This is a genomic window from Nocardia aobensis NBRC 100429, from assembly GCF_000308375.1.
Taxonomy (GTDB): domain Bacteria; phylum Actinomycetota; class Actinomycetes; order Mycobacteriales; family Mycobacteriaceae; genus Nocardia; species Nocardia aobensis.
The window spans coordinates 1-41030 of sequence record NZ_BAFQ01000028.1; the positions used below are offsets into that span (position 1 = coordinate 1).

Consider the following 41030-nt stretch of genomic DNA (forward strand, 5'->3'; position numbering starts at 1 on the left):
TCCAATGGCGACCTGCCGCAGCGCGGCGCGGGCGGCGGCCTGCCGCAGCGGACCCCGGGTTCCAACGGCGCGCCGTCGCGCGAGGGTGCACCCACCGGTCTGCAGCGCGATGCCGGTAACGGTCTGCCGCAGCGGGACGCCGGAAGCGGCCTGCCGCAGCGGGACGCCGGTAACGGTCTGCCGCAGCGGGACGCCGGAATCGGCCTCCCGCAACGGGATTCGGGCAGCGGTCTGCCGCAGCGCGGTGCCGGTGGTGGACTGCCACAGCGCGAGGGCATCGGCGGACTCCCGCAGCGTGACGCCGGAAGTGGTCTGCCGCAACGAGAGTCGAATGAGGGTCTGCCGCAGCGTGCCCCGGCCGCGGGCGGTCTGCCGCAGCGGCAACCGGGCGCCGGTCTGCCGCCGCGGCCGGAACCCACCCCGGGGCTGAGCCTGCCCGGACGTCATGCGCCGCAGCGGGACAGCTCCGCCGCGGACGCGAATGCGGAATCCGGCGAGGGCCGCGAACGCGGCCGTCACAGTTACCGGTCGAATCCGCAGAAGACGGCATCGTTCTTCCAAACTCGGCTGCAGCCCGCAGCCGACGCCGGCCCGTCGGAAGGGGGGAGTCCGATCTTCGCCGAGATGATGTCGGCGTGGCTCGCGGACCCCAACCCGGACCGGTCCCAAGTCGCCGCCTCCTTCGAATCCCCAGGTGACGAAGGCTGGCAGGCTGCCCGGCGGGCAGTGGAAACCTCGTCGGAGAAGCGGACGGCGGCCGGATTGCCGCAGCGCGATCCCGGTAATCGGCTGGTTCCCGGTGGTGTCACCGGGCGGGCCGATCGGACGCCGAGCCGCGACCCAGAGTCGATCAGGTCAAGTCTGAGTCGTCACCAGCAGGGCGTCCGGGATGGCCGCGCAATGGGAGCAATGAACCTAACCGGAGATAAAGGAGACCGATGAACCCCGATCTAGGTGGTACGAACCGTCAGCTGGATTGGCTGGTTTCGAACTTCGCCAACGAGGTTCCGGGCGTCGCTCATGCCGTGCTGGTTTCGGCGGACGGCCTGTTGATGGCCGCGAGCGCTCAATTGCCCGTCGACCGTGCCGAACAGCTGTCCGACGTGACCGCAGGTTTGGCCAGCCTCTCTGTCGGCGTTTCGAACCTGTTCGAAGGCGGCACGGTACTGCAGTCCGTGGTCGAGATGGAACACGGTTACCTACTGCTCATGGCAGTCGGTGACGGGTCCTATCTGGCCGTGCTGACGAACACGTCCTGCGATATCGGCCAGGTGGGCTACGAGATGGCTCTGCTGGTCGAGCGGGTGGGCCAGACAGTCCAGGCCACACCTCGCGTCACGATGGGTTCCTGATGGTGGGATGGACATAGACAACCAGCACGTGGGGAGCGCCGAGCCCAGCCTCGTCCGTCCGTACTCGCTGACCGCCGGCCGTACGCGACCGACGGTGGAGTTGGCATTGGAGGCGCTCGTCGCATCGCATCCGGTCGCCCTAGAGCGGCAGTTCGAACTGACCAACATCGAGACGTCAATCGTGGAGTTGTGCAGAGAATCGCCATCTGTTGCGGAACTTGCTGCCCGACTGGGTATTCCGATCGGGGTGGCTCGAGTGCTCGTCGCCGACCTCATCGAGGCGGGACATGTTCGAGTTTCGGCGACTTTGAAAGACGATTCGAGCGACGATGAACGTCGCGAGCTGATCGAAAGGGTTCTCAGTGGACTCCGGCGTATTTGATTCGACGGCCCAGGTCGATACCCGCAACGCCAAGCCGACCTCCGCGAAGATCGTGGTGGCCGGTGGCTTCGGTGTGGGTAAGACGACCTTGGTCGGTGCTGTATCGGAGATTGTTCCGCTGCGCACCGAGGCTTTGGTGACCAACGCCAGTGTGGGCGTCGACAGCCTGGCCGCCGTGCCGACGAAGGCCACCACCACGGTGGCCATGGACTTCGGCAGGATCAGCCTCGCCGACGATTTGGTGCTTTATCTGTTCGGCACACCCGGCCAGTACCGCTTCTGGTTCATGTGGGACGACCTGATTCGCGGCGCCATCGGGGCGGTAGTGCTGATCGACACCAGACGGCTCGAGGATTCCTTCGCCGCCGTCGACTACTTCGAGGCTCGTGGGCTGCCGTTCCTGGTGGCCATCAACGAGTTCGACGACGCACCGCGGTATCCCCTGGAGGACATCCGCCAGGCGCTGGCCGTCCCGGCGGACGTGCCGATCATGTCGATCGACGCGCGCCGCCGCGAGCCCGTGAAGCAGGCGCTGGTCTCGGTCACCGAGTACGCGCTGCGCAAAGTGGTTCAGGGTTACTGATACGCCGGCGACCGGCCGCACGACGCGGCCGCGTCGGCGCGCGGTGGTACCACGACCGCCGATCGCCCGGTCCGGCGCGGTTACGCTCGGGGCGTGAAGATCTCGGCGCGTGAGTTTTTCGACGGTGTGCTCGATCCCGGTTCATATCGCAGCTGGGATCGAGAACCGATCGAGGTCGCCGCCGCGCCGGCCTATCGCGCGGAACTGACCGCCGCGGCCGAGCGCAGCGGTACCGACGAATCGGTGCTGACCGGTGAGGGACGGTTGCGCGGGCGGCGCGTCGCGGTGATCGCGTGTGAATTCGGTTTTCTCGCCGGATCGATCGGCGTGGCGGCCGCCGAGCGGATCGTCACCGCCGTCGAACGCGCCACCGCGTCGGGTCTGCCCCTGCTCGCCTCGCCCACCTCGGGTGGAACCCGCATGCAGGAGGGCACGGTGGCCTTCGTGCAGATGGTGAAGATCGCGGGCGCGGTGGCCGCACACAAATCGGCCGGCCACCTCTATCTGGTGTACCTGCGCAATCCCACGATGGGCGGGGTGTTCGCCTCCTGGGGTTCGCTGGGGCACATAACCTTCGCCGAACCCGGGGCGCTGATCGGATTCCTGGGCCCGCGAGTGTACGAAGCGCTCTACGACCGGCCGTTCCCCGAGGGCGTGCAGACCGCGGAGAATTTGTATCGCAACGGGGTCATCGACGGGGTGGTGCCGGTCCGGTTCTTCCGCCGGATCGCGCACCGCGTGTTGAATGTCGCGGTTCTCGTTGCGGGACAGGCGGATTCGCTACATTTCGCTTCGCCCGTGCAGGATTTGCCGGGAGTCCCGCCCGGTGACGGCGGCGTCGCCGGCGGTGCGGCCGGAGAACCCGCCGAGCGGGATGCCTCAGCGCCACAAGATGATTCGAGTACCGGGCAGACCGCTGTGGATGCGCCGCCTGTCGACCGAGCGGATGCACCAGATGTGGGGCGGGCCGATGTGTCCGGTGTCGGGCGAGCGGGTGCGCCGGGTGTGGAGCGAGTGGGTTCGCCGGGCGCTGAGGGAGCGGACACACCGGCGTGGGAGTCGGTGCTGATCTCCCGTGATCCGCGGCGTCCCGGCATTCGTGAGCTGTTGCGGCAGGCGACCGATCGGGTGCCGTTGAGCGGTACGGGGCAGGGCGAATCCGACCGCACCGTCGTCCACGCCCTCGCCCGCCTGCGCGGCGAGCCGTGCGTGATCTTCGGTCACGACCGGGCCGGTCAGACCGGTGAGAACACCATGGGGCCGGCGGCATTGCGCGAGGCGCGCCGCAGTATGCACCTGGCCGCCGAACTTCGTATTCCGCTGGTCATGGTCATCGATACCGCTGGTGCGGCACTGTCACAGGAGGCCGAGGAACGCGGCTTGGCCCCCGAAATAGCCCGCTGCCTGGCCGATCTGGCCACCCTGGGCACGCCGACCGTCTCGGTTCTGCTGGGGCAGGGCACCGGCGGCGGCGCACTTGCGCTGCTTCCCGCCGACCGTGTCCTCGCCGCCACGCATGGCTGGCTGGCCCCACTTCCGCCGGAAGGCGCCAGCGCCATCGTCTTCCGCGATACCGAACACGCCGCGGAACTCGCTGCCGACCAACGGGTCCGGGCCGCGGACCTCCTCGCCGACGGCGTCGTCGACCGCATCGTCGCCGAACATCCCGACGCAGCCCGCGAACCCATCGATTTCTCCCGGCGCATGGTCGCCGCGATCGCCGAGGAAGTCGCCGCCCTCCGCACGCAGCCCGCCGCCGCCCTCCGCGCCCGGCGGCAGAACCGCTACCGCCGCTTGGGAGTTCCCGGCTGACGACGAACCGTCACCCTGCCGTAAGGAGCGCGACGCCCACGCCGGTGCCGACCGAAGCGATCGCGTCACCGATCCGAGTGCCGCGTACGCCTGCCGGACCACAGCCTGCGGCCACGGACACCACGCAGCGACGAACGCCGAGCTTCGGTGTTCTGCCTGCCAGGGGCATATGTCCCGAACACGCAGGTGCGCGTCGTTGACGGCTCGGCAAACCGCTTCTACGGTCGGAACGGTGACCTTTCGCAGCGAGAGCAGCACAGTACCGTCGGTGATTCTCAACGACGGCCATCTGATTCCGAGGCTGGGCTTCGGGGTCTTCCAGGTGCCGGAGGAACAGACCTTCGACACAGTGACCGCCGCGCTCGAGGCGGGGTACCGCAGCATCGACACCGCGGCGGCGTACGGAAACGAGGCCGAGGTGGGGCGGGCGATCGCCGAATCGGGGCTGGCGCGCGACGAGGTCTTCATCACCACCAAACTGTGGAATGCCGACCAGGGCTACGACTCCACCCTGCGCGCGTTCGAAGCGAGTATGGAGCGGCTGGGGTTCGAGTACCTCGATCTGTATCTGATCCACTGGCCGGTGCCGAGCGCGGACCGCTACGTCGACACATTCCGCGCCTTCCAGTCACTGAAAACGCAGGGTCGCATCGGTTCGATCGGTGTCTCGAACTTCCAGCCGGAACAGCTGCGGCGACTGATCGGTGAGACCGGTGAAGTGCCGGCCGTGAATCAGGTCGAATTGCATCCGGCGCTCGCGCAGAACACGCTGCGTGCCTTCCACGCGGAACACGGCATCGCCACCGAGGCCTGGAGTCCGCTCGGCCAGGGCGCGGAACTGAAGGATCCCACCGTGGCCGCGGTCGCCGAACAGGTCGGCCGCACGCCGGCCCAGGTCCTGATCCGGTGGCATCTGCAGCTGGGCAATATCGTCATTCCGAAGTCGGTGAATCCCGAGCGCATCCGGGAGAACTTCGACGTGTTCACCTTCGAACTCGACGCCGAGCAGATGACCACCCTCAACGCGCTCGATACCGGCAGCCGCGTCGGCCCCGACCCCGACACGTTCACGATGGGGCTCGACTGAGGCGCTGCGGCACTCAGGGCAGCGCCAGATAGCGCGTGAGTTCGACCGCCGCGGCGCGTCCCGCCCGGTTTGCGCCGATGGTGCTGGCCGACGGCCCGTAACCGATCAGGTGGATACGCGGGTCGGCGGCCACCTGCGTCGCGAGACGGCCCGTCATCGTGATGCCGCCGCCGGGCCCGCGCAGCCGCAGCGGGGCCAAGTGGTCGAGCGCGCTGCGGAAACCGGTGGCCCAGAGGATCACATCGGCGGCCCGGAAGCTGCCGTCGGCCCAGCGCACGCCCGCCGGTTCGATGCGGGCGAACATCGGATGCCAGGTCAGCGCGCCGCGCGCGCGGGCGGCGCGAATCCGGTCGTCGACCGGCAGTCCGGTCACCGACACCACCGACCGCGGCGGCAGCCCACGTCGCACGCGGTCCTCGACCATCGCGACCGCCCGGCGGCCCTCATCGGGCCCGAACGGCCCCTCCCGCCAGCGCGGCTCCGTCCGCGACACCCATGTCGTGCTCGTGACCTGGGAGATCTCGTCGAGCAGCTGGACCGCCGAGATCCCCGCGCCGACCACCACGACGTGCTTCCCGGCGAACTCCGCCGCCTTGCGGTAGTCGTGGGCGTGCAACTGGCGCCCGGCGAAGGTTTCCGCGCCCGGATAGTACGGAATGAACGGTTTTTCCCAAGTGCCGGTCGCGTTGATCACGCCGCGCACACGAAGGGTCTCGCCGGTGGCGCCCGGTAACTCGGTCAGCGCATCCGTCGATCGCCGCGAATCGGTGGCCGTATCCGGCTCGGTAACGGAACCCTGTGCGGCCGTGAGGTTTTCGCCGATCGCGGTCTCGACGTGCAACAGCCCGTCCACCAACGTCCCCGGACATGTTGCGGTGCCGGCTCGGTCGCACACCACCCGCACCGAGACCGGCCGCCGAACCCGCAGGTCGAACCGCTTTTCGTACAGCTCGAAATAGTGCGGCACCGCGGTGGCGGCGGAAACGGAATCCGAACCGGCCGGCAGGGTTTCGGTGAACGACATCCCCGGCAGGTCGTGTACGCGATTCACCGTGCTCAAAGTCAGTGACGGCCAGCGGAATTGCCATGCGCCACCGGGCCCGGGGGAGTGGTCGACGATGACGAAATCGACGCCGGGGGTCAATCCGAGCCGCCGCAGGTGATAGCCGACCGACAGTCCGGCCTGGCCGGCGCCGATCACCACAATCTCGAAATCGGGTGCGGTCACCGCCGTCACAGTACGCGTCGGGTGCGTTGCGGCAACCGTCCGGCGCATACAGTGGAGTCGATACCGACCGGCGGGTGCGGTGAGGTGCGCCCCCGGAGGAGAAATCGCGCGAATGGGGAGAGGTCAGATGCTCGCAGTGAGCCGGGATGGTGATGTGGTCACCATCGAATTGCAGCGCCCGCAGCGCCGCAACGCCCTCAACGACGAGTTGGTGGCAGCGTTGCGCGAGGCCGTCACGTCCGCGGCGGCCGACGCGCGGGTGATCGTGCTGACCGGTCAGGGTCCGATTTTCAGTGCCGGCGCCGATCTGTCCGGCGTCTACTCGTCGGATTTCCTCGACGGACTGCTCGGTCTGTTGCAGACCATCGAAACGGTGCCGGTGCCGGTGATCTCCGCCATCAACGGCGGCGCGCTCGGCGCCGGTGTGCAGCTGGCGCTGGCCTCCGACCTGCGGGTGATGAGCCCGGATTCCTATATCGCCATTCCGGCCGCGAAACTGGGCATCTCCGTGGATCGCTGGACGGTGCGCCGGTTGGTCTCGCTGATCGGCGGCGGCCCGGCGCGGACCGTGCTGATGGGCGCCGAGAGCGTATCCGCCTCCGACGCATACACTTTCGGCTTCGCCAACCGCCTCGGCACCCTGGCCGACGCGCAGGAATGGGCGAAGTCGATCGCCCAGCTCGCCCCGCTCTCGCTGCGTCACCTCAAGCTGGTGTTCAACGACGACGGCACCCGCGGCGAGGACACCCCCGAGCAGCGCGCGGCCCTGGAGGCCGCCTGGCGCAGCGCCGACGCCGAGGAGGCGCGGCTGGCGCGGGAACAGAAGCGCGCGGCGAAGTTCGTGGGCCGCTGATGGCCGGCACCGAGATCGTCGCGGCCGCCCGCCGAGCGGCGCTGGCCGCGGCCGGGCTGGTCGGATTGCGCTGGGTGGCACGGGCGGCGTGGCGGATTCCCGCGGAAATGGGGGCATCCGCCGCCGCCATCGCGCCGCTGGCGACGCGGTCGGCGAGCTACCGCGACCGCCAGTTCCACAACACCGAACCCAGCAGCCAGATCACGCCCGGCTCGGGTGCGTCCCTGCTGCTGTCGGCTCTGACCCGTCGCGATGTGGGGCGGCCACCGGCGCAGATCCCGCTGGCCAGCGCCGAACACCCCGAGCAGGCGGCCGAGCTGGCGGTGACCTGGTTCGGCCACGCCACCGCGCTGGTCGAGGTCGACGGCTACCGCATCCTCACCGACCCGGTGTGGAGCGAGCGGGTCTCGCCGTCGCCACTGGTCGGCCCGGCCCGGCTGCATCCGGTGCCGGCGCCGCTGTCGTCACTGCCCGCGGTGGACGCGGTGGTCATCTCGCACGATCACTACGACCATCTGGACCGTGAGACCGTGCGCGCGCTGGTGGCCGGTCAGGACGCGCCGTTCGTGGTGCCGATCGGGATCGGCGCGCATCTGCGCAAATGGCAGGTGCCGGAGGCGCGCATCATCGAATTGGATTGGAACACCTCCACATCCATCGCCCGTCCGGGGCGCGGTGAGCTCACCGTCACCTGTACCGAGGCGCGGCACTTCTCCGGGCGCGGCTTCACCCGCAACACCACGCTGTGGGCATCGTGGGTCTTCGCGGGCCCGCGCCGACGGGCATATTTCGGCGGCGACACCGGATACACGAAGGCGTTCGCCGAAATCGGCGCGACCTACGGTCCGTTCGATCTGACCCTGCTGCCGATCGGCGCCTACGACGTGCATTGGCCGGATGTGCACATGAATCCCGAGGAGGCGGTGCGCGCCCACGCCGACGTATGCGTCGGAGACGCCGAATACGGCATGTTGGTGCCGATTCACTGGGCCACGTTCAACCTGGCCTTCCACGGCTGGTCGGAACCGGTCCGGAGACTTGTTGCAGCGGCGCGTGCGGCGGGTACCCGGGTAGTGGTGCCGCTTCCCGGCGGGCGGATCGATGCCGATGCGGCATCACCGCAGGTCTCCTGGTGGGAGGATGTGCGCTAGCAACGCAGTCGACGAGTGAAGGAGTGGGCTTCATGAGTTTGATGGATACGCTCAAGGGGCTGGTGAGTAAGGGCCGCGACGCGGCCTCGCAGAACGCGGACAAGGTGCACGGAGCGCTCGACAAGGCCGGTGGCTTCGTCAACGAGAAGACCGGGGGCAAGTACTCCGATCACATCGACAAGGGCACCGAGGCCATCAAGAAGAACATCACCCCGCAGGGCGGCAACACCCCGCCGCCGGCGCCCGAGCCGCCCGCCACGCCGCCGCAGACTCCGCCTGCCACACCGCCGCAGGCGCCGCAACCGCCGGAGGGCTGAGGGGCGCGGCGGGATGCCCGGTTCGCCCGGGCTCACTCGCCGATCGACAACGGGCACCGCCTGGAGGTTCCTTCCTCCGGTGGTGCCCGTTCTCGCTTTACACTGCGACTATGGCGGCGCGCCGCGAGTTCGGGGGTATCGAGGTCGGTCTGACCAACCTCGACAAGGTGCTGTACCCGGCGACGGGCACCACCAAGGGTGAGGTGATCGACTATTACACCGCCATCGCACCGGCTCTGCTGCCGCATATCGCCGATCGTCCGGTGACGCGTAAGCGCTGGCCCAATGGGGTGGGCGAATCCTCGTTCTTCGAGAAGAATCTGGCCGCGCACGCACCGAAATGGATCGAGCGGCGGCCGATGGAACATTCCGATCGCCGGGTGAACTATCCGGTCATCGATTCGGTGGCCGGTCTGGCCTGGCTCGGACAGCAGGCGTCGTTGGAAATCCATGTCCCGCAATGGCGCTTCGTCGACGGCTCGCGCGGCCCGGCCACCCGCATCGTCTTCGACCTCGATCCGGGGCCCGGAGTGGAACTGGCCGATTGCGCATCGGTGGCGTTGTGGATTCGCGATACCGTGCGCGACGCCGGTCTCGACGCCTATCCGGTCACCAGCGGTAGTAAGGGTATTCACATCTACGTGCCACTGGATCGGGTATTGAGTCCCGGCGGCGCCTCGACGGTCGCCAAACAGCTGGCGACCGGCCTGGAGAAGTTGCATCCGGCACTGGTCACGGCGACGATGGCGAAGGCCGTGCGACCGGGCAAGATCTTTCTGGACTGGAGCCAGAACAATCCGGCGAAGACCACCATCGCGCCGTATTCGATGCGCGGGCGCGAGCAGCCGACGGTGGCGGCGCCGCGCAGCTGGGACGAAATCGCCGATCGACACCATCTGCGGCAGTTGCGTTTCGACGAGGTGCTCGAACGCTGGCGCACCGACGGGGATCTGCTGGCTGGCCTGGATCCGCCCCTGGGCAGTCCTGGTGCGCCGGATCCGCTGCAGACCTACCGATCCATGCGCGACCCCGCCCGCACCCCCGAACCGGTTCCGCCCGGCCCGCCCGACCCCGGCGCCGGTGATCGCTTCGTGGTGCAGGAACATCACGCCCGGCGACTGCACTGGGACGTGCGGCTCGAACGCGACGGTGTGCTGGTGTCGTGGGCGGTGCCGAAGGGACCGCCGACCTCGCCGTCGCAGAACCGGCTGGCCGTGCACACCGAGGACCACCCCCTGGAATATCTGCATTTCCACGGCACCATCCCGAGTGGCGAATACGGGGCCGGGCAGATGACGATCTGGGATACCGGCACCTACGACACCGAGAAGTGGCGCACGGACGAGGTGATCGTCCAGTTTCACGGCGAGCGTCTCAACGGCCGCTACGCCTTCATCCGCACCGACGGCAAGCAGTGGTTGATGCACCTGATGAAATCACAGGCCGCCGAGCCGGAAGAGGATGCGGGACAGGGCAGTTCGACCGACGGGCAGCGCGGCGCCCTGCCGGACGGCGCCGCCGAACGCGGGCGCGGTGGCTCCGAAACCGATGCCGCGGGCGGTGATTCCGCCGCGCGGTCGGGGGCCGAGTTTCCGCGCGGGCTGTCACCGATGCTGGCGACCTCCGGGGATGTGGCGAAACTCGGGGCCGGAGACTGGGTCTTCGAGACCAAATGGGACGGGTTCCGGGTCATCGTCGAAATAGACGAGAACGGCGTGGTGATCCGCAGCCGCGCGGGCAATACCGTCACCGGCCGCTATCCGCGGATCGCCGAGCTGGGGCGGCAACTGCGGGGGCATCGGATCGTGCTGGACGGTGAGGCGGTCGTCTCCGACGCCGAGGGGGCATCGAATCTGGCTCTGCTGCAGGCGGATCCGGCGCAGGCGGACTTGGTCGCCTTCGATGTGCTGTATCTGGACGGCACCTCGCTGCTGCGCAAGCGCTACGCGGATCGGCGGCAGGTGCTGGAGGCGCTGGCCGAGGGCGTGCCCGCGCTGCTGGTTCCGCCGCGTCTGGACGGTACGGGTGCGGACGCCCTGGAATACAGCCGCGAGCATCGTCTCGAGGGAGTCGTCGCCAAACGCAAGGATTCGGTCTATCTGCCCGGCAAGCGCGGCCAGTCGTGGGTCAAGACCCGCAACTGGCGCACCCAGGAGGTGATCATCGGCGGCTGGCGGCGCAGTGCCGCAAGAGAATTCGCCTCTCTGCTGGTGGGTGTGCGCCACGAAGGCGAGCTGTATTACATAGGTCGCGTGGGCACCGGTTTCAGCGATCACGAGATGTCGGAGCTGACCGCGCGGCTGCGCCCGCTGCGCCGCAAGACCAGTCCTTTCGCCAACGAGCTGACCGCCGACGAACGCAAGGATGCCGTCTGGGCGACGCCGAAGATATCCGGCACGGTGCGGTATATGAACTGGACCGAATCCGGGCGGCTGTGGCACCCGGCGTGGGTACCGGAGGCGAAGTAGCGGGCGCCGCACGCTGCGGCAATGTGGCACTCGGGGACCAGGACTCGGCGGCCGCGACCGGGTGGGTCGCGGCCGCCGGGCAGGGATCGTACGAGCGCCGCCGCGACCTCAGTACGTGGTGGTGTCGTTCCACTTGGTCGTGCCGGCGGGGGCGGCCAGCGTGCTGACCAGGTCGACACCCGCGATGATCAATGCGGGGCCGCCGACCACGATCGTGCCGATGATGGCTCCCACCGTTGCGCCGGTGATGAATCCGGCGATGATGCCGGGACCGGTGGGCAGGGCGGCGGCTGCCCCGATCACACCGCCGATGACCGCGCCGGCGGCCGTTCCGACGAAGCTGCCGATCGCCGTCGCGAGCCCGAACTGGGTGGCGAAGGCGTTCATCGCATTCTGATTCTCCCGGGGCGACGCCACCGGCGTCACCGGAACCGGCCGGGCCGCCGCGGCGTCCTTCACGACGGTCAGATCCAGGACCCGGGCGTCGTCGCGCACCTGATGGGGCATGGGGTACTCCAGGCCGTCCTGCCGGAAGGACAGCGGCAGCGTGACGAGTGTCCGGCCGTCGGCGTCGGTGACGTCGACGGTGCGTCCGCCCGCGTCGACGCGGAAAAAGCCGCCGTCGAGAGTGGTTTCGACGGTGTTGCCCGTCAGATGGGTTTCGTAGCGCACCGTGGGTGCGCCGGTATCGGCATGGACGGTACCTGCCCCGAGGGCAACGGCCACCACTGCCGGAAGGGCAACGGCGGCGAACTTGCGCAGAAACATTCCGGTTCCAATCTCCATCAGGAAGACATTCGGCAGCCGAAAACGACGCGCGCTGAGAACCCAATACCCCCGACGTATTTCAACCCCTGCGCGTGGAGCCGTGGTCCGGCTAACTCACTGAAGTAACCGTACCTTCACTCGGTCGTAAAGTGGAGCGAATTCGATCCGCTGACTTGGTTTTTCGCAAAGCGAACACATTTGCCCGCCCGTGCGGCAGATTGCTGACTATTTGCCTCGGCGAGTTACAGCAACACGCCGATGGCCGCCGCGCCTCCGCACACCAGCACCGACACGATCAGGGCGAGGTAGTCGGCGCGGTGGGGTCCGGCCGGATGGGCGGTCAATTCGCCCGTCCCGCCGCGTGCCGTGATGGCCTCACCCAATTCGCCGGCCCGGCGGGTGGCGACGGCCATGGCCGCGGTGAGAATGTCCACGAGCGGATTCGCGGCTCCGCGCGCCATGGAACCGTCCTTGGGACGTAGCCGGCGGGCGGCGCGCAACACCCGGATCTCGTCCATCAGCAGCGGCAGTCCGCGCAGGGTCAAGGCCACCACGACCGCCCACTCGTCCACCGGAATCCGCAGCACCCGCAGCGGCGCACCGAGTTTGGCGAGGGCGGGGGCGATCTCGCTCATCGGGGTGGTCCACGCGATCAGGAACGAGGTGGTCAGCAAGATCAGCCCGAACAGGGTCACCTGGACATACCGCAGGACGGCGGTTCCGCCGGTGGGGATGGTGATCAGTCCGCCGAGCACGATCAGCGCCCAGAACCACCACGGCAGCCGTGGCAGCGTGCCCAGCGGCAGCCTGGCGGCCAGTCCGATCACGATCAGGAAGGCGACCACCACACCGAGTACCGGCCATGTGGGCTGCAACATCAGCAGGAGGCTGATGAAGAAGGCGACGATCATCTTGGTTCCGGCCCAGAGCCGATGGATCGGGCTCTCGACCGGAACTTCGCGCAGCAGCACCATACTCATCGCGCACCTCCGAGGGCGTCGCCGTGCCGGCCCCGGCTGTGGCGCTTCCGGAGCCGAGTTGGGTCCGGTTCGGGGCGCGCGCCGTCCGTGCCCGCCTGAACGGGTTCGGATCGCGTGCCCGCGATCCCGGCTTCCCCGCGTCCGTCGCCGTCGGCGGGCGTACCTACCACCGGTTCGGCCGGTCCCGGAGAGGCCGCCGGAGCGCCGGCGGTATCGGACGGGCTGTCGGCGGTGGCCGCGACGGCGGGCAGGCTTTCCAGAATCAGACCGGATTGCAGGTGGACGGTGCGGTCGCAGACGCTCTCCATATCGGCCACGTCGTGCGAGATGACGATCAGCGTCAGTCCCGAATCACGCAGCCGGGCGAGCAGTTCCACGACTTCCGCGCGACCCTGCGGATCGAGTCCGGCCAGGGGTTCGTCGAGCACCACGACCTGCGGACGGCTGGCGACGATCGCGGCGAGGACCACGCGCTTGGCCTGACCGCCCGACAATTCCTCGATCGAGCGCGAGGCCATCGCCCGGTCCAGCCCGACCGCGTCGAGCGCGCGGCCCACCGCGCCGGAGCCGGTGCCGTGCCCGCCCCAGTCCTCGATCTCGGCGCCGACGGTCTGGCGCTGCAATTGCAGCCGGGAATGCTGGAAGGCCAGCTCGACCGCGCCGATGCGCTTGTGCACGGGCCGGGAGCCGGTGTAGTCGCACAGCCGGCAACTGCCGGTGGTCGGCACGACGAGCCCGGCCATGATCCAGGCCAGGGTGGATTTCCCCGACCCGTTGCCGCCGACCACGAGCAGCGTCTCGCCGCGGTGGACGGTCAGATTCACCCCGCGCAACGCGGTCGCCGCCCACGGCGTACCGCGATTGTAGGTGTGGCGCACATCGCGCAGTTCGAGCAGCGGTTCGCCGATCGGGCAGCGCCGCAGATTGCGCGCCGGGCGCGGCCAGACCGGCAGATGCTCGACCTGGCGGCCACCGGAGAGATGGATGACCCGGTCGGCGGCCGCCGCGTCGGCCTCGTGGTGGGTGACCAGGACGACGGCCATCCGGTGCCGGGCGGGCAATCCGGCCAGCAGCGCGACCAGTTCGCGCCGGCCGTCCGGATCGATCATCGAGGTGGCCTCGTCGGCCACGAGCAGTGCGGGATCACGTGCCAGGGCGGCCGCCACCGCCAGGCGCTGTTGCTGGCCGCCGGACAGGGTCGCGGTCTCCGCTCCGCCGAGCCCGCTCAGTCCGACCTCGCACAGCAGCGCCTCCACGTCGACGGCCCGCGCGGCCTCGGGGGGCAGGCCCCACACCACGTCGTCGGCGACCAGGACTCCGAGTGTCTGGCTCTCGGGCCGCTGCAGCACCAGTGCGGTGCCGCCGATCACGCCGAGCCCCGCCGAACCGGGACGTTCGACCGTGCCGGCGGTAGGCGGAAGTCCGGCCAACAGGCGGGTGAGCGTGGATTTACCGGATCCGTTGTGGCCGACGACGGCGACGAATTCGCCGATCTCGACGCTGAGGTCGATTTCGGTCAGCGCATCGGCACGCGCCCCCGGATAGCGGAAGGACACGCCGCGCAACCGCACCGGCACCGGCGCGACCGCCCGCGTATCGGCCGGCGCTTCCAGCCGATCCCGCCCCGGCAACCACTCGAGGCGATCCAGGACCGAGCCGAGGACGAACCAGGAGAACACCGCCGTGAAGACCACGCCGAGGAACACGCCGCCGCCGATGTAGAGCCACCACCAGGCCAGCACTCCGTCGGTCACCGAGACGACACCGTTGCCCAGCGATTCGAGTTGTTGCTGCCGGGAGAGCATGTGATCGATGCCCTGGGCGATATTGCGCACGTTGTCGAAGACCAGCCGGCGCGAGGCGGCGAACAGGAAGAGCATGCCGACCGAGAACGCCGCCCAGATCAAGCCGGCCAGGGAGGACAGGAACAAGACCGTGATCAGTCCGAGTCGCCGCCGTTTGACGGTGCCGATGATGCCGCCGATCGTCGCCGCGCTCACCACGGTGGCCGCCGGCACCAGACCGGCGGCGACGAAACTCACCAGGGTCGCGGCGACGGTCGCACCCAGGATGGCGCGCAGCCGGTAGCGCTGCGCCAGCAGACCCATCGGCACCGCGGCGACCAGATTGAGGGCCGCCGCGTAGGGCACCACCGAGCCGATGGTCACCAGCCCGACGGTCACCCCACCGAGGACCGCCGCGGTGGCGAGTTCGACGGGGCGCAGCGGGCCGTGAGCGATTCGCGGCTCGGCGCCGGCGGAGGGAGGCGCGGTCACGGCTCAAGTCTGCCAGCACCGGCCGACTGCGGGACGGCCCTCGCCGGCGCGAAGGGCTCGCGCGGACCGCTCGCGCTGGTCATCACGTGCGGACGGGCTCCGGTGCGCGCAGCACGTAGTCGTCCGGGTTCAGCGACCGGGTGCGCACGCGGTACGCGGTGACGGTGCCGGGCCAGTTGTTGGTGATCCGCCCGGCGGCATTGCGATACCAGCTCGAGCACGCGGTCCACGGCGTGCGCAGCAACCGGCGCTGGGTGTGCGCGTCGAAGGCGGCCGCGGTCTCGGGCTTCACCTCGAGACAGGATCCCGGATGTTCGCTCAGATAGCCCACGGCCTGCCGGATGTAGCGGGCCTGGCATTCGATCATGTAGATGATCGAGCCGATGCCCAGATTGGTGTTGGGGCCATACATGAGGAACAGATTCGGGAATCCCGGCACCGTCATCCCGAGATAGGCCCGGGCCCCCTCGGCCCACACCTTCTCCAGGTCCGCACCGTCGCGTCCGAAAATCCGGATCGGCCAGAGGAATTCGCTGCCCTTGAAGCCGGTACCGTAGACGATCACATCGGCCGGATATATGGTCCCGTCGGCGGTGCGCACGCCCTCGGGCACCACCTCGGCGATGGGCTCGGTGACGACGTCCACATTCGGCCGCACCAGCGCCGGGTAGTACTCGTTGGAGAACAGCACCCGCTTGCACAGCACCGGGTAGTCGGGTGTCAGCTTCGCGCGCAGGTCCGGATCGGGCACGTCGTGGCGAAGGGCGCGCGTCCCCAGCCAGGTGGCGATGCGCCGGATCGGCGGAATCGCGGCCAGGCCGAGAGCGAAGAACTCCAGGAAGCACCAGATCCACAGGCGTTGGGCCAGTCGCAGCCCGGGAACATGTTGGAACAGTGCGTGGTGGATCGGCCGATACTCGCGGTCGGTGCGCCGCACCACCCAGGCAGCGGTCCGCTGGAACAGCGTCAGACGTTCCACCTCGGGGGCGATGGCGGGCACGAATTGGATTGCGCTGGCGCCGGTTCCGATCACCGCGACCCGCTTCCCGGTGAGGTCGACGTCGTGTTCCCACTGCGCGGAATGGAACGACGGTCCGGTGAACGTCTCGATGCCCGCGATATCGGGCATCCGGGGGCGCGACAGCTGCCCGACCGCGCAGATCAGCACGTCCGCGGAGCGGATCTCGCCGTCTGCGGTGCGGATCGTCCAGCGCCCGGTGTGTTCGTCGAAACTCGCCTCGGTGACGTCGGCGCCGAAGCGGATCCGCTCGAGCAGCCGGTGTTTCGTCGCCACCGTGTGCAGGTAGCCCAGGATTTCGGTCTGACCGGAGTAGCGATGCGGCCAATCCGGTTTCGGTTCGTAGGAGAACGAGTACAGCGGGGAGGGCACGTCGCAGGCCGCGCCCGGATAGGTGTTCTCCCGCCACACCCCACCCAGGTCGCCGGCCCGTTCCAGCAGCGTGATGTCGTCGAAACCGTTGCGCTGCAGCTCGATTGCCACACCGAGTCCCCCGAACCCGGCTCCGACGATGACGACCGACAGCTTGGTAGCGGGCATGCGCGCGCTCCTCGAATCGAGAACAGTATCTCCACTGTAGGCGCGTGCCGCCGGCTCCGAACCCCGTTCCGCGAACCGTGCTCAGCGCGGTTGTACGCGGATCCGCCCGCCCATCGGGACGGTGCGAACGATCGAGGTCAGCCGCCGATCCGCGACGGCGTGCAGCACCACGGACGGGTCCGGCGCGTAGTCGATCGGAACGTCGCCGGGCTCCTCGACCTCCCATGCCCCGCCGATGGCCGAGGCCACGCTGGGCGCCACCACCAGCTGCCGCCCGCCGAACAGCGTCGTGCCCATCGCGTGCATATGGCCGGTGAGCACGCCGAGAATTCGCGCGTCACCGGCGATGGTACGTTCCAGCCGTTCCGGATCGGCGAGCCGGATCGGATCGACCACCGTCGAGTACATCGGCACCGGGGGGTGATGCATCGCCACCAGCACGGAGGTGTCCGCGGGCGTGGCGGCCAGCAACCGGTCCAGCCATGCGTAGGTGCGTTCGCCCAGCTCGCCGCCGCCCGCGCCGGGAATCGTGGAATCGAGCAGCGCCACGGTGAGCTCGCCGATCTCGACGGCCTGGTTGATCGGCCCGTCCTCGGCGGGGCCGTCGAGCAGCGTCTGTCGCAGATTCGCGCGGTCGTCGTGGTTGCCGGGCAGTACGTACAGCGGGATGTCGGTGGTCAGCGATTTGCGGGCCTGCTCGTACTGGGCGAGGGTGCCGGATTCGGTGAGGTCGCCGGTGACGAGGATGGCGTCGGGCCGGCGCGGTAATCGGTCGAGGTAGCCGAGGACGGCGGCGACTCGTTCGGCGTTGCGCGGATCCAGATCGAAGTGAGTATCGCTGAGCTGTGCCAACAGAATCATGGCGTCCGCTTTCTCGTGGGATCGCACCGTTGCGCCCGTCGCCGGGAACGACCTGTGCGAGCCCGTGTGGAATCGGCCCCCGGGTGTGATCGCTTCGGCCGCATGCGTGCCGATACGGCACTTGTCCAGAGTAGAAGGTCCTCAGCGTGCCGTCTGCGTGACGGAGGCCACCTTTTATAGCGAACGGCTATTCCGCGATGATCTGTTCGAGCAGGTCGGCCGGATTCTCGAGGATCGGTTGCGACCCCGTCGAGAAGAAATCCGCACCCGGCGTAGCGGTCAGCGCGAGTTCGGAGTCCGCGCGCCAGGGCGCCTCCACCCGCAACGACAGCGAATGCAGATGCGTGCGCGCATACTCACCCGACTTGTCGAACAGCGGATCACCGGCGATCGGATAGCCGATCCACGCCAGATGGACGCGGATCTGATGCCGCCGCCCGGTGACCGGCCGAGCCAGCAGGATCGTGTGCCGATCGGTCCGCGCCACGGTGGTGAACTCGGTCCGGGACGGATAGTTCTTACCGGCCAGCAGATCGCCCTCGTCGACCGTCCACAGTTGCCCCTCGCGCCGGATGGTGTCGCGGGGCGCCGCGATCCGGACCCGGTTCTTGCGTCCGACGCTCAACGGCAGGTCGATGACGCCGGTGTCGGGCAGATCGGTGGCGGCGGTGACGACCAGATACCGCTTGTCGGCCGTGCGCTTGGTGAATTGCCTGGTCAGACCGCCGTGGGCGGTCAGGTCCTTGGCGAACAGCACGAGACCGGAGGTGACCTTGTCGATGCGGTGCACCGGGTAGAGGGTGATTCCCTCGGCCGCGGCCAACTCGACCAGGTCGGTGTCGTGGCGTTCCCCGGTCACGGCGATACCGGCCGGCTTGTTCAGCGCGATGATCGCCTCGTCCTCGTCGACGAGGCACTGCTGCGCCAGCTGCTGCCAGCCCATCTCCACCGGGTGCGTCTCCACCCGGCCAGATTAGTGGGCCGCTCGATGGCCGAATATCGCCAGGAGGGGTGGGTGGGTCCGGCCCGCTGTGCTAGAGCCAGGCGTCGTCGAGGTCGGTCGTGGTGCGATCCATCGCGTCGAGCAGATCGAAAAGCGGTGCGGTGCGGGGCAATTCCCAGTGGAAGAAATACCGTGCGGCGGCCCGCTTACCGCGGTGGAAGTCCTCGGATCCGCCGGCGGCGGCCACCGCCTGTTCCAGCCAGATCCAGGCCAGCACCACATGTCCGAACGCCTCCAGGTAGGCCGACGAATTCGCCAGTGCCGCTTCCGGATCGGCGTCGCGCCACACCGTCGCGGTGGTGGTCGCGATGCGTCCCGCGGCCGCGGCCAGCGCATCGGCGAAATCGCCGAGTTCGCCGTCGCCCGTCGCGCGAGCGCGGTCGACCGTTTCCCCCATGGTGTCGAGCAGCAGTGTCAGCGCCGCCCCGCCGTCCGCGACCACCGCCCGGCCGAGCAGGTCCAGACTTTGAATGCCGTGTGTGCCTTCGTGAATCGGATTCAGGCGGTTGTCGCGGTAATGCTGTTCGACGTCGTAGTCGCGGGTGTAGCCGGCGCCGCCGTGCACCTGGATGGCGAGGTCGTTGGCGGCCAGACACCACTGGCTCGGCCAGCTCTTGGCGATCGGGGTCAGCACCCGCAGCAGGAGGGCGACGCGCTGCGCTTCCGCGGCGTCCACGGCGCTGCGCTGACGATCGATCAGCGTGGCGCAGTACAACTGCAGGCCGAGCGCGCCTTCGGCATACGCCTTCTGCGCCAGCAGCATTCGGCGCACATCCGGATGTTGTGCAATCGGGACCTGCGCGCTCGCACCGCCCTTCGCGGTCACCGGGCGGCCCTGCGGCCGATTGCGGGCATAGTCGAGCGCCTTGAGGAAACCGGTGTATCCCAGCGCGGTGGCGGCGAGGCCCACGCCGAGGCGCGCCTCGTTCATCATGTGGAACATGTAGGTCAGTCCGCGATTCGGCTCACCCACCAGGTAACCGACCGCGCCCGGCGCGCCGCCGGGGGTGAACGCGCCGTCGCCGAAGACCGGCGCCGTGTTCACCGTGCCGCGCCAGCCCATCTTGTGGTTGATCCCGGCCAGCACCACATCGTTGCGCTCGCCGAGCGAACCGTCCTCGGCGGGAAGGTATTTCGGCACGATGAACAGCGAGATACCGCGCGTTCCGGCATCCGATCCGGGAATGCGCGCCAGGACCAGATGCACGATGTTCTCCGACAGGTCGTGGTCTCCGCCGGAGATCCACATCTTGCGGCCGAACAGCCGGTACGTGCCGTCGTCCTGCGGCACGGCCTTGGTGGTGATGTCGGCCAGCGAGGAACCGGCCTGCGGTTCCGACAGCGCCATCGTGCCGAAGTAGCGGCCGGTCAGCATCGGCCGCACGAACCGGTCGAGCTGATCCGAATCGGCATGTGCGGCCAGGAGATTGGCATTGCCGATGGTCAGCAGCGCATAGCTCGCGGTCGCCACGTTGGCGGCGTAGAACCACGCCATGCACGCGGTGAAGACGGTGTGCGGCAACTGCATACCGCCCACTCGCTCGTCCATCGCGGCCCCGACGAATCCGGCCTCGGCGAAGGCCGACAGCGCGGTCGCCACCTCCGGAATGATGTGCACCTTGTCGCCGTCGAAGGTCGGCTCGTGCAGATCGCCCTGGCGGTTGTGCGGGGCGAAATACTTCTCGGCCAGTTCCCGGCTCAGCGCGAGCACCTGATCGAAGGTTTCGCGGCTGTGCTCCCGATAGCGCTCGCGCTCGGTCAGCCCGGTGACGTCGAGCCACTCGTAGAGCAGGAAATCGAGGTCGCGGGCGGACATGATGAGCGAATCCATATCCCAAGCCTCCTGGGCAACGCCCGTGCGCGCAAGGGTGCGCGGGCGTTGCCGTCGCCGGGTCGGCTCATCCGGTGCCGTCGGGCCGGGCGGGTGTGCTCAGCCCGCCGGGGCGACGAGGGGAGCGATGAAGCGCTCCAGCATGTCGCGCTCCTCGGCCTCGTCCCGGCCGGGCACCGTGAGCAGGGAGACGATGATGCGGGTCAGCCAGCGGGCCAGCCGGGCCCAATCCTCGTGTGCCTCATCGGGTGCCGAGGTCGTTTCGGCGGCGAACAGCGAGCGGGCGATGGCCTCGATCACCTCGGAGGTCTGGGCGATCTGCAGCGTGGCCCCGGCGTCGTCGGGCCGGAACCACGCGATCAGCAGGGGATCCGAACGCACTGCGCGCAGGCTGGCGAGCACTCCGGCGACGGCGCGTGCACCCGGGTCTGCGATGCCGCCGATCTCGGCGGTCACCCGGGCGCCCACCCGCCGCGCCTCGCGATGCACATACGCCAGCTGCACCGCCTGCCGGTTGTCGAAGTAGCGGTACAGCGTCGCCCGCGAGCAGCCGGCGGCCTTGGCGATATCGCCCATCTGGGTAGCGTTCACGCCGCGTTCGGAGAACAGGCTCGCGGCGGCGTCCAGGATCCGCTCGGCCGCCTGCAGGGAACGCGGATGCGCCAGCCAGTCGCTCATGCCGGGACGAAGGGGACGTTGACCGGCCAGCGCACATAACTGCCCTCGGTGTATCGGACGCCGTCCAGATCGACGCTGAAGTCCGGGCAGCGGGCCAGCAGTTCCCGCAGCGCGATGGTGGCCTGCATGCGGGCCGCGGCCGCGCCGAGACAGTGGTGGTTGCCGTTGCCGAAGGTGAGAATATTCTTCGGATTGCGCGTCACATCGAGTTCGCTTGCGTCCGAACCATATTCGTGTTCATCGCGATTGGCCGAGGCGTACAGCATCAGCACCCGGCGGCCGGCGGGAATGGTGACGCCCTCGATCTCGACATCGCGGGTGGTGGTGCGGGCCAGGCCCTGCACGGGCGAGGTCATCCGCAGGAATTCGTCGACCGCCCCCGGGATCAGGCTGGGATCGTCGAGCAGGCGCTGCCGCTGCTCGGGGTGGCTGGTCAGCAATTGCACCGCGCCGCCCAGATTTCCGGTGGTGGTGTCGTTGCCGCCGGTGATCATCGTGAACGCGAAGCCGATGATCTGCAGGATTTCGCCGAAGTCGCCGTCGGCGCCCAGCCCGGAGGCGACCAGATGCGAGACGGTGTCGTCCGCCGGTTCGCGTTTGCGCTTCTCGATCATCGCGATGAAGTATTGCGTCAGCTCACCGACCGCTTCCTGCGCATGCTCGATGCCGCCGGTCGCCGAGGCCGCCACGATCGCCTCGCTCCATCGGTCGAACTGTGCCCGATCCTCTTCCGGCACACCGAGATAATGCGCCACCACCATGGTCGGCAGCGGTTTGAACAACTCCACCGAGATGTCACCACCACCGGCCACGCGCAGCTTCTCGAGCCGCTCGACCACGAACGCCTCGACCGCGGGCCGGATCTCCTGGACCTGCCGCGGCGTGAAGCCCTTGGCCACGCGGCGCCGGAAAACGGTGTGGTCGGGCGGATCGGTGAAGACGAACGGCCGGTTCTCGCCGAGCCCGATCTCGCTGAGGTTGTTGTAGTCGACGGTCAGGCCCTGGGCGGAGGAGAACGTCTCGGGATCGCGCACGGCCGCGTAGATGTCGGCGTAGCGCGACAGGACGTAGTAGTCCTCGTGCGGGCGGCTCTCGGGGACGACATGGTGTACCGGGTCGGATTCGCGCAGCGCGGCGTACATCGGCCAGGGGTCGCGCCAGGATTCGCCGGACCGCAGGGTGAAGCGTGCCTCGTGAGACATCGTCTTGCTCATGTATCGACGGTAAGACAAATCTGCCATCATGTCTAGAACGTGTTCCATGGAATCGCCGGCTGCCGGGTCGCCGCGGCCGAGACCGGGCGACCGGCCGGTGAGATCGGTACTGTGGGCTCACCAGCGCCGCCCTCGGACAAGGAGCGCCCATGCGAACCGGTCCCGCTCTGCGAGAGTTCTTCCGGCGCAAGCCGATCGACCAGATCCAGGACGAATCCGCCACCACCCTGCATCGCACGCTGGGCCTGTGGCAGCTCACCGCCATCGGGGTGGGCGGGATCATCGGCGCCGGCATCTTCACCCTGGCCGGTGCGGTCGCGAATCAGACCGCCGGCCCGGCCGTGCTGGTCTCCTTCCTGATCGCCGGGATCGCCAGCGCCGCCGCCGCGCTCTCCTACGCCGAATTCGCCGGGCTCATCCCGCGCGCGGGTTCGGCCTACACCTACGGCTACGCGGTCCTCGGCGAGCCGGTGGGCTGGTTCATCGGCTGGGATCTGCTGCTGGAATACACCGCGATCGTGTCGGTGGTGGCGATCGGCATCTCCGGCTACATCCAATTTCTGCTGGGGCAGTTGAATATCGGACTCCCCGAATGGATGCTGGGTGCGCCGGGAACCGGCCACGGCCATGTGGTGGATCTGTTCGCCGCGCTGCTGTGCCTGCTCATCGCGGCCCTGCTGAACCTGGGTATCCGGGCCGCCGCGCGATTCGAAACCTTCGTGGTGGGCCTGAAGATCGTGGTTGTTCTGGTGGTGATCGCGGTCGGGTTCTTCCACATCGACTCCGCCAATTACCACCCGTACTTCCCGTTCGGTATGTCCGGCGCGGTCACCGGAGCGGCGACCGTCTTCTTCGCGGTCTTCGGCTACGACGCGATGTCGACGGCGGCGGAGGAGTCGGTGGACGCGAAACGTCATCTGCCCAAGGCGATCCTGCTGTCGCTGGCGGTGTCGATGGTGCTCTATGTGCTGGTCTGCCTGGTCCTCACCGGCATGCAGCACTACACCGATATCGATCCGGAGAGCGGGCTGTCCACCGCGTTCGAATCGGTCGGCCTGCCCGGTCTGGGCAGTCTGATCGCGGCGGGCGCCATCGTCGGCATCATGACGGTGCTGTTCACCTTCATGCTCGGCGTCACCCGTGTCTGGTACTCGATGAGCCGGGACGGCCTGCTGCCCCGGTGGTTCGCCAAAACCCACCCGGTGCGCCAGGTGCCCACCCGGATCACCTGGATCGTCGGTATCGCGTCGGCGGTGATCGCGGGGTTGCTGCCGATCGGACAGGCCGCCGAGCTGACCAATATCGGCATCCTGCTGGCGTTCATCGTGGTCTGTGCGGCGGTGATCGTGCTGCGCTATCGCCGTCCGGACCTGCCGCGGAGTTTCCGCACGCCGTTGATGCCGGTGGTGCCCCTGCTCGGGATCGGCTTCTCGATCTGGCTGATCACCTACCTGCAGCCGGTGACGTGGTTGCGCTTCGCCGTCTGGTTCGCCGTCGGCGCGATCGTCTACCTGAGCTACAGCCGTCGCCATTCCCTGCTCGCGACCGGCCCGGATGCGTCCGAAACGCCCGCCGGACGACCGTAGGGATTGTATCGAAATACCAGCGATATCTGAGATATTTCGCAAATTTATCGTTTCGTTATTCGAATTGGTGTGTTCGTATTTGTTTTCGCTCCGACCGTGGCGAATCATGGCTCCCCGGATCCAACGATCGACTGATCACCGTGGTGTTTCGGAAATCTGCTCTCGCTACGAGACTCGGAGGAACGCATCATGGCAGGAACCGAGGCGGGTCGATGTACCCGCCGTTTGCGTCGTAAGGCCTGGTCGACCGCTGCATCGCTGGCCGTTCTGCTCGGCGCGGCGGGCACGATGGTGGCGACCGCCGGCCCGGCACACGCCGACTCGCCATTCCCCGCCCCGGTCGTACCGGGAATTTCACTTCCACCGCAGTTCACAATTCCCGGGCTCTTCCCGGAAATCCATCCGGCCCCGCCGCAGACCTTGAAATCGATCGGTGAGCGGGCGCTCGAGGCCGCCGAGTCCAAGATCGGCTCGGCCTACATCTCGGGTGCTGCCGGACCCGACGCCTTCGACTGCTCGGGCCTGGTCCAGTGGGCGTATCGGCAGGTCGGGGTAGACCTGCCGCGCACCAGCTACGACCAGCTGTCCGCCGGTACGCCGGTCGACCTCGATACGCTGCAACCCGGCGATCTGGTGTCGTTCTACGGCGGCGGTCACTCCGCCCTCTACGCGGGTGACGGCACGGTCGTGCACGCCGCGACGAGCGGTGAGGGTGTCATCCGATCGGCGATCGGGCAGATGCCGGTCACCGGCGCTCGCCGCTTCTGAGGCCGGCGGCGGGCACGCCACGCGGCTCGCCGATCCGGGGGTTCGAATCCGCCGCGAGGATATGTTGCGCGACAATGTGCATCGAGCTCGACCAGCATTGGACTGCAACGTGAATCGCGGAGGAGGGGGCCGGTGGCCGAGACCCGGGCGAATGCCGACGACGAGCCGTTCGGGCCGGTGCGCCCCTCGGATGCGGTCGACGGCTGGGAGTTGGCCGGCGACGGCACCCGCTGGTGGCTGGTCAAGGCGTTCGGCGAAGCCCGCGGCCTGGTGAAGCCCACCACGCGGACCACCTGTGCGTGGCGTGTCGAAGCCGCCGACGGCCGGATGTTGCGCGAGGTCAGCGCGCGATCGGTCGCGGAGGCGAAAGCCGCTGCGGAAGAATGGATCCGGAGGACGATCGGCTGAGCTGTCGCTCGGCCGATCGTCCGGATCGCCCGGCTATCGCCGGTGCGACTGCCGCTTCGACATCGCCTGCAGACTGACTGCCGATGCCGGCTGATCGGGAGCGGGTGACTCCTCGGTGTAGGCGCGCGGCCACGCGCGGCCGCTGTCGGCGAGATCGAGATCGCCTGTGGTGTCGACGTTCTCGCGACGCGAGGGCCCGTCGACCTCCGCGAGTCCGACGAGTACCACGAGCATGATGGTGACGAGTGTGACCACCATGATCAGCGGCGTGAGCAACTGCACCGAGTCGACCCCGCCGGACGGTTCGGACATGTTGTCCATGCGGTGCGCGGTCATGGATGCCATTCCGGTGTAATGCATTCCGCATACCGCCAGGCCCATGATGAGCGCCGCGCCGACGGTGGCGGAGAACCCGCGCACGTGCAGGACGAACCACAGCGCCGCGGTCGCCGCCACCACGGCGATCAGCAGCGACAGGGCCACCAGTCCGGTGCTGTATTCGATGTGCGCGCCGGCGTGCATGGCATGCATGCCGAGGTAGTGCATGGCCGCGACGCCGAAGCCGGTGATCATCCCGCCCAGAGGCAGTGCGATCGCTTCCCGGTGCCCGCGCACCACGATCGACAACCCGGCCCAGACCACGACGATCGCGATACCCGCGCTGAGCAGCGTCATCGGCACGTCGTAGCGGATGTTCGCGCCGTGGATCGAGAAACCGAGCATGGCGGTGAAGTGCATGACCCAGATACCGGCGCCGCCGAGGGAGACGGCCGCGGCGATCAGCCAGCCGCCCGGCCAGCGTGAGGCCCGGGCGTGTGTGGCGCAGCGCAGTGCCAGAACGGATCCGATGAAGGACATGAGATAAGCCAGGACCGGGGTTACCCAGCCGTGGCTGAAATGGTCGAGCTCGAGCACAAGGTCTCCCGAAGCGAAAGAGGGGTTATCGATTCGTGACCGGACGATAGTTCACATTGCTCAGGATCGTTACCCGCGCTCGTTCGTATCCGGGCGCGGGCGGTCTTGCCTTTCGCCCGGCAAATGTGCAGGTGACACAGGTTCATGGGGCGTGTGCACGGTGTTTGCCGGCCTGTCGCCTGGAAGACACCGAACCGGAGGTGTGTTCTGGCGCACTTGCGCCACCTCTCGGGCCAATGGCCCTTGACGGGTTTACCGGACGAATCCCGACGTTCAGGACTATCGGAAGTGATATTGTATGGATATAGTATGGAAACCATAGGATATGGTTTCGAAAGTAGCGGAGGTTCCGGAATATGGATGCGCAGCGGTATCGGCGGATGGTCAATCGACTCAATCCGCTCGTCGTCGGCCTGCAACGGCTGGGAATCGGTTTCGGGCCGATGCAACTGCTCACCGTCGCCGGCCGGCGCAGTGGGCAACCGCGCACCTTCCCGATCGCGGTCAACGAGCTGAACGGGGGGCACTACATCGTGCAGGCCTATCCCCGGGCGGCGTGGGTGGCCAACGTGCGGGCGGCCGATTCGGTCACGCTGACGCGCGGGCGCACCTCCTCGACCGCGCGACTGGTCGAGGTTCCGGTCGGGCAGCGTGGGGATCTGCTGCGGGAATTGGTCGGATCCGGGCCCGCCAGTGTCGGGAATCGTTTCGTCACAACCGGTTTGGCCGACTCGGCGACGCCGGACGGGGTGGCGGCGGCGGCCGAGCGCATCGCGGTGTTCCGGGTCGAACGGCACTGACCTGCCGGAGCTGTTCGGCCGGGGATATCATATGAAAACCGTATGAATCGACCGGAGGGTGCCGATGAGCTCGGAGGCGGATCGCGTGGCCGCGCAGCAACGGCGCCGGCTGACCGTCGACGTCAAGGATGCGTTGCGCGACTTGAACATTCAGCTCGCCCTGCTGAATCGCCGATTCGGCGGCCGGGTCGAGCTCCGCGACGTGGACTGGACCTGTCTCGACCTGATCAACCGGCAGGGCCCGATTTCGCCGACCGCCCTCGCCCGGCGCACCGGCCTGCACCCGGCCACCCTCACCGGCGTCCTGGACCGGTTGCAGAAGGGCGGCTGGATCGTCCGGGAACGCGACCCCGAGGCGAGCGACCGGCGCGCAGTCACCCTGCGCGCCGTCCGCGAACGCAATTCCGAACTGTTCCAGGTCTTCTCGGGTATGAACCGGCGCATGGACGAACTGCTCGAGCGGTATTCGGAAACGGAACTGGAGGTGATCGCGGACTTCCTCCGGCAGACCGGAACCGCGGGGTCGGACTCCGCGTCCGAACTCGGAAGCTGATCGGCGGCACCCGCCGGCACCGACCGGGCGCGGGGGAGCTCTGGTACAAGTAGGGCGTGAAATTGCTTCGTGGGGGGATCTTTTCAGTTGTCGCCGCTCTGCTTCTCTGTGGTTGCGCAACAGCCCATTCGCCGAAACCCGTGGACTCGCCGGTGATGCCGCAGGCTACGGCGCGGTCCACACCCGGCCCGACGGCGGTCGCCGGAAATCGTCCGCATACCGGCACCGGCCCGGTGAAATCCGATCCGGAGCTCGGTGGCAATCCGGTGCTCAGCGAACAGGGTGTGGGCCTGTCGAGTGTCGACTGCCGGCTGCCCGGCTGGCGGAACACTCCGGACGGTGCGGAGGCGTACTACCGGGCCGCGATCGGCTGCCACGACGCCGCTTGGGCGCCGACCCTGGCTCACTTCCGGATCGCCATGTCCTCGCCCGCTCTGTGGGCCGGCGCCCGAATCGGTGACTACGACGGCGCGTGCAGTTCCACCGGCAGCAATCGGGAAGCGTTCTACTGTGCGGCCGACCGGACGATCGTGATGCCGTTCGACGCCATGACCCCGGTCATCGGCTACGGAGTCGGCAATGTGCTCGCGGTGCTCTCGCACGAATACGAGCACCATGTGCAACAACTCACCGGGATCATGGCCGCCTTTCAGGCCCGAGCCTCGGCACTGAATTGGAGTGGACCGGAGGTCGACCTGCTCAACCGTCGGCTGGAGCTGCAGGCCTGGTGTTTCTCCGGGATGTTCTACGGCGTCAATACCGGACGCGGTTCGATCACCCGGAGCCTGGCCGACCGGGCCTACACCAACAATGCCGGTGCCGGCGATCGGCCGGGCGAACGACGCTGGCACGGGACCAACCAGAACGTCGCCAACTGGTTCGGGTGGGGCATGCATCCGAGCAGCGATCCCGCCTCCGCCGCTGAACCGTCGCTGTACGAATGCAATCCGTGGGCGGCGCGCAGCGACGCGTGGCTCGAATGAACACGCGGTCGCGTGACACCGCGGTCGTGTCGTGGGCTGTTCATCGGGTGCGGGTAGGCTCGGGGCATCGGCGGGTCTCCGCATATGTCCTCGTCGGTGGGCGTTCGCGCCACCACACACCAATTCGAGGATGTAGACCATGGCAATCACCGAGATCGGCGCGTACGCACATCTCGGGCCCGCCGATATCGAGGCGCTGGGGCGTGAGCTCGACCGTATCCGCGCCGATGTCGAGGCCGATCTGGGGGCGCGCGACGCGAACTACATTCGCCGGACGATCGTCTTTCAGCGCACTCTCGACGCCGTCGCGCGACTGATCATCCTCGGCGGTCGCGGCCGCCTGGCCTGGGTGCTCGGTACGGCGGGCCTGGCGACGGCCAAGAGCGTCGAGAACATGGAGATCGGGCACAACGTCTCCCACGGTCAGTGGGATTGGATGAACGACCCGGAAATCCACTCCACCACCTGGGAGTGGGATATGGCCGGGCTGTCCGCGCAGTGGCGTTACGCACACAACGTCCGTCATCACCTCTACACCAACGTGCTGGGCATGGACGACGATATCGGCTTCGGCGTGATGCGGGTGACCAGAGATCAGCGCTGGCATCCGCGCCTGCTGCTGCAACCGTTGCAGAACGTGCTGCTGGCGGCGACGTTCGAATGGGGTATCGCCTGGCACGATCTGGACTCCGAACACGACCGGGCGACCGATCCCGCCGAAAAGGCCGGCCAGACCCGCGCGCTGCTCGGAAAACTGATCCGGCAGGCCGGCAAGGATTACGTACTGTTCCCGGCATTGAGCGGAAAACGCTGGCGGCGCACGCTTTTCGCCAATCTCGGCGCCAATGTGCTGCGCAACCTGTGGGCGTACCTGGTGATCTTCTGCGGACATTTCCCCGACGGTGCTGAGAAATTCACGCCGTCGGTGCTGGAATCGGAAACCAAGGCGGAATGGTATCTGCGCCAGATGCTGGGCACCGCGAACTTCGATGCCGGGCGGGTGCAAGCCTTCATGAGCGGCAATCTGTGCTACCAGATCGAACACCACCTGTTCCCGGATCTGCCCAGCAACCGGTACCGGGAAATCGCCACCCGCGTGCGAGCCCTGTGTGAAGAATTCGATCTGCCGTACACCACGGGTCCACTGCTGCGGCAATACGCGCTCACCCTCCGCACGATCCACAAATTGGCGCTGCCGGACCGCTTTCTCACCGCGACCTCCGACGATGCGCCCGAAACCGCCTCGGAGCGAAAGTTTCTCGGATACCGCACCTTCGCCGCAGCGGACGGCGCGCCCTCTCGTTCGCGTCGAGGGCTGCGCACCGCGCTGCGTGCGGTGGCGGCGAAGACCGCGCTGCCGGCCTGATGACCCGGTCGCTTCGGCCTAACCGTGCGGGCGCACCGGCAGTTCCGTGAGTCCCCGCATGAGCAGACTCGGCTGCCATCGCGGAGTGAACGAGGGCGCCAGGGCGAGATGCGGAAAGCGATCCAGCAGGGCGGTGAAGGCGACGGCCGCCTCCATCCGGGCCAGGGGAGCGCCGACACAGAAGTGGATTCCGTGGCCGAAAGCCACATGCCCGGACGGTTTTCGGCCGATGTCGAGTGCGTCCGGCGAATGGTATCGATCGGGGTCGCGATCGGCCGCCGACAGGGCGACGTAGACCAATTCGCCTGCGGGAATGACGGTTCCGCCGATGTCGACGGGTTCCTCGGTGTACCGGACCGTAGCCCAGCCGACCGGGCCGTCGAGCCGCAGAAATTCTTCCACGGCGGCGGGGATGCCCGCCGGATCCGCGCGCAGCGCATCGAATTGGGGCCGGTCGCGCAGCAGCGCGAAGGTGCCGTTGCCGATGAGATTCACCGTCGTCTCGTGGCCGGCCACCAACAGGAGGAAAGCCATCGCCACCAATTCCTGATCGGTGAGACGATCACCGTCGTCGGATTCGGTGGCCAGCCCCGACAGCAGGTCGTCGCCGGGCCGCGCGCGCTTGTCCGCCAGCAGCCCCGTCAGATATCCGCCCATGTCGGCGGATGCGCGGTCGCGGTCCGCCAGGTCTCCGGCGGCGCCCACCAGGATCTTCGTCCACAGCTGGAAATCGTCGCGATCGGTGAAGGGAACCCCGAGCAATTCGCAGATCACGGTGACGGGTAGCGGGGTCGCGAACGCGTGCAGCAGGTCGACCTCGTCGTGCGCCGCCACCTCGTCGAGCAGTCCGGCGGTGATCTCCTCGATGCGGGGACGCAATGCCGCCACCCGCCGCGGCGTGAAAGCCTTGTTCACCAGCTTCCGCAGCCGCGTGTGTTCGGGCGGATCGGTATTGAGCATATGGGTGCTCAAGGCCTGCGCATCCGAATTCGACAGCACCGCAGAGCCTTTGCGCCGGAACAGCTCGATGGTGCCGGCCGAGTTCTTGTGCAGTCGGGGATCGGCGAGCGCTGCCCGCGCTTCCGCATGGCCCACCACGACCCAGCACGGAATCCCGCGCTCGTGCGTGAACCGCACGTGATGCACCGGCCCCCGGGCCCGCCAGCGCTCGTAGTACTTGTGCGGATCGTCGTGGAAGTCCTCTTCCACCAGTTCGATCTGCTCGGATACCTCGGCCTCGGCCATACTGTGCTCCCTGCTACCGGCGCCGCTCGACGCTCCCCACGGTGTCAGCCCAGTCGTAACGGTGACCGTATCCAAAGTACCGAAAATCGCGCCGGGACGCGGATGCCCGATTCGCGTAGAAATCCGTTCCGCGCGAACCACTTTCGTCGGTCATGCGTCCGTCCACTGCCGCAACTTCTCCGGATTGCGGATCGCCCAGATGCGGGTGATCCGGCCGTCGGCGATATCGAAGGCGTAGACGGTCGCGATGGTCCCGTCGATCTGTGCCACCAGGCCCGGCTGGCCGTTGACGGTCCGCTCGAGCAGCGTGACTTCCCCTGCGCGGGAGGCGATGTGGATCCAGGCCCGCGCGATCTGCTCGCCGCCGTTGATCGGGTCGCGGAACGCCAGTACCCGGCCACCGCTGTCGGCCGTCGCGACGGCCCGCGGATCCAGAATCTCGATCAATGCCTCGATATCCTTCGTTTCCCAGGCCCGTTTGAAGTCCCTGACGACCTCGGTGCGCTCGTCCCGAGACGGACTCGCCGAGGTCTGGACGCGACGGCGCGCGGAGGAGGCGAGCTGGCGGCAGGCCGCGGGCGTGCGGCCGACGATATCGGCGATCTCCGCGAAGGAGTAGCGGAAGACATCGTGCAGGACGAAGGCCACCCGCTCGGCGGGCGTCATGGAATCGAGCACGACGAGGAACGCCATACTGATCGATTCGTCGAGCGTCACCCGGTCGGCGGGATCGGCCGGTGCGGGTGCGCCCCATTCACTGCGGTCGGGCACCGGCTCCGGAATCCATTCCCCGACGTAGCGCTCGCGCCGGGCCCGCGCCGAACCGAGCAGATCCAGGCAGATGCGGCTGGCCACGGTGCGCAACCAGCCCCCCGGCGCGGCGACGGCCCGCTGCTGTTCCGGGGACATGGCGTACCAGCGCGCATAGGTCTCCTGCACCACGTCCTCGGCCTCGGCGAGGGAGCCGAGCAGCCGGTAGGCGAGGTTGAGCAGTGCCCGCCGCTCGCTCACCACGGCGCTCGGGTCCGGATCGGTCATGATGTTCGCTCCCTCGTTCGGTACAGGCCCCTTCCACTGTGGACGAAACAGCGCGCCGAAATGTGAGGCCGATATATGCTGCCGTTCGCCGTGAGAGTGGGGGAGTTCGCAATGAAAAGGTCGGTTCTGGTGGCGATCGTGGTCGGTGCGGTCGCGCTTTCGGGCTGCGGCGCCGGGGAGGACGGCGCTTCGGCGCCCACGTCGTCCGAACCGGTGGCTCGGCAGATGACCGCTGCGCCGGATACCGCCGCGCCCGATCAGGATGCCGGTTGCCCCCTTCCGGCCGCGCCGTCGACAGGGCCTTACAGCGGCATCACCGTGCCGGTGCGAGAGCAGACCCCGAGCCTGACGACCGACGTCGTGGTGCCACAACTCGAGGGTGGTGACCAGGCGATTCGCGATCGTTTCAACTCGGCGATGCGCGCATCGCTGGCCGATCTGAGCGGCGGCGCCGCGAACGGTGCGCTGCACGCCGCACAGCTCCGTTGCCGCGAAACGAGCCGCGTCACCCGCATCGGCGCGCATGTCGTCGCGGGCGTGTTGATCACGGATCACACGTGGGAGGGCGGCCCGCATCCGGTCAACCAGATCGGCACCGTGGTGATCGACACCGGCACCGCACAACCCGTCATGCTGCCGACGGCTCTCCGTGATCCTGGTCGGGCCTGGGGCGCGCTCGCCACCACCGCTCAGAGCCTGGTGCCCGCGGACGGGCCCACGCTGTTCACTCATGCTCCGGGCGCCGAAGATTTCGCCGACTGGGTGCCCGCCCCGGAGGGACTCACCGTCTACTTCTCCGTCGCGCACGCGCGGGGCGACTACTACCCGGTTCAACTCCCGTGGAGCCGGATCCGGGACCTGTTCGACCCGGCCGCATTCGCGACGCTGTCGAGCTGACCGGACGCCACCGCCGATTCACACCTTCGCGCCCACCAACTGTCGATAGTCGGCGTTGCGGGCGACCAGTTCGTCGTGCGGACCGCTGTCGGCGATCCGCCCGTCCTTCAGGAACAGGACGGTATCGGCCTCGCGGATGGTGGACAGGCGGTGGGCGATCACCAAGAGGGCGCATTCTTTTCGCACGTTCCGGATGGTGACGTTGAGCGCCTTCTCGGTTTCGGCGTCGAGCATGGCGGTGGGTTCGTCGAGCATCATCAGTACCGGGCGGCGGATCAGCGCCCGGGCCAGTGCCACGCGCTGGCGCTCGCCGCCGGAGAGCAGAACGCCGTGCTCGCCCACCGGAGTGTCCAGGCCGCGGGGGAGCCGGGCGACGAGATCGGCCAGACCGGCGAGCTCGGTCGCGCGTCGCAGATCGTCATCGCCGAGGCCCGGCTGCCGGTAGGTCAGATTGTCGCGGAGGCTGCCGAACAGCAGCGGCGCGTTCTGCTCCAGCAAGCTGATCTCCGAGCGCCACATCCGGCGTGGCCGGCCGGCGTAGGAGCGGCCACCGAGCAGAATATCGCCGGTGTCCGGATTGTAGAACCGGCTGACCAGGGAGAATACGGTGGATTTCCCGGCACCCGAGTGGCCGACCAGGGCCACATGTCCCCGCGGAGGTACGGAGAAACTCACGCCGTGCAGGATCGGCCGCTCGTCGTAGGAGAAATGCACGTCCCGGAATTCGAGTGCGGGATGTCCGTTCTCCGAGTAGGTCTCGATCACCGAACCAGCCGGTTCGACGCCACCCTGCGGGATCTCGTCGACATCCTCGGCCGGCAGACTCAGTGTCGATTCGATCCGGCTGAGCGCGCCCAAGGCCTTCTGCAATCCGACGGAGCCGTTGAACAGATCGCCGACCGGAATCAGCAGATTCATCGCGAGCAGCATCATCGTGACCAGACTGCTCAGCTCCATCTGATGATTCGCCACTCGTACGCCGCCGACCAGCAGTGACACCACGAACGACCCGGTCACCGCCAGGTGCATCGCCGGATTTCCCAGCGCCTTCAATCGGGCCGCGCGCACGCCCGCGGCGAACGCCGCACCGGCCAGCTCGGTCAACCGCTCGTGTTCGCGATCCTCGGCATTGTTGACCTTGACCGTGCGCACGCCGTTCAGGGCGCGCTCGATATCGGCGGACAGCGCGCCGACGCTCTCCTGCAATCGAACCGACGCCACCTCGATTCTCGTCATGACCAGCAACATCGCCCCCGCGGCAACGCCCACGGTGACGAAGACGATCGAGAACAGCAGCCAGTCGAGATAGATCATCACCGCCACGGTGCCGACGAGTGTGATTGCGCCCGTGACTATTTGGACCAGACTGCTCCCGACCGCGTTGCGGATCACGGTCGAATCGAGCGTGACCCGGGAAATGAGATCGCCGACCCGCTGCGACTCCAACGTGGGGATCCGCAACCGCAACAGATGCCCGGCCAGACGACGGCGCACGGACAGGAGCACGGATTCGCTGGTCCGCTCGAGGAGGTAGGTGCCGCCGGTGTCGGCGACGGCGTACAGAAGATAAGCCCCCACCAACGCCGCGAGCGACCATGCGATCGTCGCGCCCGACGACGCATCCCGCACGACCTGCCCCGCCAGCAGCGGCTGCGCCAGCGACAACCCGGTGCCGACGAGAAGCAGCGCCGTCGCCGCCAGCAGCGAATGACGTTGGGGTACGAGCAGTCTCAGGAGCGCGCCGACCCGCCGCGGCCAGGAATCGCCCTGGCGAACCGCACCGTCGTCAGCTGACATACTTCCCCCGTTTGCGTTCGAGCCGACCGCTCTCAGCCGGCTCAACGTAGCCGCACTCGTGTCTCGGGTCGAGCCGACGGGAGAGTGCGGAGATCGTCGGAGCTCGGTTCGTAGCGAAGTTGCCGGGTTTGCCCGATCGGTGCGGGCCCGCAGTTCCCTGTGGTCGTGCGCCGGTTCATGCCGTCGCCGACACGGCGGGGCGGTTCTTTCGTATGCTCGTTGTCAGCGGATGGGGAGGGGCGACGGTGCCGGGCCCCGCGGGTCCGGCGATGGAGGAAGGTCCTCGCGAATGGACAGGCGCGAGGCTGCCGATATGGCGCGGGACTGGTCGGCGGCCCTGGTCGATTGCGGTGGCGTGCTGACGGCTCTGCCGCGCGCCCAGCAGTTGACGGAATGGCTCGTCGACCTGGAAGCCGCCATGTCGGCCGAATCGTTCGATCCGTCGCCCGCGTACCGAGTCGGGGTCGAGATGGTGCGGTGGAAGCTGACCGACCCCGCCCTGATGACTCCGTCCGCGACGGTGCTCGCCTGTTTGCTGGAGCGGTCGCAGCGGCCGGATCGCACGCAGCGGTTCGGCGCCCTCCTGGGCGAACTCGGGCGCGGTTACAGCGCCGAGTTGTTGAAGGTCCACACGGACAGCCAGGAGATAGCCGACCAGCGGTTCCGGGTGGTGTTCGACAACGCGGCGGTGGCGATCGCGCTGTACGACAGCAACGGCATCACGCTGGAAGCCAACCCGACCACCGCACGGATGGTCGGGATGAAACCGGAGGACGTGCCGGGGGTCGCGGGGCTGGATCTGATGCACCCCGAGGATCGCGACAAGCTCCAGCAGGTGGTCGTCGATCTGTACCAGCGCCGGCACGGCACCGTGCACTTCGAAGGCCGCTTCTGCCGCCCCGACGGCACCGTCTGCTGGGGTGCGTGGACGATGACGCTGGTGCGTGGCGCGGGCGGACGTGATCTGCGCCTGCTCGCCGTCGGGGAGGACATCACCGAGCGCCGGGCGATGGAGCAAAAGCTGTGGTGGCAGGCCCGTCACGACCCGTTGACCGGTCTGCCCAACCGTCACTGCCTGCTCGAGCAGTTGGAGGCCATCGTCGCGACGGCCGGCCCCGCCGACCACATCGGTTTGTGCTTTCTCGACCTCGACGAGTTCAAGCTGATCAACGACCGCTACGGCCACCGCGCGGGCGACAGCGTGCTGGCCGAGGTCGGGCGGCGGCTGGACGCGAAAATGGCCTCACCGTCGGTCACGGTCACCCGCATCGGCGGTGACGAGTTCGTCGCGCTGCTCGCACCGCCCTGCGACGAGGAGACCGCGCACGCCGCCGCCGAGACGATGCTCGCGACCCTGCGAGAACCGGTGCCCGTCGGTCCTGCCGATCTGCTGGCGATGTCGGCCAGTATCGGCGCCGTCGTCGCCCCGGTCGCGGGCGCGAACGCCGAGAAACTGCTGAACGATGCCGACGTGGGCCTGTACCGGGCCAAGGCCGCCGGCCGCGGCACCTGGGTGTTGCATCGCGACGAGAACGGTCGCGCAGCCGAATAGCTCAGGGCGGAGGCTGTCCAGGTCGGTGCCGGCCCATCGCGAGTTCCCCTCGCCGCGCGGCCCGCCACCATCGCTGTCCGGAGTCGACGCCACGCCGCATCGTGCGCACGGCGGGTATCTGCATGAGCAGGTGCATCTGGTAGCGCCACGGCATCTGCAGCCCGTGCCGGACCGCCATCGCGTAGGCGAACTGCACGGCATCGCGGTCCAGATACCGGTCGGCGCGTTCGAACCAGGTCATGCTGGCACGGGCGGCGGCCTGAATCGGGCGCATCGCGGCGCGCCGTTGCGTGTCGTAATCCTCCAGCGCGTCGGCGATCTCGCCGTGTTCGTACAGGCTCTGCGCGAGCACGATGGCGTCGATGATCGCCAGCCGGGTGCCCGAACCGATCGTGAAATGCGTCGTATGCGCCGCGTCGCCGAGCAGCACCACATTGTCGTGGTACCAGGATTTGTTGGTCACCTCGGGAAAGCAACTCCACCTTGCGATTTCGCCTCGCGACTTACTGATCAACGAGTGACCGTCGAGTACGCGTTCGAAGATAGCTTCCAGGTCACGCGTATTCGCCTCGTTGTCCGGGGAATCGAATCCCAGCCCCTGCCAGGTCCGCGGTTGGCATTCGACGATGCACGTGCTGATCTTTCCGGCGATCGACGGATAGGCGTGGAACCAGATCCAACCGGCCGGGGTGTGTTCGAAGGCGAAGGTGAATCGGTGGAAGACCTTGTCGGTGCCGAGCCAGATATAGCGATTCGTGCCGAGTGTCACCGATGTTCCGAACCGATGATCGTCCAGCTGCCGCACCCGGCTGTTCGCGCCGTCGGAAGCGACGACGAGATCGGCGTCGTCGAAGCCGGACAGATCGTGGACTTCTCGGCCGTATCGGACGTCGACGCCGAGTTCGCTCGCCCGGCGCGACAGTACCTCGAGCAATGCCGCGCGGCCCATGCTGAAGCCGTAACCCGGGAAGTATGCGGTCCGGTCGTCGCCCACGTGAATGGCCTGTTCCCGCCAGAGAACCGATCCGGCGCGCACCGCCTGTGCGCTGTCGGGGTCATTCCGATACAGGATGTCGAGCAGGTCGTCCCAGTACACGACGCCCCAGCCGTAGGTGGAGCCGGGAGGATCGCGGTCGATCACCGTGATGGCATGGGCCGGGTCGCGGCGCTTCATCGAGATGGCGAAGTACAGTCCGGCGGGCCCGCCACCGATACACACGATTCTCATTCGGTCACCGTTTCCGCCCGGTTGGTCGAATTCGGTGGCACAGCAACGGTAGTCGATGCGGCCGAGCCCGGCACGCTGGGCGTGTCCGGGCTCGGTCATCGGCGCTAGAAGCTGCCCCAGCCGCCGCCGAAGGGGTTCCACCAGCCGGGGTTCCAGCCCCAGCCGCCCCCGTTACCCCAGCCGCCGCCGTTCCCCCAGCCGCCATGGCCCCAGCCACCGCCGTTACCCCAACCCCAGCCGCCGTTCCCCCAGCCACCACCGTGGCCCCAGCCGCCGCCGTTACCCCAGCCGGGGCTGTCGACGGATTGGGTCGCGGAGTTCGGTGTGGCGGCGGACGCTTGCGTCGCGGCTGCGACGACCGGAACCGCGGCAGCCGCGGCTATTCCGGCGGCGGCCGCCAATCGTGCGAATTTCGAGTGTGAATTCCTTTTCTTGCTCATGATAGGGCTCCAAATAGCTGTCCCGACCTGCTGGAATTCTACGCGTTTTCGGCGAATGCAAAAGTTGCCGAGACAACCTGTTTCACAATGTCGGGCTGCCGAATCGGCCCGGCTCCGATGTGCCGGGGTCGGCGACGGACGCGTTCAGGCGGCCGCGGCCCGGACCAGGTCCGCGATCCGTTGCTCGTCCGCCGCCGTCAGCGCGGTCAGTGCGTAGGTGACCGGCCACATCGTGCCCTCGTCGAGGCGCGCGGTGTCGTTGAAACCCAGTGTCGCGTAACGCGCTTTGAATTTCTCGGCGCTCTGGAAGAAGCAGACCACCTTGCCGTCGCGGGCGTAGGCCGGCATTCCGTACCAGGTCTTCGGGGCGAGATCCGGCGCCTCGGCGGTCACGATGGCGTGAATCCGTTCGGCCAGCGCGCGATCGGCCGGCTGCATCGCGGCGATCTTGGCCAGCACATCGGCGGTGCCGTCCGCCTTCGCGGCCTTGCCGCCACGGCGGGCGGCGGTCTTCAGCTCCCGGGCATGCTCTTTCATCGCGGCGCGTTCCTCGGTCGAGAAGCCCACCGTGGCAGCGGTCTTCGTGGCAGAGGTCTTCGTGGTAGCCGTCTTCGTGGTCATCGTCGTCTCCGTTCGAGTCGGGTATCTCAGTTGTCCTGCAGCACGCCGAGCACGTTGCCGTCGGGGTCGATCACCGTGGCGACCCGGCGGCCCGCGCCGACGTCGCGGATCGGTTCTCCGACCACGGCTCCGGCGGCGGTCAGCTCGGCCAGCTTCGCCTCCAGATCCGGGACCGCCCAGTAGGTGACCGGTGCGGTCATGCCCTGCGGCCCGCCACCCGGAACCAGGCCGACATGGGTGTCGCCGACCTCGAAGCCGACGTAATAGGCGCTCTCGGCACTCGCCGGCACGCCCAGCAACGCGGCGTACACGGCCTTCGCGGCGGCCAGGTCGGTGACCGGGTGCAGCACGGTCCTGATGCCCAGGGTGGTCATGAAATCTCCTGTGGTGTCGTGTTCTTGTGGTTTCCACGGTAGGAATCGCGGCGCCGCGCAACATCCGTGGTGACCACGGAATCCACCACGGATCCGGTACGTGGTGGCACCGGTACGGGCGTCAGAATGGGGGCGTGTCGAAGCAGATCGCCACCGAGATCTCGGCTCGGGAGGCCGAGGTGCTCGCCCTGGTCGGGCAGCATCGTAGTAACGCCGAGATCGCGGCCCAGCTGTACATTTCCGTGCGCACGGTAGAGACCCATGTGTCGTCACTGCTGCGCAAGGCCGGAGTGCCCGATCGGCGGGTGCTCGCGGAACGGGCGGCCGCACTGGGTGATCGCCGACCGGCCGCCGCGCCGGTAACGGTGCTGCCCACGACCTTGACCACGTTCGTGGGCCGGGCCCGGGAACAGGCCGAACTGCGCGCGCTGGTCGCCGCGCATCGCCAGGTGACCGCGCTCGGTCCCGGCGGTGTCGGCAAGACCCGGCTCACGCTGGCCGTCGCCGCGGAATCGGCCGACGAGTTCGCGGGCGGAGTCTGGTTCGTGGATCTCGTGCCGGTCACCGATCCGGAGATGACCGGCGCGGCGGTGGCCCACGCGCTCGGTATCGGCGAACAACCGGGCCGGGATCTGGACGATTCGGTGACGGCGGCGCTGGCCGACCGTCGGCTCCTGCTCGTGTTGGACAACTGTGAGCATCTGCTGGACGGTGTGGCGCCGTTCCTGGAACGCTTGCTGGCGCGCTGTCCGGGGGTGACCGTACTGGCCACCAGCCGGTCTCGGCTGATGGTGCCGTTCGAGCAGGTCTACGCGGTGCCGCCGCTGACCCTGGAGGAGAACGCCGACGCGGTCGCGTTGTTCCTGGACCGGGCGGAGGCACTGGGCTGGTCGGTGCCGCCGGAGCAGACCGATCGGGTCGCCGAGATCTGCGCCCGCCTGGACGGTTTGGCGCTGCCCATCGAACTGGCCGCCGCCCGGCTGCCGACCCTGGGCCTGGACGGTCTGACCTCGAGTCTGTCCGATCCGCTGCGGCTGCTCGTGGGTGGCCGCCGCGCCGACGAGCGGCACCGGTCGGTGCGGGCCACGCTCGACTGGAGTCGAGCGCTGCTGACGGAATCGGATCGCCGGCTGCTGCAGCGGGTGGCGGTGTTCGCCGGGCCGTTCACCGCCGCGGCCGCCGCTGAGGTGACGGGTGGTCCGCCGCTGACGCCGGACGAGGTGCCGGACGGGCTGGCGCGGCTCACCGAACAGAGCCTGCTGACGGCGGTTCCGGCCGGCACCGGTATCCGATATCGGATGCTGGCGACCGTCCGCCAGTACGCGCGGGAACAACTCGACTCGCTCGGCGAGCTGCCCGAGATGCTCGCCCGGCATCTTACGTGGAGTCTGGCGACCGCTACCGCACTCGCGCAGCGGTCCGAAACCGGTTCTTGGCGAACCGAATTCGACGGCGTGGCCGACGACCTGCGCGCGGCGCTGAACTGGGCGGCAGCCGAGCCGGGGCAGCGGGCGGCGGCGTCCGGCCTCGCGCTGACCCTGGCGCGGATCGCCTTCACCCGCAACCTGATCGGTGAATCACAGCGGCGCTACGAGCAGGCCGCCGCGCTCACCGCCGATCCCTCCGTGGCGGCCGAGGCGCTGCGCGAGGCCGCCACCACGGCCGGGTGCCGACTACACGGCTCCGAGATGTACCGGTTGTACCTGGCGGCGGCGGAGATCGCGCGCACATCCGGTGACGATGCCGCTGCCGCAAGAGATCTCGCGACGGCGGTGAGCACCTGCTTCCGGATGTCCGATACTTTCGACGAGGCGCCCGCGCTGCCCGAGGTGGTCGAGCTGCTGGCCACGGCCCGCGGCCTGGCCGGAGACGATCCGGCTGCCGCGGCGGCCGTCGCCCTCGCCGAATGTGGTCTCCGAGCCGCGGAATCCGAGGGTCCGCAGGCGATCGCAACAGCCGAACGAGCGGTCGGACTGGCCGGGCGAACCGCTGATCCGCTGACTCGCAGCGCGGCCCTGGACGCGCTGGCCGGCCGCCCAGTGGTGGTGCGGGCGACG

Annotated in this window: 37 protein-coding genes and 1 pseudogene; 20 read left to right on the forward strand and 18 right to left on the reverse strand. The window is 68.3% G+C overall.

The features are described from left to right. From RJ03_RS35750 to RJ03_RS03540, 6 genes and pseudogenes are all read left to right on the forward strand, one after another. Positions 1–942: pseudogene (locus RJ03_RS35750) on the forward strand (sensor histidine kinase); the annotation flags it as partial. Beyond that, entirely contained in the window at positions 939–1352 is a 414-nt protein-coding gene (locus tag RJ03_RS03520) for a roadblock/LC7 domain-containing protein (RefSeq protein WP_036498031.1), read from the forward strand. The pseudogene RJ03_RS35750 and the gene RJ03_RS03520, both read left to right, overlap by 4 nt. A gap of 7 nt (positions 1353–1359) precedes the next feature. Then, positions 1360–1734, forward strand: a complete 375-nt coding sequence (locus tag RJ03_RS03525; protein ID WP_025347064.1) for a DUF742 domain-containing protein — start codon at positions 1360–1362, stop codon at positions 1732–1734. After that, entirely contained in the window at positions 1715–2317 is a 603-nt protein-coding gene (locus RJ03_RS03530) for a GTP-binding protein (RefSeq protein ID WP_174372252.1), read from the forward strand. Before RJ03_RS03525 ends, RJ03_RS03530 begins: the two co-directional genes overlap by 20 nt. A gap of 93 nt (positions 2318–2410) precedes the next feature. Continuing rightward, a complete protein-coding gene (locus tag RJ03_RS03535; RefSeq protein ID WP_036498033.1) occupies positions 2411–4129 on the forward strand; it encodes a carboxyl transferase domain-containing protein in 1719 nt (572 codons plus the stop codon). A 232-nt stretch (positions 4130–4361) separates the two neighbouring features. Then, positions 4362–5216, forward strand: coding sequence for an aldo/keto reductase (locus tag RJ03_RS03540; RefSeq protein ID WP_036498039.1), 855 nt, complete (start codon positions 4362–4364; stop codon positions 5214–5216). 13 nt (positions 5217–5229) lie between these two features. On the opposite strand, the gene RJ03_RS03545 is transcribed toward RJ03_RS03540, so the two are convergent. Next, positions 5230–6492, reverse strand: coding sequence for an NAD(P)-binding domain-containing protein (locus RJ03_RS03545; RefSeq protein WP_051024245.1), 1263 nt, complete (start codon positions 6490–6492; stop codon positions 5230–5232). A gap of 79 nt (positions 6493–6571) precedes the next feature. On the opposite strand from RJ03_RS03545, the gene RJ03_RS03550 reads away from it, so the two are divergent. The 4 genes from RJ03_RS03550 to RJ03_RS03565 all read left to right on the forward strand — a co-directional run bounded on the left by RJ03_RS03550 (position 6572) and on the right by RJ03_RS03565 (position 11233). After that, on the forward strand, positions 6572–7297 hold the full coding sequence (locus RJ03_RS03550; RefSeq protein ID WP_036498048.1) for an enoyl-CoA hydratase: 726 nt from the start codon (positions 6572–6574) through the stop codon (positions 7295–7297). After that, on the forward strand, positions 7297–8448 hold the full coding sequence (locus RJ03_RS03555) for an MBL fold metallo-hydrolase (RefSeq protein ID WP_036498049.1): 1152 nt from the start codon (positions 7297–7299) through the stop codon (positions 8446–8448). Before RJ03_RS03550 ends, RJ03_RS03555 begins: the two co-directional genes overlap by 1 nt. 32 nt (positions 8449–8480) lie before the next feature. Beyond that, positions 8481–8765, forward strand: coding sequence for an antitoxin (locus RJ03_RS35530; RefSeq protein WP_036498082.1), 285 nt, complete (start codon positions 8481–8483; stop codon positions 8763–8765). Positions 8766–8875: 110 nt separating this feature from the next. Continuing rightward, a complete protein-coding gene (locus RJ03_RS03565) occupies positions 8876–11233 on the forward strand; it encodes an ATP-dependent DNA ligase (RefSeq protein ID WP_036498051.1) in 2358 nt (785 codons plus the stop codon). Positions 11234–11341: 108 nt separating this feature from the next. On the opposite strand, the gene RJ03_RS03570 is transcribed toward RJ03_RS03565, so the two are convergent. The 9 genes from RJ03_RS03570 to RJ03_RS03610 form a co-directional block, all read right to left on the reverse strand. Beyond that, the gene (locus RJ03_RS03570) at positions 11342–12019 is read right to left on the reverse strand and encodes a DUF8020 domain-containing protein (protein WP_245552170.1); all 678 of its coding nucleotides are present in this window, start codon (positions 12017–12019) and stop codon (positions 11342–11344) included. Positions 12020–12243: 224 nt separating this feature from the next. After that, positions 12244–12981: an energy-coupling factor transporter transmembrane component T family protein gene (locus RJ03_RS03575; protein ID WP_036498053.1), complete on the reverse strand. Its 738-nt coding sequence runs from the start codon at positions 12979–12981 to the stop codon at positions 12244–12246. After that, positions 12978–15257 carry an ATP-binding cassette domain-containing protein gene (locus tag RJ03_RS03580; RefSeq protein ID WP_083870579.1) on the reverse strand — a complete coding sequence of 760 codons (2280 nt, stop codon included), beginning with the start codon at positions 15255–15257 and terminating at the stop codon, positions 12978–12980. Before RJ03_RS03580 ends, RJ03_RS03575 begins: the two co-directional genes overlap by 4 nt. Positions 15258–15339: 82 nt before the next feature. Next, positions 15340–16815, reverse strand: coding sequence for a flavin-containing monooxygenase (locus RJ03_RS03585; RefSeq protein WP_036498056.1), 1476 nt, complete (start codon positions 16813–16815; stop codon positions 15340–15342). Positions 16816–16896: 81 nt separating this feature from the next. Continuing rightward, positions 16897–17676 carry a metallophosphoesterase gene (locus RJ03_RS03590; RefSeq protein ID WP_036498087.1) on the reverse strand — a complete coding sequence of 260 codons (780 nt, stop codon included), beginning with the start codon at positions 17674–17676 and terminating at the stop codon, positions 16897–16899. Positions 17677–17863: 187 nt separating this feature from the next. Further along, positions 17864–18640 (reverse strand): RluA family pseudouridine synthase, encoded by a 777-nt coding sequence (locus RJ03_RS03595; RefSeq protein ID WP_232329641.1) that lies wholly within the window; start codon positions 18638–18640, stop codon positions 17864–17866. Positions 18641–18710: 70 nt separating this feature from the next. Continuing rightward, positions 18711–20510, reverse strand: a complete 1800-nt coding sequence (locus tag RJ03_RS03600; protein WP_036498057.1) for an acyl-CoA dehydrogenase — start codon at positions 20508–20510, stop codon at positions 18711–18713. Between the two features lie 99 nt (positions 20511–20609). Further along, positions 20610–21188, reverse strand: a complete 579-nt coding sequence (locus tag RJ03_RS03605; RefSeq protein WP_036498059.1) for a TetR/AcrR family transcriptional regulator — start codon at positions 21186–21188, stop codon at positions 20610–20612. Then, a complete protein-coding gene (locus RJ03_RS03610) occupies positions 21185–22402 on the reverse strand; it encodes a cytochrome P450 (protein WP_036498061.1) in 1218 nt (405 codons plus the stop codon). The genes RJ03_RS03605 and RJ03_RS03610 overlap by 4 nt, the downstream gene beginning before the upstream one ends. A 149-nt stretch (positions 22403–22551) precedes the next feature. Here RJ03_RS03610 and RJ03_RS03615 point away from each other — a divergent pair, with 149 nt between their 5' ends. The 3 genes from RJ03_RS03615 (at position 22552) to RJ03_RS03625 (ending at position 25164) form a co-directional block, all read left to right on the forward strand. Continuing rightward, positions 22552–23988, forward strand: a complete 1437-nt coding sequence (locus tag RJ03_RS03615) for an amino acid permease (protein WP_036498062.1) — start codon at positions 22552–22554, stop codon at positions 23986–23988. A 189-nt stretch (positions 23989–24177) separates the two neighbouring features. After that, positions 24178–24756 (forward strand): C40 family peptidase, encoded by a 579-nt coding sequence (locus RJ03_RS03620; protein ID WP_051024248.1) that lies wholly within the window; start codon positions 24178–24180, stop codon positions 24754–24756. Positions 24757–24888: 132 nt separating this feature from the next. Next, on the forward strand, positions 24889–25164 hold the full coding sequence (locus RJ03_RS03625) for a hypothetical protein (RefSeq protein ID WP_036498064.1): 276 nt from the start codon (positions 24889–24891) through the stop codon (positions 25162–25164). 33 nt (positions 25165–25197) lie between these two features. Here the strand turns inward: RJ03_RS03625 and RJ03_RS03630 are convergent, their stop codons facing one another. Further along, positions 25198–26079, reverse strand: coding sequence for an MHYT domain-containing protein (locus RJ03_RS03630; protein ID WP_306304663.1), 882 nt, complete (start codon positions 26077–26079; stop codon positions 25198–25200). A 356-nt stretch (positions 26080–26435) separates the two neighbouring features. Here RJ03_RS03630 and RJ03_RS03635 point away from each other — a divergent pair, with 356 nt between their 5' ends. From RJ03_RS03635 to RJ03_RS03650, 4 genes are all read left to right on the forward strand, one after another. Next, positions 26436–26879, forward strand: a complete 444-nt coding sequence (locus RJ03_RS03635; RefSeq protein WP_218000918.1) for a nitroreductase family deazaflavin-dependent oxidoreductase — start codon at positions 26436–26438, stop codon at positions 26877–26879. Between the two features lie 64 nt (positions 26880–26943). After that, positions 26944–27432, forward strand: coding sequence for a MarR family winged helix-turn-helix transcriptional regulator (locus RJ03_RS03640; protein WP_086007184.1), 489 nt, complete (start codon positions 26944–26946; stop codon positions 27430–27432). A gap of 155 nt (positions 27433–27587) precedes the next feature. Then, entirely contained in the window at positions 27588–28415 is an 828-nt protein-coding gene (locus RJ03_RS03645; protein WP_083870582.1) for a neutral zinc metallopeptidase, read from the forward strand. A gap of 139 nt (positions 28416–28554) precedes the next feature. After that, complete coding sequence (locus RJ03_RS03650; RefSeq protein ID WP_036498065.1) at positions 28555–29781, forward strand: fatty acid desaturase family protein; 1227 nt, start codon at positions 28555–28557, stop codon at positions 29779–29781. 18 nt (positions 29782–29799) lie between these two features. On the opposite strand, the gene RJ03_RS03655 is transcribed toward RJ03_RS03650, so the two are convergent. Next, positions 29800–31026 (reverse strand): cytochrome P450 family protein, encoded by a 1227-nt coding sequence (locus RJ03_RS03655; RefSeq protein ID WP_036498067.1) that lies wholly within the window; start codon positions 31024–31026, stop codon positions 29800–29802. Positions 31027–31176: 150 nt separating this feature from the next. Continuing rightward, positions 31177–32064 carry an RNA polymerase sigma factor SigJ gene (gene sigJ / locus RJ03_RS03660; RefSeq protein ID WP_036498068.1) on the reverse strand — a complete coding sequence of 296 codons (888 nt, stop codon included), beginning with the start codon at positions 32062–32064 and terminating at the stop codon, positions 31177–31179. Between the two features lie 111 nt (positions 32065–32175). Between sigJ and RJ03_RS03665 the strand changes: the two genes are divergently transcribed. Continuing rightward, the gene (locus RJ03_RS03665) at positions 32176–32961 is read left to right on the forward strand and encodes a hypothetical protein (RefSeq protein WP_051024250.1); all 786 of its coding nucleotides are present in this window, start codon (positions 32176–32178) and stop codon (positions 32959–32961) included. A gap of 18 nt (positions 32962–32979) precedes the next feature. Here the strand turns inward: RJ03_RS03665 and RJ03_RS03670 are convergent, their stop codons facing one another. Beyond that, positions 32980–34758 carry an ABC transporter ATP-binding protein gene (locus RJ03_RS03670; protein ID WP_036498070.1) on the reverse strand — a complete coding sequence of 593 codons (1779 nt, stop codon included), beginning with the start codon at positions 34756–34758 and terminating at the stop codon, positions 32980–32982. 289 nt (positions 34759–35047) lie between these two features. On the opposite strand from RJ03_RS03670, the gene RJ03_RS03675 reads away from it, so the two are divergent. After that, the gene (locus RJ03_RS03675; RefSeq protein WP_063820331.1) at positions 35048–36310 is read left to right on the forward strand and encodes a diguanylate cyclase domain-containing protein; all 1263 of its coding nucleotides are present in this window, start codon (positions 35048–35050) and stop codon (positions 36308–36310) included. A gap of 1 nt (position 36311) precedes the next feature. Here the strand turns inward: RJ03_RS03675 and RJ03_RS03680 are convergent, their stop codons facing one another. From RJ03_RS03680 to RJ03_RS03690, 4 genes are all read right to left on the reverse strand, one after another. Continuing rightward, the gene (locus tag RJ03_RS03680; RefSeq protein WP_036498100.1) at positions 36312–37538 is read right to left on the reverse strand and encodes an FAD-dependent monooxygenase; all 1227 of its coding nucleotides are present in this window, start codon (positions 37536–37538) and stop codon (positions 36312–36314) included. A 104-nt stretch (positions 37539–37642) separates the two neighbouring features. Then, positions 37643–37978 (reverse strand): hypothetical protein, encoded by a 336-nt coding sequence (locus RJ03_RS35755; RefSeq protein WP_174372253.1) that lies wholly within the window; start codon positions 37976–37978, stop codon positions 37643–37645. A 144-nt stretch (positions 37979–38122) separates the two neighbouring features. Then, complete coding sequence (locus RJ03_RS03685) at positions 38123–38599, reverse strand: iron chaperone (protein ID WP_051024253.1); 477 nt, start codon at positions 38597–38599, stop codon at positions 38123–38125. Positions 38600–38625: 26 nt separating this feature from the next. Then, on the reverse strand, positions 38626–38973 hold the full coding sequence (locus RJ03_RS03690; RefSeq protein WP_036498073.1) for a VOC family protein: 348 nt from the start codon (positions 38971–38973) through the stop codon (positions 38626–38628). 134 nt (positions 38974–39107) lie between these two features. Between RJ03_RS03690 and RJ03_RS03695 the strand changes: the two genes are divergently transcribed. Beyond that, positions 39108–41030, forward strand: a 1923-nt coding sequence (locus tag RJ03_RS03695) for an ATP-binding protein (RefSeq protein WP_051024255.1), incomplete at its 3' end; no start/stop codon positions are given.

What these genes read in the sequence shown, in the direction of transcription:
- RJ03_RS03520 (WP_036498031.1), top strand. Translation starts at nt 939, where the DNA reads ATGAACCCCGATCTAGGTGGTACGAACCGTCAGCTGGATTGGCTGGTT.
- RJ03_RS03525 (WP_025347064.1), top strand. Translation starts at nt 1,360, where the DNA reads ATGGACATAGACAACCAGCACGTGGGGAGCGCCGAGCCCAGCCTCGTC.
- RJ03_RS03545 (WP_051024245.1), bottom strand. Translation starts at nt 6,492, where the DNA reads ATGCGCCGGACGGTTGCCGCAACGCACCCGACGCGTACTGTGACGGCG.
- RJ03_RS03550 (WP_036498048.1), top strand. Translation starts at nt 6,572, where the DNA reads ATGCTCGCAGTGAGCCGGGATGGTGATGTGGTCACCATCGAATTGCAG.
- RJ03_RS03555 (WP_036498049.1), top strand. Translation starts at nt 7,297, where the DNA reads ATGGCCGGCACCGAGATCGTCGCGGCCGCCCGCCGAGCGGCGCTGGCC.
- RJ03_RS35530 (WP_036498082.1), top strand. Translation starts at nt 8,481, where the DNA reads ATGAGTTTGATGGATACGCTCAAGGGGCTGGTGAGTAAGGGCCGCGAC.
- RJ03_RS03565 (WP_036498051.1), top strand. Translation starts at nt 8,876, where the DNA reads ATGGCGGCGCGCCGCGAGTTCGGGGGTATCGAGGTCGGTCTGACCAAC.
- RJ03_RS03570 (WP_245552170.1), bottom strand. Translation starts at nt 12,019, where the DNA reads ATGGAGATTGGAACCGGAATGTTTCTGCGCAAGTTCGCCGCCGTTGCC.
- RJ03_RS03575 (WP_036498053.1), bottom strand. Translation starts at nt 12,981, where the DNA reads ATGAGTATGGTGCTGCTGCGCGAAGTTCCGGTCGAGAGCCCGATCCAT.
- RJ03_RS03585 (WP_036498056.1), bottom strand. Translation starts at nt 16,815, where the DNA reads ATGCCCGCTACCAAGCTGTCGGTCGTCATCGTCGGAGCCGGGTTCGGG.
- RJ03_RS03590 (WP_036498087.1), bottom strand. Translation starts at nt 17,676, where the DNA reads ATGATTCTGTTGGCACAGCTCAGCGATACTCACTTCGATCTGGATCCG.
- RJ03_RS03600 (WP_036498057.1), bottom strand. Translation starts at nt 20,510, where the DNA reads ATGGATTCGCTCATCATGTCCGCCCGCGACCTCGATTTCCTGCTCTAC.
- RJ03_RS03605 (WP_036498059.1), bottom strand. Translation starts at nt 21,188, where the DNA reads ATGAGCGACTGGCTGGCGCATCCGCGTTCCCTGCAGGCGGCCGAGCGG.
- RJ03_RS03610 (WP_036498061.1), bottom strand. Translation starts at nt 22,402, where the DNA reads ATGAGCAAGACGATGTCTCACGAGGCACGCTTCACCCTGCGGTCCGGC.
- RJ03_RS03615 (WP_036498062.1), top strand. Translation starts at nt 22,552, where the DNA reads ATGCGAACCGGTCCCGCTCTGCGAGAGTTCTTCCGGCGCAAGCCGATC.
- RJ03_RS03620 (WP_051024248.1), top strand. Translation starts at nt 24,178, where the DNA reads ATGGCAGGAACCGAGGCGGGTCGATGTACCCGCCGTTTGCGTCGTAAG.
- RJ03_RS03635 (WP_218000918.1), top strand. Translation starts at nt 26,436, where the DNA reads ATGGATGCGCAGCGGTATCGGCGGATGGTCAATCGACTCAATCCGCTC.
- RJ03_RS03640 (WP_086007184.1), top strand. Translation starts at nt 26,944, where the DNA reads ATGAGCTCGGAGGCGGATCGCGTGGCCGCGCAGCAACGGCGCCGGCTG.
- RJ03_RS03645 (WP_083870582.1), top strand. Translation starts at nt 27,588, where the DNA reads ATGCCGCAGGCTACGGCGCGGTCCACACCCGGCCCGACGGCGGTCGCC.
- RJ03_RS03650 (WP_036498065.1), top strand. Translation starts at nt 28,555, where the DNA reads ATGGCAATCACCGAGATCGGCGCGTACGCACATCTCGGGCCCGCCGAT.
- RJ03_RS03655 (WP_036498067.1), bottom strand. Translation starts at nt 31,026, where the DNA reads ATGGCCGAGGCCGAGGTATCCGAGCAGATCGAACTGGTGGAAGAGGAC.
- sigJ (WP_036498068.1), bottom strand. Translation starts at nt 32,064, where the DNA reads ATGACCGATCCGGACCCGAGCGCCGTGGTGAGCGAGCGGCGGGCACTG.
- RJ03_RS03665 (WP_051024250.1), top strand. Translation starts at nt 32,176, where the DNA reads ATGAAAAGGTCGGTTCTGGTGGCGATCGTGGTCGGTGCGGTCGCGCTT.
- RJ03_RS03670 (WP_036498070.1), bottom strand. Translation starts at nt 34,758, where the DNA reads ATGTCAGCTGACGACGGTGCGGTTCGCCAGGGCGATTCCTGGCCGCGG.
- RJ03_RS03675 (WP_063820331.1), top strand. Translation starts at nt 35,048, where the DNA reads ATGGACAGGCGCGAGGCTGCCGATATGGCGCGGGACTGGTCGGCGGCC.
- RJ03_RS03680 (WP_036498100.1), bottom strand. Translation starts at nt 37,538, where the DNA reads ATGAGAATCGTGTGTATCGGTGGCGGGCCCGCCGGACTGTACTTCGCC.
- RJ03_RS35755 (WP_174372253.1), bottom strand. Translation starts at nt 37,978, where the DNA reads ATGAGCAAGAAAAGGAATTCACACTCGAAATTCGCACGATTGGCGGCC.
- RJ03_RS03685 (WP_051024253.1), bottom strand. Translation starts at nt 38,599, where the DNA reads ATGACCACGAAGACGGCTACCACGAAGACCTCTGCCACGAAGACCGCT.
- RJ03_RS03690 (WP_036498073.1), bottom strand. Translation starts at nt 38,973, where the DNA reads ATGACCACCCTGGGCATCAGGACCGTGCTGCACCCGGTCACCGACCTG.